The following is a 56358-nucleotide window of genomic DNA, read 5'->3' on the forward strand; positions in this document are numbered from 1 at the left end:
GCTGCAACCTTCGCCAGCGAGCCGCCGAATTTGCCGACCGCGGTCCGCGCGGCCGATACGATCACTACGTCCGTCATGTTCAATTCCTGCATCGAAATCAGTGGGTCGATCCGTATATTGCGTGCCGGTGCCGGCATGGCGACCGTGGCGCGCAAGCGCCACGCGCCCTGGATGCGGCTGCATGTTCACGCGCTGATGCGCGCGGCGGGCCCGCATGATCCGGCCGTGCCCGGGCACGCCGCGGCGAACCGGACGTTCGCCGACCGCCACGCGGCACACGCGGCGGCCGACGCCGTCCGGCGCCGGTCAATCGTGTCGCGCCGATGCGCGACACGCGGTCATGCTGCCGATTCGCGCGAAGCGGCTTCCTTGCGTGCTGCGGTGGCCGTCTGCTTGCCGCCGCGCGCCGCCGTTTCGCTGACCGCGTCGAAACCGCTTTGCGCGGCTTCGATCGCCTGCCCCGCCGCTGCGCGCACGGAGTCGGCCGCGGCCGTCGCTGCCGACAGCGCCGAGTTCAGCGCGGCAACCACCGGCGCCGAGCCGGCCGGCGCATGCTTCGTCAGTTCGCCGAACACGTCCTTCACGCGCTTGTCGGTCTGCTCGTACTGCGCTTGCGCGACCTTCGCCCACTCGGCCTGCGTCGACACCGCGATGTCGAACAGATGGCGGCTGTACGCGACGGCCTTGCCGGCGGCTTCCTGCGGTGCAGCCACTTGCTGCGAGAAGCCCGCGGCCGGGTTGCTGGCGTTGAATGCGTTCTTCAGCTTGTCCTCGTACTCTTCGAGCGCCGTCTTGGTCGCTTGCAGGTTGAGTTCGACGACGGCCTCGAAACCGTGGATTGCCGGGCGGGCAATTGCGAACCACGCGGCAATTCCAGACTGATAATCGGCGGCGAATTTTTCGGGGGCAAATACGGACATCGGGCACGCTCCTGTTGGCAATGCGAGAGACGACGTAAAGAAAACGGGAACCAGGTCGAGCGCCTGCTCCCTTATTCACGACCCGCGCGTCATTGAATGCGGGAAGTTGAGGATCGCCATTCTAGATGCATTAATTGTCAATTAAGTGGCATTAATGCTAGGTGAAAACCCTTATCCTCCAGAGCGGCTGTCGGCACCCGGGCAGCCGTACACAACGGGGGCCGGTTCGCAAGCCGCTGTTTCGGAATGATTTTTACCTTTTTGCAGCATAACGCATCGCGACGATCCGCAACATTTACCCCGTCATTATTCCCGTCATTAGAAAAAAGGTCGGCATTGAAACGGATAACGCCATCCGTGTAATCGTTTTTACAGATTTATTTTGAAACCGTTTCCGGGATTATTAATGACGAATTCAATGATCCGATGAATTACGACATACGATCGGGGCGCCGGCCTTACCCGGCCAATTCGCGATGCAGCGCGCGAAACTCCTGCGCGAGCTTGTGCGCCGGTTCGAGATGGATCACCGGCGTCGACTGCTGATGCGATTCGCGGATCTTCACCGACGCCGACAGCCTCGACGCCAGCACCGGCAGCCCTTCGTCGACGAGTTCGTCGACCAGCCGCTGCGGCAGGCTCGCGCGCGGCTGGAACTGATTGATGACGATCCCTTCGACCTCGAGCGCCGCGTTGTGGTCCTGCTGGATTTCCTTCACGTTCTCGAGCAGCGTGTACAGCGCGCGACGCGAGAAGTCGTCGCAGTCGAACGGGATCAGGCAGCGCTCGACCGCGATCAGCGCCGAGCGCGTGTAGAAGTTCAGCGCGGGCGGCGTGTCGATGTAGACGGCATCGTAGGTGTCGAGCTCGTTCAGCGCATCGCGCAGCTTGTAGCGCGATTCCAGCTTGCCGTGCAGCGTGTCGAGATCCGGATGCGCGGGCATCACGTCGAGACCTTCGAACGGGCTCGGGTGGATGAACGACGCGACGTCGACCGGCCGGAAGTTGAACGTCAGCGCGGTCTCGAAGAATTCGGCGACGCCGGGATGCGCGTCGGCCGCGCCGTCGCCGAGCAGGTAACGCGTGGAATTCGCCTGCGCGTCGAGGTCGATGACGAGCGTGCGCAGCCCTTCGCTCGCGCTGATCGCCGCCAGGTTGCAGACGATCGTCGATTTGCCCACGCCGCCCTTCTGGTTGAATACGACCCGCCGCATTGTGTCCCCTTCGATCGAAACGTCGAAAGATCCAGCTTAGCCGGTCAATCATGGCGGCCGCGTGACATCCGTCAGATGCGCGGCAACGCGCCCGATACATAACGGTTGCCCGGCACGCTCCACCGCCACGGCAGATCCGTGCCGACGCGAATGCCGATGCGCGGCCCGCCCGCCAGATTCGCGGGCGGCGCCATGCCGTCGTCCACGATCGCGAAGCCGTCGCGGGCAACGACCAGGTCGATGCCGTCCTGCGCGCCGCCGATACCGAGCGCCTGGGTCAGCCGCGCCGGCCCGCGGCACAGATCGCGATCGCGTGTCGGCGGCGGCCGTGCCGCGCGCATCCGTTCGAGCCCGCGCAGCGGCTCCAGCGCCCGGATCAGCACGCCCGTGCCGGTGCCGTCCGGCCCGCACACGCAATTGCAGCACCAGTGCATCCCGTAGGTGAAATAGACGTACATATGCCCGGGCGGCCCGAACATCGTCGCATTGCGCGACGTCTTGCCGCGGTACGTGTGCGCGGCCGGGTCGATCGCGCCGGCATAGGCTTCCACTTCGACGATCCGGCCGGCGCGGCCGTCCGCGGCCGCGAGGATCTTGTTCAGCAATTGCGGCGCGACTTCAGTGGCCGGGCGATCGAAGAACGCGCGCGGCAACAACGTGCCCGGCCAGTCCGGTGCGCGCTTATTTCGCGTCATTCCGTACCTCCGGCTCCGCTGCCGGAAACCGCTAGTGCCGCCAGACGAAGCTGACGATATGCGTCGACCAGTTCGTCGAGACTGAACGCGCGGTTTCTGCCGCTCGGGTTCGGCAGGATCCAGACGGCCGCGCGCCGCATGCATGCCGGTTGCAGCCCCCATGCGATCTCGCGCTGCCCGGACAGCGCCGCGTAGGCGGCCTTGCCCAGGAACGCGACGAAGCGCGGCGCGTAACGTTCGAGCTTCTGCTCGAAGACGTCCGCGGCGGCGACGAATTCGTCGTGCGACAACTGATCTGCACTCGCCGTCGGCCGCGGCACGACCGCCGTCAGCCCGCAGCCGTATCCGAGTATCGTCCGGTCGTCCTGCGGGGCGATTTCGTCCGGCGTGAAGCCCGCGAGATGCAGCACGCGCCAGAAGCGGTTGCTCCTTCCCGCGAAGTGATGGCCGGTCGCGGCCGCGGTCATGCCGGGATTGATCCCGCAGAACAGCACGTCGAGATGCGGGGCGATGATGTCGGGGAGTGCGTCAGCCACGTTCGGCCTCGCGCGTGAGGAACGTTAACGAAAAAAGACCCGAAGATCCACGCCAGGCAATGCGCCTGGCCCGGACATTCGGGCCCCTTCCTGTGCCGAATACCGACGTGACGATCAGAACGGTTAGCGGAACATGCCACAACAAAACGTTTCCGGTAACCATTTGATTTTTCAATGATCTCGACGACCCGCCAAACTAAGTTTGTAAAAGCCAGATTGCGAAGTGTAGCGAAATTTGACTCCCGAACCGCTTCCGCGCTCTTTCGTTAGTAGCTTTCCGCTGGCCCCGCGTTGACAGACTCCCGTCTGCGCCAGGACTCAGGACTTACGCCACTTATCCGGCTTCCCGCCCCCCGTCGTCCGCACCCGTTCGACGAGCACCGGGCCACTCGGGTTAAGTTCACGGGCACGCTCGATTGCCTCTCGTTGCGTCGAGGCAATCACGCCCGCTCGCTGGAAATTCGGGCGACGAACCGCGTAATCACCTTCGTCCAAGCGACGCACGACAAAAATTTTATCGATCACGAGTCTTCTCCATTGCTGTTCAAAATTGCTTACCGGTCGCGAAGAGCGAGCAAGTTGTCCGTCCAGCGTCCGTCGGCGACGGTCCGGACATACGTGGTCCGCCCGTTATGACTGACGTGCACCCAGGGTCCTTGCCGCTGAGGATCCCGATCCGGACACCAGACCGAATGGTTTCCTTGGCACTCGATGTACGGAACCGTCTGGTCGCGAGTGAAGACCCCGCCTTCACCGATCGACCGACACCATCCACACTTCCCACCAGAGATGCGTGATGCATTCGTGGCTTGCACCACCCTCCGTGCACTGACTACACCGCTTCGAGAACAGTCGCGATCCCTTGTCCTCCACCGATACATTGCGTGGCAAGTGCGTAACGACCATTGACACGACGCAGCAGCGTTGCTGCCTTGGCCGTGATCCGTGCTCCAGTTGCACCGAGCGGATGGCCAAGCGCGATTGCTCCGCCGTCGATATTGGTTCGATCGGGACGGATATCGAGCTCGCGCATACACGCGATCGCTTGCGAGGCAAAGGCTTCGTTGATTTCGATCACATCCATGTCCTCGATGCGCAAACCAGCACGCGCAAGTGCCTTGCGAGTCGCGTGTACCGGCCCCATCCCCATGATTTCGGGTTCAAGGCCCGCAATTGCAGTCGACCGTACGCGGGCCAGCATGTCGAGCCCATGCTGTCGCGCGAATGCTTCCGACGTGACAAGTACGGCAACTGCACCATCTGTCAAAGGCGAGGCGGTACCAGCCGTTACTGTGCCGCCTTCCCCGAACGCAGGTTTCAGCGCAGCGAGCCCTTCGAGCGAAGTCTGCGGACGCAGACAGAGATCGCGATCGATCACGGTGCCATCGGGCGTGGTCACCGACACAAGCTCATCGTCCAGACGACCTTCGGCTTGTGCGAGTGAAGCCTTGCGCTGAGACTCGACGGCGAACGCGTCTTGTTGCTCACGCGAGATATTCCAGCGTGCCGCCACGTTTTCGGCGGTGACGCCCATTGGCGTGTACGCCTGGGTCGGAACGTCCGCATCGGGATGTTCTCTCGAAGCGAAACGCGGATTCCGAGACGCCGACAAGCCGCCTTGCGGCACCATCGTCATGCTCTCGACACCGGCCGCGATGAACGCTTCGCCGGCACCGATGGCTATTTGTCCGGCTGCCATGTGGATGGCATACATCGATGAGCCGCAAAAGCGATTCACGGTCGCGGCACCGATTTGAACGGGCAGTCCTGCGAGCAGCGATGCGATACGTGCGACGTTGTCGCCCTGAGCGCCCTCGGGATAGGCACACCCCATCAGCACATCCTCGATCAGATGTGGATCGATTCCGCTGCGGCGGACCAATTCGGCAAGTGCGACGGCGGCGAGATCATCCGGACGCGTTGCGTGAAAGGGCCCCTTGCGTGCAAATGCGAAAGGCGTGCGAACATAACCCGCGATGACGATACGATTCATTTCACAATTCTCCAAATATTGCCGATCGATAACGGCAGGCCGTTGCGCAATCCGTCACACCTCGACCCGAGTCCAGATACGTTTGGGCACCATCGTGGCCGCGCACACCAGCGCTGAACCGACCGTCCCCGCTGCGACGAAGGCAGATAGCGTCCCCATGCCACCGCCCAACTGATTGACGGCCAACCATCCACCACCGGCTGCAATAAGCAAGCGAGCCGTTCCACCCAGGATTGTCCAGAAAGGACGGCCGATGCCCTGGGCCGCAAACGAGAGGATGAAAGACGCGCCGACCAGACCGTAGAGTGGCGCGATGATCCTCAAATAAAGGGTTCCGAAATGGGTCGCGGCCGTGTCATGCGTGAACAGACCCAGCCAGACAGGGGGATGGATGGCAACGACCAGCCCGATGATCTGCGTGAAGCCGGCTCCCATCGCAATACCGAGCCATGTGGCTCGTCTGGCCCGTGCGATGTCGCCCGCTCCCATGCACGTCCCGACGACGGTCAGCACAGCGGTACCCAGACCAAACAGCAGCGGTATCAAGACGTAGTCGAGTCGTGAAGCGATGCCGTAGCCGGCCAGCGCAGCCTGGCCAAAACGCCCGACCACCGCGGTCAGCAATACGACCATCAGATTCAGTTGCAGCGCACCTATCGACGAGAGTGCCCCGACCCGAAGAATGTCCGAGAAGGAACGTCGATTCAGCGTCGCGCGCGTCAGGACCAATCCGGCGTGCCCCCTGGCCATGTAGACCAGAAGCGCGACGGCTGCAATGCTGTAATAAAGGGAGACGGCAATACCTGCACCGGCAATGCCCAGGCCGGGTACAGCGCCTATGCCGAAAATCAGCAAGGGCGAAAGCGGAATCAGCACCAGCGCACCGGCGAAAGTCGTGATAGCGGGAATCCTGACGTTCCCGCTACCTCGCAGAGCTGCGCACAGCATGTTGACGATCCAGACTGGTATGGCGCCAGCGAATACGTAGTTTGAATAGGTCACCGCCGCGGCGAGGCCCGGCCCCCGGCCGCCGAGTGCGGCATACAACTCGGGACCGTAGCACCACGCCAATATCGTGAAAAGGCCGCCGAGCACCACGGCCACGACAATCGCATGCAGGACGAGCGCATCGGCTTCGCGCCGTTTGCCGCCGCCAATTGCTCGAGCCACGGCGGACGCAACGCCACCTCCAATGCCGCCGTTGGACATCATCGTCATCAACATCGAGATGGGGAAAACAAGCGACACGCCGACCAGCGAATCGGTCCCGAGAAAACTCACGTACCACGTCTCCAGCACGCCGACGCATGTCTGAGCGATCAAGACGGCTATGGTGGGTATCCCGAGCGACAGCAGGGTTCGAAACAGGGGACCGCCCAAGATGCGAGCGCGACGTAGCGCGCCGGCATCGGGCTTGTTTGAAGTCTGATCCATATGCCTCGTCCCTATCCCCGGGTGGACAGGAACGACAGCAGCAGCCGATTGACCGCATCGGGCGCTTCTTGTTGCGCGTAATGCCCGACTCCTGCAATCAGGTGTTTGCCATTCAGGTTGGGCACGTTGCGTTCGAGCGTCTCGTATTCGTCCTTCGCCATCTTCAGCACGCCGTCCAGTTCACCCGCGATGAAGACGGTGGGCTGTAGGAGCCTCGCACCGTCCAGGAACGGCGTCAGCTCCCAGTTCCGATCGAAGTTCCGGTACCAGTTGATGCCACCCCGGAAGCCCGATCTCATGAACTGTGCCGTAAAGTAGTCGAGCTCTTCCGTCGTCAGCCACGCGGGTTGCTCGTCGGGAAACACGAGACTGTCGACCAGGCGGCTGGCCTTGTCGAAACGGACGAAGCTGGCATGGCGGTGCTTTTCGCTCGAGCGAGCCTGCCCCGAGGCCGAATACAGAATGCCCAGCAACGAGAGTCGAATGTCGGCTTCCAGCTCGCGTTCGATTCGTTCAGGTTCCTGAAAATACTGCTGATAGAAATGCTGCTCCTGCGAAAGCAATTGCAGGCGGACGGACGGCCGCAGTGTCTGGCGCGGCAGATACGGCACGCTCAGCAAGGCCAGTTGGGTGAACATGTCCGGACGAAGCAGCGCGGCGGCCGCCGTGACCATCGATCCCCAGTCGTGCCCGACCAGAATCGCCTGTCTTTCCCCCAGCGCATGAACGAGGCCGACCAGATCCGCGACGAGATTCAGGACGGTATAGGCATCGATCGCTTGAGGCGCATCGGTGTCGCCGTAGCCGCGCTGATCCATCGCGACAACCCGATACCCGGCCCCCGCCAGCGGCGTGATTTGATGGCGCCACGAAAACCACGATTCCGGCCACCCATGACAGAGCAGGACCAGCGGCCCGGAACCCTGCTCCACGTAGTGCATGCGAATGCCGTTGGTATGCACGTAGCCATGCTTCCAGTCTTGTCCCACTTCCACCCCCTTGGACAAATAAGAGTATGATCGACATCCAATTAGAGTATGAATACACTCTAAGTGTCAATGAAATGTTTTACATGGAGCGCTCAGGCGCCTGATCGACATGAGAAAGTCCAGGGAAGAGGCAAACGAGACCCGCAAGCGGATCGTGGAAACCGCCGCAAGGGAGCTGCGCGAAAAGGGCGTGGTTGGCGCAGGGATTGCCGACATCATGTCGGCTGCCGGCTTGACCCCAGGCGGGTTTTATCGGCACTTCGAGTCGAAGGACCATCTCGTGGCGGAAGCATGCAATGTCGCCAGCGCGACGCTATACGAGACGCTCGAGTCGTTCGTGCAGGGGAAGCCGCCGCGTGAGGCGCGCCGGGAGATTGCGGAGCGTTACCTGTCGGTCACGCATCGAGACAATATGTCGATTGGCTGCCCGTTTGCAGCGCTGGGTGGAGATATGGCGAGAGCCGACGCGCGCACGCGGCAAGTCGCGACGGCCGGGTTTTTACGTCTCGCAGGTCTCATTGCGGAACAGTTGGGAGGCACGGAAGCGAGCAAAAGTGGCAAGTCACTGGCGGCCGCGTCAGCCATGATCGGTGCGCTGATGATGTCGCGCGTGGTCGACAACGAAGCTCTGTCGCAAGAAATACTTCAAGCCGCTCGGGATGCGCTGTGCAGATGACGCGACAATGTCTTTTCTCAATGCCGCGATCGATCCGACGTTGCCGCGCCGCGGCGGCTCTTTGACGGGCCACTGGCCGAGCGCAACTGCCATCAGGCGCTCGACATCCTCTCGGGCCTGTTCAACTACCTGGTGACCGCCGTCTATCTCGCCGGCAACCCAGCGCACCATCTGACGCCCACTGCTGTCTACATGATCGCGATCCGCGGAGCGACTCACGATCATGTAGACAGCAGATCGAGCGGCTGGTCGCCCGGTATCGCGCTGCTGGCCCGGCCGGGCTGATTTCACAGCGTCGCGGCCATGCGAGCAACCATCAACTGCCCGAGAATTTGGCACGCCGTGCTTGAGCCTGATTCGGGAGCGCTACGCCGATTTGGGCCGGCGCTGGCCTGCAAGAAGCTGGACTTGCTACCCACCGCGCGGGCGCCACCGCTCCTTCGAGATCTGAATCGGTCTTGAAGACGTCGCCATCGCCAAGAGCGCGATCAGCTATGCGAACGGGGAAAAAGGGGGAACTCATCTATCGTGGCTTCTGGACTGCGGAACTGGCTCAACACAACACGTATGAGGACGTCTTGTACCTGCTCTTGCATGAGCACCTACCCGGTACGTCGGAGTCAGTTCAGTTTCACAGCCAGTTGGCCGCGCGGCGCACCTTGCCCGTCGGCATCACACGACTGATCGAAGCCTTGCCCAGGGATATTTCCCATATGACGGCATTGCGATCGGTGATTTCGGCGCTTCACGTCGATGACGGTGACTGGCCGCCTGTACTGGACCAGGCGTTGAGCATCTTTGCAAAGGCGCCGACGATCGTTGCTTATCGCTACCGCCTCCTGAACGGGAAGGCAGCCCAACCGGATCTCCATACACCAGAAGAGGGAAGCGTTCGCCGTTCTCAAGGCGAACTTCGCGAACTGCATAGCTGGTCACGATAGGCTCCATCCAATGAACGGAACCCCTTTTTTACCGATTAGGCACGTTCCGCCTAGATCGAATCATGTGTAAACGAAAAAAGACCCGAAGATCCAGGCTAAATCGCTGATTTAGCTTGGAAACTCGGGTCTATCCTTACACTAGGAACTAACGTTCCTCCTAGAACGGGATATCGTCGTCCATCTCGTCGAAGCCGCCGCCTGCCGGCGCGCTCGGACGGCTCTGGCCGCCGCCTGCACCGCCGCGCGGCGCGCCGCCGGCACGACCACCGCCACCGCCGCCGCGTTCCATCTGTTCGCCGCCGCGACCGCCACCGCCACCACCATAGCCGCCGCCGTAACCGCCTTCGTCACCGCCGCCACCGCCGCCGCCCGCACCGCCGCGGCCGCCGAGCATCTGCATTTGATCCGCGACGATTTCGGTCGAATAGCGATCCTGGCCGTCCTGGCCTTGCCACTTGCGCGTGCGGATGCGGCCTTCGATATAGACCGACGAGCCCTTCTTCAGGTACTCGCTGACGATTTCGGCGAGACGGCCGAAAAACGCGACGCGGTGCCACTCGGTCATTTCCTTGAAATCGCCGCTTGCCTTGTCCTTGTAGCGATCGGTCGTTGCGAGACGAATGTTCGCAACCGCGTCGCCGCTCGGCAGGTAACGGACTTCAGGATCGGCGCCGAGATTGCCGACGAGGATGACCTTGTTGACGGATGCCATGTGTTTCTCCAGTAAATTCGATGCGGGGCCGCCCGCGAAAGTCGTCGGAGCGGCCCGCCGGGCAAGCCGGCGAGCGCCGCCGACACCTGCCCGAAAAGAAGGTTCAGGCCTTGCGCGGCGGCGGCGCTTTCATACTGGCCGCGATTATAAGCCACGCGGCAACGAGCCCCGAGCATGCATAAAAGACGGTATCCGCGCCGCCGTGCTTCAGCAGCCAGCCGCCCGCGATGCCGCCGAGCGCGAGCCCGATCGACTGCGTGGTGTTGTAGACGCCCGTGGCCGCGCCCTTGCGCGAACCCGGCGCGAGCTTCGACACGAGCGACGGCTGCGACGCTTCCAGGATGTTGAAGCCCAGGAAGTACACGAACAGGATCGCCGCCACAATCAGGATGGTATGCGGCGCGCTGCCCAGCAGCAATTGGCCGATCAGGATAGCCAGAATGCCGCCGAGCAGCACCGGTTTCATCTTGCCCCGTTTTTCCGCGACGATGATCGCGGGGACCATCATCACGAACGCGAGCCCCATCACCGGCAGGTAGACCTTCCAGTGCGACGCGACCGGCAGCCCGCCGTCGACCAGCAGGCGCGGCACGACGAGGAACAGCGCCGTCTGCGTCGCATGCAGCACGAGCACGCCGAAGTTCAGGCGCAGCAGTTCGACGTTGTGCAGCACCTCGGCGAACGGTGCGGGCACGTGCACCGGCTTCGCCGCGTCGGGCACGATCCACAGCACGACGCCGATCGCGAGGATCGACAGCACGCCGACGATCGCGAACAGGCCGCTCATCCCGACCCAGTGGAACACGATCGGCGCGCCGACGATCGCGATCGCGAACGACATGCCGATCGAGCCGCCGACCATCGCCATCGCCTTGGTGCGGTTCTGCTCGGAGGTCAGGTCGGCGATGAACGCGAGCACCGCGGACGACACGGCGCCCATCCCCTGGATCACGCGGCCGACGATGATCCACGTGATGTCGTGCGCGAACGCGGCGACGAAGCTGCCGAGCGCGAAGATCAGCAGGCCGGTGGCAATCACGGGCTTGCGGCCGAACTTGTCGGACGCCCACCCGTAGAAGATATACAGCAGCGACTGCGTGACGCCGTAGGCCCCGAGCGCAAGGCCGACGAGCAGCACGTTGTCGCCGCCCGGGATGGTTTTCGCATAGACCGAAAACACCGGCATGATCATGAACAGGCCGAGCATGCGCAGCGCGAAGATCGCCGCGAGCGACGTGGTCGCGCGCAGTTCGGGCGCGCTCATGCGGGAAGACGTGGCGGACGGATTGGACATCGGGAATGAATTTCGAATGATCGGATTGTCCGCCCGGCGGCGGGCGGCGGAAGATCAGGGCCACCGGCCTGGCAGGCCGGGCAGGTCGCTTGCCGGGCCATGACGCAGGCAGCCCGCGGGCCGTGCGAAGCCGCGCGGCGCGGCCGTTTTCCCGGCGCGGGCACTGCCTTGCTGCCAACTGCTGCCGAGGCTGGGGGCCCCCAACGACGGCCTCGAAAAGCCGTTATAGTAGCAGGTTTGGTTCCCTCCATTTTCGCCAGGTTCATGGAACAGATCCGTATCCGTGGGGCACGTACCCACAACCTGAAAAACGTCAATCTCGACCTGCCGCGCCACAAGCTCGTCGTGATTACCGGGTTGTCCGGGTCAGGCAAGTCGTCGCTCGCGTTCGATACCCTTTATGCCGAAGGGCAGCGCCGCTACGTCGAAAGCCTGTCCGCGTATGCCCGCCAGTTCCTGCAGTTGATGGAGAAGCCCGACGTCGACCTGATCGAGGGCCTGTCGCCCGCGATCTCGATCGAGCAGAAGGCGACGTCCCACAACCCGCGTTCGACCGTCGGCACGGTCACCGAGATCCACGACTACCTGCGACTTTTGTTCGCACGTGTCGGCACGCCGTACTGCCCCGACCACGACATCCCGCTCGAGGCGCAGAGCGTGTCGCAGATGGTCGACGCCGCGCTGGCGCTGCCCGAGGAAACCAAGCTGATGATCCTCGCGCCGGTCGTCGCGAACCGCAAGGGCGAGCACGCCGAGCTGTTCGAGGACATGCAGGCCCAGGGCTTCGTGCGCTTTCGCGTGCGCTCGGGCGGCGGCACCGCGAACGAAGGCGTCGCGAAGATCTACGAGGTCGAGTCGCTGCCGAAGCTGAAGAAGAACGACAAGCACACGATCGACGTCGTCGTCGATCGCCTGAAGGTGCGCCCGGACATGAAGCAGCGCCTCGCGGAATCGTTCGAGACCGCGCTGCGCCTCGCCGACGGCCGCGCGATCGCGCTCGAGATGGAGTCCGACCGCGAGCATCTGTTCAGCTCGAAGTTCGCGTGCCCGATCTGCTCGTATTCGCTGCAGGAACTCGAGCCGCGGCTGTTCTCGTTCAACAACCCGATGGGCGCCTGCCCGGAATGCGACGGCCTCGGCCAGATCACGTTCTTCGATCCGAAGCGGGTCGTCGCGCACCCGTCGCTGTCGCTCGCCGCGGGCGCCGTGAAAGGCTGGGACCGCCGCAACCAGTTCTACTTCCAGATGCTGCAGAGCCTCGCGGCGTTCTACGAGTTCGACATCGACGCCGCCTTCGAGGATCTGCCTGAAAAGATCCGCAAGGTGCTGCTGTTCGGCTCGGGCAAGCAGACGATCCCGTTCTCGTACATCAACGAACGCGGCCGCACGACGATCCGCGAGCACGTGTTCGAAGGGATCATCCCGAACCTCGAGCGCCGCTACCGCGAGACCGATTCGGTCGCGGTGCGCGAAGAGCTGTCGAAGTACCAGAACAACCAGCCGTGCCCGTCGTGCGAAGGCACGCGCCTGCGCCGCGAAGCGCGCCACGTGCGCGTCGGCACCGGCGACTACGCGCGCGGCATCTATGAAATCAGCGGCTGGCCGCTGCGCGACGCGCTCGGCTACTTCGACGGCCTGACGCTCGACGGCGCGAAGCGCGAGATCGCCGACAAGGTGATCAAGGAAATCGTCGCGCGCCTGACCTTCCTGAACAACGTCGGCCTCGACTACCTGTCGCTCGAGCGCAGCGCGGAGACCCTGTCGGGCGGCGAGGCGCAGCGGATCCGGCTCGCGTCGCAGATCGGCTCAGGCCTGACCGGCGTGATGTACGTGCTCGACGAGCCGTCGATCGGCCTGCACCAGCGCGACAACGACCGCCTGATCGGCACGCTCAAGCACCTGCGCGACCTCGGCAACTCGGTGATCGTCGTCGAGCACGACGAGGACATGATCCGCACGGCCGACTACGTCGTCGACATGGGCCCGGGGGCCGGCGAACACGGCGGCGTGGTGGTCGCCGAAGGCACGCCGAAGCAGGTGCAGTCGAACCCGCAGTCGCTGACGGGCCAGTACCTCGTCGGCAAGCGCACGATCGAATATCCGGACGAGCGCCTCGCGCCCGATCCCGAGCGGATGCTGCGCATCGTCGACGCGCACGGCAACAACCTGCAGCACGTCGATCTCGAACTGCCGGTCGGCCTCTTGACCTGCATCACCGGCGTGTCGGGCTCCGGCAAGTCGACGCTGATCAACGACACGCTGTATCACGCGGTCGCGCGCCACCTGTACGGCTCGTCGGCCGAACCGGCGGCGCACGAGGCGATCGAGGGGCTCGAGCACTTCGACAAGGTCATCAACGTCGACCAGTCGCCGATCGGCCGCACGCCACGCTCGAACCCGGCCACCTACACGGGCCTGTTCACGCCGATCCGCGAGCTGTTCTCGGGCGTGCCGACCGCGAAGGAGCGCGGCTACGACCCGGGCCGCTTCTCGTTCAACGTGAAGGGCGGCCGCTGCGAGTCGTGCCAGGGCGACGGCGTGCTGAAGGTCGAGATGCACTTCCTGCCGGACGTGTACGTGCCGTGCGACGTGTGCCACGGCAAGCGCTACAACCGCGAAACGCTCGAAGTGCAGTACAAGGGCAAGAACATCAGCGAAGTGCTCGACATGACGGTCGAACACGCGTACGAATTCTTCAGCGCGGTGCCGGTCATCGCCCGCAAGCTGAAGACGCTGCTCGATGTCGGCCTCGGCTACATCCGCCTCGGCCAGTCGGCCACGACGCTGTCGGGCGGCGAGGCGCAGCGCGTGAAGCTGTCGCTGGAGCTGTCCAAGCGCGACACCGGCCGCACGCTGTACATCCTCGACGAGCCGACCACCGGCCTGCACTTCCACGACATCGCGCTGCTGCTCGAGGTGATCCACCGGCTGCGCGACCAGGGCAATACGGTCGTGATCATCGAGCACAACCTCGACGTGATCAAGACGGCCGACTGGGTGATCGACCTCGGCCCCGAGGGCGGCGCCGGCGGCGGCCAGATCATCGCGCAGGGCACGCCCGAGCAAGTCGCGAAGACCAAGGCCAGCTTCACCGGCAAATACCTCGCTCCGCTGCTCAAACGCCCGACCCGCAAGGCGGCGGCCGGCTGACGGCGCCCCTCTACCGTGCGCAGCCGCCCGGCCGCGCACGGTTCGGGCCCGCGGCGGCGCTCGCCCCCGCGCTTTCCATTCAGTGGTTTTCCCTTCTGCGTTTACACCATGAGTCAAACTGCCTCATGGCGGACCATAATGGCAGCTATACTTTACGGTCGTAAGATTCGCCGTCCGCACCAACCCGGTGCGATGCCCGGCGAACGCCGCTCTGCCGCCCATCGCGCGGCATGACACACGAACGACAGGAATCCACGATGGAGAAGCAACAAGAGTCGCGCGACACGCAGAACCGCGAGCCGCACCTGCGCAGCGTGCGGCTGACGAGCGACTTCAGCCTGCCGAAGTTGTCGGCGATCGAGATCGGCAGCTACCTGTTCGCCCTCGTCTCGATGGTGCTCGTCATCGAACTGAGGCTCCTCGGCGGGCTGCTGGCCGGCATGCTGGTCTACCAGCTCATCCACACGATCGCGCCGGTGATCGAACGCCACACCACCAGCATGCGGGCGCGCTGGGTCGCCGTCGTGCTGCTGTCGATCGCGATCGTCGGCGGGCTCACCGGCCTGACGATCGGCATCATCGAACACTTCGAGCACACGGTGCCGAACCTGCAGACCCTGCTCGGCCAACTGATGCAGATCGTCGAGCAGACGCGCGCGCGCACGCCGGCGTGGATCGCGAACCTGCTGCCCGTCGACGTCGAACAGATGAAGACCAAGGCGGCGGTGCTGATGCACTCGCACATGGATCAGCTCCAGCAAGGCGGCAAGAGCGTCGCGCGCGGCTTCGGCCACGTGGTGTTCGGGATGATCATCGGCGCGATGATCGCGATCGGCGTCGAGCACGGCAAGGTGCGCCGGCCGCTGTCGACCGCCCTCGTCACGCGCGTGTCGCGCTTTGCCGAATCGTTCCGCCGGATCGTGTTCGCGCAGATCAAGATCTCGGCGATCAACGCGGCCTTCACGGCCATCTACCTGCTCGTCGCGCTGCCGATCTTCCACCAGCAGCTGCCGCTGTCGAAAACGCTGGTGCTCGTGACCTTCATCGTCGGCCTGCTGCCGGTGATCGGCAACCTGATCTCGAACACGCTGATCGTCGCGGTGTCGCTGTCGGTCAGCATGGGCACCGCGATCGCGTCGCTCGCGTTCCTCGTGATCATCCACAAGTTCGAATACTTCCTGAACGCGAAGATCATCGGCGGCCAGATTGAGTCGCGCGCGTGGGAGCTGCTGCTCGCGATGCTGATCATGGAAGCCGCGTTCGGGCTCCCCGGCGTGATCGCCGCGCCGATCTTCTATGCGTACCTGAAGCGCGAACTGTACATGTTGCGGCTGATCTGACGCCGCGCACGTCGCGCAACAAAAAACGCCGCGCCCCGAAAAGGGCGCGGCGTTTTTGTTTGTGGGGGCCGGCCATCCGGGGGACGGCCATCCGGGGCCGGCCCTCCCGCCGGCAGCCGATCAGCGGAACACGACCGTCTTGGTCCCGTTCAGCACGATCCGGTGCTCGACGTGCCACTTCACCGCGCGCGCAAGCGTCACGCACTCGACGTCGCGGCCGATCGCGGTCAACTGGTCGGGCGTCATGCTGTGGTCGACGCGCTCGACTTCCTGCTCGATGATCGGGCCTTCGTCGAGATCGGTCGTCACGTAGTGCGCGGTCGCGCCGATCAGCTTCACGCCGCGGTCGAACGCCTGGTAGTACGGCTTCGCGCCCTTGAAGCTCGGCAGGAACGAATGGTGGATGTTGATCGCGCGGCCGGCGAGCTGCTGGCACATGTTCGGCGACAGGATCTGCATGTAGCGCGCGAGCACGACGAGATCGGCCCGGTGTTCGTCGATCACTTCCAGCACGCGCGCTTCCTGCGCGGCCTTCGCCGCATCGGACGAACCGCCGACGAGCGGGAAGTGATGAAACGGAATGTTGTAGCTCGCGGCGAGCTGGTAGAACTCCTTGTGGTTCGACACGATCGCCGGAATCTCGATCGGCAGCTGGCCGGTGCGATAGCGGAACAACAAGTCGTTCAGGCAATGGCCGATCTTCGACACCATGATCACGACGCGCGGCTTCACGGCCGCATCGTGCAGCTCCCAGCGCATCCCGAATTGCTCGGCGAGCGGCGCGAATTCCTGGCGGAGCGTGTCGAGCGCCGACGCGGCGTCCGTGCCGTCGGCGTCCTGCTCGAAGTGCACGCGCATGAAGAACTCGCTGGTGCGGCTGTCGCCGAACTGCGCCGAGTCGAGGATGTTGTTGCTGCGCTCGAACAGGAAGCCCGAGACCGCGTGGACGATGCCGTGCCGGTCGGGGCACGACAGTTTCAAGATAAAGCTGTGATCGGTCGGCATGACCGCTACTCCCTTCGTTTCAGTATTCGTCAAATAGCCCGTTCGCGCGGCTGCGCTTTAGCCCGGGCGCGCGTCACGCGGGCGGCGCGAACAGCGCGTCGATGCCCTCGGCATCCGCCGCCGCGAGCCAGCGATGGCGCAACAGCGTGTCGAGCATCGCGAGGCTCGCATCCATCGTCGCGCGACCCTCGCGCAACCAGCCGATCACCTCGGGCACGCCGGCCAGCAGGTGCTCGGCCACTTCGCCGTCCTGGTTGTGCGGCGCGAAGTCGCGCGGCAGCGGCAGGTCGTACACGAAGATCAGTTCGGACTGCGTGCCTTCCGGCAGCGAGCACAGCACCTGCACCGCGCGGCCCGCGATCGCACGCGCCGCCAGTTCGGCCGGCATGCCGGCCTCTTCCCAGCATTCCTTCGTGAGCGTCTCGTGAACGCCCAGGCCCCAGCCGATACCGCCCGCCACGACGTTGTCGAGCATGCCGGGGTCGGTGGCCTTGGTCGCGCTGCGGCGGCCGAGCCACATCTGCGGCACCGCGGGCGAACCGGGCGCAGCCGCATATTCTACGATGCCGTTCAGGTGGACCGCATAGGTCTGCGTGCCGAAAAAGCGCGACGCGGCGCGCTCGATGTACGCGAGCGGCGGATCGTCGAAGCGGTTGCGGATCGCATAGATCTCGTCGCGCCAGCCCGGGATCGCGCCCTCGGCCGCCAGCGCGCCGATCGCGCTCGCGAGCGCCATGCTGCGCGCGTCCGCGGTGTCGTAGCGCGCCGACAGCACCACGCGCGCGTCGGTCAGCTCGAACACGTCGGGCCAGCGGGCGAGCTTCGCGACGTCCTGGCGACGCACCCAGCCGACCTGCTCGCCGGCGATCTCGAAACGCAGGTGCGCGGCCGGATCGAAACGGCGCGCGGCCGCAATGCACGGAAACGTCATCGGGCTCAGTCCTTCAGCGCGACGCGGATGCCGATCGCGATGAACGTCGCGCCGGCGATCCGGTCGAGCCACACGCCGGCCTTCGGGCGGCGCTTCAGCCACGTGCCGATCGCGCCCGCGCCGACACCGAACAGCGTGAAGATCGCGGCCGTCTGCAGCATGAACAGCGCACCCAGCTCGAACATCTGCAGCGTCACGCTCTGCACGCCGTGCGGATCGACGAACTGCGGCAGGAACACGACGAAGAACAGCGTGACCTTCGGGTTCATCAGGTTGCCGATCACGCTCTGGCGGAAGATCGCGCCGAGCGGCTGCGGCGGACGCTCGTGCGCGTTCGCGAGGCCCTGGCTGCGCAGCGCCTTGATGCCGATCCACACGAGGTACGCGGCGCCCGCGAGCTTCAGCGTCTGGAATGCGACCGGCGACGAACGCAGCACGGCCGCGACGCCGAGCGCCGCCAGCGTCGTGTGGAACAGGATTCCGGCCGTGAAGCCGAGCGCCGCGACGAAACCGGCGGCGCGCCCCTGCGAGATGCCGCGCGCGAGCACCTGCAGGTTGTCGGGACCCGGCGCGAACGTGATCGCGATCGACGTCGCGAGAAACAGCATGAAGTTGGGCATCGTGACCTCGCGGCGTGAGCCGGCGTTCGGTGGTTCAGTGGCCGGCGAATTCGGTGACGGTATAGACGGGCAGCCCCGCGTTGCGCAACAGCGTCGAGCCGCCGAGATCCGGCAGGTCGATGATCGCCGCGCCCTCGACGACGACCGCGCCGAGCCGCTGCAGCAGGTTGCGCCCCGCCATCATCGTGCCGCCGGTCGCGATCAGGTCGTCCATGATGATCACGCGGTCGCCGGGGCGGCACGCGTCTTCGTGGATCTCGACCGTCGCGCTGCCATATTCGAGGTCGTACGATTCGGAGCGCGTCTTGTACGGCAGCTTGCCGACCTTGCGGATCGGCACGAAGCCGACGCTCAGTTCGTACGCGACGATCGGCGCAATGATGAAGCCGCGCGCATCGAGCCCCGCGACGTAGTCGAGCTTCGCATCGACATAGCGTTCGACGAACAGGTCGACGAGGATGCGCAGCGCCTTCGGGCTCTGCAGCAGCGTCGTAATGTCGCGGAACATCACGCCCGGCTGCGGCCAGTCGGGCACCGTGCGGATCTGGCTGTGAATGAAGGCGACCGGATCGAGCGGTGCGCCCGACGACGAATGCGGCATGACACTCTCCGAAAAAAACGGTGCGCGAAGATCGGGCACCGTTTCGAATAAATACGGGTCAGGTTATCGAATCGCGACTCCGGCGACTCAGGCGACCGCGGTCGGCGGCTCGCGCCGATGGCGCGACAGCCGTTCCTCCGCGAGCGCGAGCGCCTCGGGCAGCCCGCGCAGCACGACGATGTCGCTCGCGCGCAGCTTGGTCTGCGGATCGGGTTCGACGCCGCGAATGCCGTGCCGGCGGATCGCCGTGACTTCCAGCCCGAGCGCATACAGCCCGAGCTCCTCCAGCGAGCGCCCGACCGCGTCCGCGCGCGCGTCGACCGGCACAGATTGTAGCCGCACCTGCTCGTGATCGTCGTCGTCCGCGTCGTCCGCGCCGCGGAAATAGCCGCGCAGCAGGCTGTAGCGCTCGTCGCGCATCTCCTCGACGCGCCGCACGACCTTGCGCATCGGCACGCCGACCAGCACCAGCGTATGCGACGCGAGCATCAGGCTGCCCTCGACGATCTCCGGAATCACCTCGGTCGCGCCGGCCGCGAGCAGCTTCTCGAGATCGGCATCGTCGACGGTGCGCACGATCGCCGGCAGCGTCGGCTCCAGCTCGTGCACGTGGTGCAGCACGCGCAGCGCGGACGGCGTGTTCGCATAGGTGATCGCGACGGCCGCCGCGCGGTGGATACCGGCCGCGAGCAGCGATTCGCGGCGCGCCGCATCGCCGAACACGACGGATTCGCCGGCGGTCGCGGCCGCGCTCACGCGATCGGGATCGAGGTCGAGCGCGACGTACGAAATGCCTTCCTGCTCGAGCATGCGCGCCAGGTTCTGGCCCGCGCGGCCGTAGCCGCAGATGATCACGTGGCCGCGCTGCTTGAGGCTTTGCGTCGCGATCCGCGTCATCTGCAGCGATTGCTGCATCCATTCCGTCGACGACAGCCGCATCACGATCCGGTCGGCGTTCTGGATCAGGAACGGCGCGGCGAGCATCGACAGCAGCATCGACGCGAGGATCGCCTGCAGCAGCGTCGAATCGACCAGATGCCGGTCGAGGATCAGGTTCAGCAGCACGAAGCCGAATTCGCCGGCCTGCGCGAGCCCGATGCCGGTGCGCATCGCGACGCCCGGCGTCGCGCCGAACAGCCGCGCGAGCCCCGCGATCATCGTCCCCTTGAACAGGATCTGGCCGACGAAGAAGCCGAACACGAGGAACGGATGCTCCCAGATCACGCGCGGATCGAGCAGCATCCCCGTCGTCACGAAGAACAGGCCGAGCAGCACGTCGCGAAACGGCTTGATGTCCTCCTCGACCTGATGGCGGAACGGCGTCTCGGAGATCAGCATCCCGGCGATGAACGCGCCGAGCGCGAGCGACAGGCCGAAGCGGTCGGTGATGAAAGCGGCGCCGAGCGTGACGAGCAGCAGGTTCAGCACGAACAGCTCCTGCGAGCGGCGCCGCGCGACGACGTTGAGCCAGCGCGTCATGAAGCGCTGGCCGACGATCAGCAGCAGCGCGAGCGCGATCACGATCTTGACCGCCGCGAAGCCGAGCGTGATCGCGAGATCCTTCGACGATTCCGCGCCGAACGCGGCAATCACGATCAGGAGCGGCACCACCGCGAGATCCTGGAACAGCAGCACGCCGAAGATGTTGCGGCCGTGGGCGGTCTCGATCTCGAGCCGCTCGGCGAGCATCTTCGACACGATCGCCGTCGACGACATCGCGAGCGCGCCGCCGAGCGCGACGGCGCCCTGCCACGTGATGTGCACCCAGCGCTCGAACAGGAAGCCGAGCACGACCGCGAGCAGGAGCGTCGCGACGACCTGCAGCAGTCCGAGCCCGAACACGAGCCGCTGCATCGCCCTGAGCTTCGCGAGCGAGAATTCGAGGCCGATCGAGAACATCAGGAACACCACGCCGAATTCCGCGAGGTGTTCGGCCCGTTCGAGGTCCGCGGCAATGCCGAACGCGTGCGGGCCGACCAGGATGCCGACTGTCAGGTAGCCGAGCATCGGCGGCAGGTTCAGCGAGCGGAATACGACGACACCCACCACCGAGGCCAGCAGCAGCAGCAGGGTCATTTCGAGCGGGGAAATCACAGGCGAAGCGTCCTCGTTCGTCGGGGCCACGGCAATGCGGGCACGGGTGGTGGCGGTGGTCAGGCGACCTCGGACGAGTCCGAAGGCCCGGCGCGGCGAACAAACGCCTTTGCTATACTCCGCGCATGATAGCGAAAATCAATGATGATCGGGCGCTCGCGCTCGCCCGCGACGTGCTCGACATCGAGGCGGACGCCGTACGCGCGCTGCGCGACCAGCTCGACGGCGACTTCGTCCAGGCCGTTGCGCTGCTGCTCGGCTGCCGCGGCCGCGTGGTGGTGTCCGGCATCGGCAAATCGGGGCATATCGCCCGCAAGATCGCGGCCACGCTGGCGAGCACCGGCACGCCGGCCTTCTTCGTCCATCCGGCCGAAGCCAGCCACGGCGACCTCGGCATGGTCACGTCGGACGACGTCTTCATCGGTATCTCGTATTCGGGCGAGTCGGAAGAACTCGTCGCGATCCTGCCGCTCGTCAAGCGGATCGGTGCAAAGCTGATCGCGATCACGGGTCGCGCGGAATCGAGCCTCGGCACGCTCGCCGACGTGAACCTGAACGCCGCGGTCTCGAAGGAAGCGTGCCCGCTGAATCTCGCGCCCACCGCGAGCACGACCGCCGCGCTCGCGCTCGGCGATGCGCTCGCCGTCGCGGTGCTCGACGCGCGCGGCTTCGGTTCCGAGGACTTCGCGCGCTCGCATCCGGGCGGCGCGCTCGGCCGCCGCCTGCTCACCCATGTGCGCGACGTGATGCGTTCGGGCGACGACGTGCCGCTGGTCGGCGCCGACGCGACGCTGTCGGACGCGCTGTTCCAGATTACCGCAAAGCGGATGGGCATGACGGCCGTGGTCGATGCCGACGGCCGCGTCGCCGGCATCTTCACCGACGGCGACCTGCGCCGCGTGCTCGCCCGCGACGGCGATTTCCGCGCGCTGCCGATCGTCGACGTGATGACCCGCGAGCCGCGCACGATCGGCCCCGAACATCTCGCGGTCGAAGCCGTGGAACTGATGGAGCGCCACCGGATCAACCAGATGCTGGTGGTCGATGCCGACGGCGTGCTGATCGGCGCGCTGAACATGCACGACCTGTTTTCGAAGAAGGTGATCTGATGAGCGCAGCGCTGACTGCGGCCGAACGCGCGAGCCGCGTGAAGCTGATGATTTTCGACGTCGACGGCGTGCTGACCGACGGCGGCCTGCTGTTTACCGCGGCCGGCGACGCGATGAAGTCGTTCAATTCGCTCGACGGCCACGGCGTGAAGCTGCTCGGCGAGGCCGGCATCGCGACCGCGATCATCACCGGCCGCCGCTCGGACATCGTCGCGGCGCGCGCGAAGGAAATGAAGATCGCGCACCTGTTCCAGGGCGTCGAGAACAAGCTCGCCGTGTTCGCCGATCTGATCGCGTCGCTCGGCATCGGCGCCGACGCCTGCGGCTACATGGGCGACGACTGGCCCGACCTGCCGGTGATGCTGCGCTGCGGCTTCGCGACCGCGCCGGCCAATGCGCACCCCGAGGTGATCGCCCGCGCGCACTGGGTGGCCGAGGCCCGCGGCGGCCACGGCGCCGTGCGCGAAGTGTGCGACGCGATCCTGCGCGCGCAACGCCGCTACGACGCCATGCTCGCGGCCGCCTGCGGAGCCTGACGGATGAACACGCACTTCCGCTGGACCCAGTTGCTGCCGCTCGTCGCGGTCGCCGCGCTCGCGGGCATCACGTGGTGGCTGCTGCAGGCGACGCTGCCGCCGCCCGGCGAGGGCGCCGTGCAGCCGAAGCGCCATACGCCCGACTATTTCGCGGACAACTTCTCGGTCACCGAGCTCGACCAGTCCGGCACGACCCAGTACCGGCTGACGGCCGCGAAGCTGATCCATTACGAAGACACCGAAAACAGCGACCTGACCGATCCGGCCATGCGCGCGTTCCAGCCCGGCAAGCCGGTCGTGACGACCACCGCGAAGCGCGGCACCGTCAACGGCGACGTGTCGATCGTCGATTTGTACGACGACGCGCGCATCCTGCGCGTGGCCGGCGGCGGCGATCCGCAGATGCAGGCCGATTCCCAGCATTTCCGGATCTTCGTCAATGACGATGTGATCCAGACCGAAAAGCCGGTTAAACTTCAGCGCGGCCTGTCGCTCGTCAACGCGACCGACGGCATGAAGTACAACAACGTCACCCGGATCATCGAGCTTTACGGCAACGTGCGCGGCACGATTGCCGCGTCCGACGCGTCCGGCGGCTCGAAAGCTCAATCCAGGTGACGCATCCCTCACGTGACTGCATGAACGAACCGTTCCCTCGACCGAATTCCGGCGGCGCTGCGCGCGCCGTCCGCGCCGCGCTCGCCGCGACGCTCGTGGCGCTCCCGCTCGTCGGGCTGGCGCCGCTCGCCCATGCCGAGAAGGCCGACCAGAACAAGCCGATCAACGTCGAGGCGGACAACCTGACCTATGACGACCTGAAGCAGGTCACGGTCGCGACCGGCAACGTCGTGATCACGAAGGGCACGATCATCATCAAGGGCGACCGCGTCGAAGTGCGCCAGGACCCGGAAGGCTATCAGTACGCGACGTCGTTCGGCAGCGGCAAGAAGCATGCGACGTTCCGCCAGAAGCGCGAAGGTCTCGACGAGTACATCGACGGCGACGCCGAACGCATCGACTACGACGGCAAGCAGGATCTGACGACGCTGACGACCGCGGCCACCGTGCGCCGCCTGCAGGGCACGTCGACCATCGCCGACACCGTGCACGGCAGCGTGATCACGTACGACGGCCAGCACGACTTCTACACCGCGAAGGGCGGCAAGGACGTCGCGGCGCCGGGCAACCCGACCGGCCGCGTGCGCGCGATGCTGTCGCCGAAGAACGGCGGCGCAGGGCCGCTGAACGGCGCGCCGGCGAAGCTGTCGCCGTCGACCACGATCCAGGGAGCGCCGGGCCAATGAACGCGCTACCGAATCGCCAGCCGGCCGGCACGACGAGCTCGCTCGTCGTCCGCAACCTGAAGAAGCGCTACGGCTCGCGCACCGTCGTCAAGGACGTGTCGCTCGACGTGAAGAGCGGCGAGGTCGTCGGCCTGCTCGGCCCGAACGGCGCCGGCAAGACAACGTCGTTCTACATGATCGTGGGCCTCGTGCCGCTCGATGCGGGCGAGATTTCGCTGAACGGCAGCTCGATCAGCCTGCTGCCGATCCACAAGCGCGCATCGCTCGGCCTGTCGTACCTGCCGCAGGAAGCGTCCGTGTTCCGCAAGCTGACCGTCGAGGAGAACATCCGCGCGGTGCTCGAGCTGCAGTACGGCGACGACGGCAAGCGGCTGTCGAAGGACGCGATCGCGTCGCGCACCGAGGCGCTGCTCGACGAGCTGCAGATCGCCCACCTGCGCGAGAATCCGGCGCTGTCGCTGTCGGGCGGCGAACGCCGTCGCGTCGAAATCGCGCGTGCGCTCGCGACCAACCCGAACTTCATCCTGCTCGACGAACCGTTCGCCGGCGTCGATCCGATCGCGGTGCTCGAGATCCAGAAGATCGTCAAGTTCCTGAAGCAGCGCAACATCGGCGTGTTGATTACCGATCACAACGTCCGCGAAACGCTCGGCATCTGCGACCACGCATACATCATCAGCGACGGTTCGGTGCTCGCCGCCGGCGCGCCGAGCGACATCATCGAGAACGAAAGCGTACGCCGCGTGTACCTCGGCGAACACTTCCGCATGTAACTCCCCTCGTGGCTGGCCGCCCCCCGCCCGGCACCGCCGTGCGGGGCCGCACGCGGCTTTCCAGCCATGTCGCCGCCCTACCCGCGGCCGGGCGGCGCGCCGCGCGTAATCGCGGATGGCTCAAGGCGCCTGGGTCGTGGCACACTGCCGGTATGACTCCCTCTCTGCCATGAAAGCCAGCCTTCAACTCCGCCTGTCGCAACATTTGGCGCTGACGCCGCAGCTACAGCAGTCGATCCGGCTTCTGCAGTTGTCGACGCTCGAACTGCAACAGGAAGTCGCGATGGCCGTCGCGCAGAATCCGCTGCTCGAAAACGACGATGAATGGATCGCGAGTCCGCTGCGTGTCGCGGCGGATGGATCGCTGATCGCGCAGACGCCGCCCGCGCAAAGCACCGAACCGGCCGCCGCGAACGGCAGCAGCCAGTCGGGCGAGCGCGCCGAGCGCGACGAACCGGCCGGCGCCGACGAATACGACGGCTACGCATCCGGCGACGGCAACGACGGCCCGCAGTGGAATCTCGACGAGTTCGGCCGCTCGAGCGGCGCATCGGACGACGACGACCTGCCGCCGCTGCAGGTGCAGGAAGCCGCGACGTCGCTGCGCGACCATCTCTCCGCGCAACTGCGCGTCACGCAGGCCGGCCCGCGCGATCGCGCGCTCGTGATGTTCCTGATCGAATCGCTCGACGACGACGGCTACCTGACCGCGTCGCTCGACGAAGTGCTCGCCGATTTGCCGGCCGAACTCGAAATCGACTGCGACGAACTGAACGCGGCGCTCGCGCTGCTGCACAGCTTCGACCCCGCCGGGGTCGGTGCGCGCTCGGCATCCGAATGCCTGAAGCTGCAGCTGCTGCGCCTCGATCCGTCCCCCACTCGCACGCTCGCGCTCGAAATCGTGTCGCAGCATCTCGAACTGCTCGCCGCGCGCGATTTCACGCGGCTGCGCAAGCACCTGAAGGCGAGCGACGACGCGCTGCGCGACGCGCACACGCTGATCCGCTCGCTGGAGCCGTTCCCGGGCGCCGCCTACGGCAAGGCCGAAGCCGACTACGTCGTGCCCGACATCATCGTGAAGAAGTCCGGCCAGAGCTGGCTCGCGGAACTCAATCCGGAAGTGATGCCGCGCCTGCGGATCAACAACCTGTACGCGAACATCCTGCGCAACAGCCGCGGCGATCCGTCGGCCGGATCGTTGAAACAGCAGCTCCAGGAAGCGCGCTGGCTGATCAAGAACATCCAGCAGCGCTTCGACACGATCCTGCGTGTCGCGCAGGCTATTGTCGAACGTCAGAAGAATTTCTTTGCGCACGGTGAAATTGCCATGCGCCCCTTGGTTTTGCGGGAAATAGCTGATACGCTGGGCCTACACGAGTCGACTGTCAGCCGTGTGACAACAGGCAAGTACATGCTGACCCCGTTCGGGACGCTTGAATTTAAGTACTTCTTCGGATCACACGTTTCGACCGACACCGGAGGCGCCGCTTCGTCGACCGCCATCCGAGCCCTGATCAAGCAACTGATAGGAGCTGAAGACCCAAAATCGCCACTTTCGGACAGCCGCATTGCCGAGCTGCTGGCAGAACAGGGTTTCGTGGTTGCGCGCCGCACGGTCGCCAAGTATCGCGAAGCCCTCAAAATCCCGGCAGTGAATCTGCGCAAGTCTCTTTAAGCCTGCTGCCTGCCCGGCGGCAGGCGTGTTCCGGCCACCGCGCACACGGGGAACAGGCCGGGCGACCTGTCCGCGAATTTGCCGCTACGTGCGGCAGGGGCAAGTCGACCGGAGCGCCGCCTCGATGCGGCCGGGTGGTCACTCGCTTGGAGAAGCACTATGAACCTGAAGATCAGTGGACATCATCTCGAAGTCACGCCTGCCATTCGCGAATACGTGATCACCAAGCTGGACCGGGTGCTACGCCATAGCGATCAGGTGATCGATGGCACTGTGATCCTCTCGGTCGACAACCACAAGGAAAAGGACAAGCAGCAGCGCGCGGAAATCAATCTGCACCTGAAGGGCAAGGACATCTTCGTCGAAAGCGCGAACGGTAACCTGTACGCCGCGATCGATCTGCTGATCGACAAGCTGGATCGCCAGGTCGTCAAGCACATGGAGCGTCTGCAAACGCACGCACACGATCCGATCAAGCTGCAGCCGTCGATCGACCAGATCGAACTGCCGCCGCAATAACGGTTACTGCAGCACACACGCCGCCCGGTTCGCCGGGCGTTTTTTTTGTGACTTCGACGCAGTGGTGCGACCGGTCCGTCCATGCTGCGCCACGCGCGCGGCTGTGCTCTATAATGTTCCGGTTATCGCCGGGGGGCGTTGGTGCGGTAGCTGCCTTGCAGGTTGCCGATACCGAACGCCTTGATATCGCCGAACATGGAAAATCAGTCTGCCGCAGCAAGGAGACCCCAGGCCGCCCAATCGCCTGCCAACATGAATCGCCTAGCCAAAATCCTGCCCATAGAGAACGTCGTCATCGACCTCTCCGTCACCAGCAAGAAACGCGTCTTCGAACAAGCCGGGCTGATCTTCGAGAATCAGAACGGCATCGCCCGCAGCACCGTCACGGACAACCTGTTCGCGCGCGAGCGCCTCGGCTCGACCGGGCTCGGCGAAGGCGTCGCGATTCCGCACGGCCGTATCAAGGGGCTCAAGCACCCGCTCGCCGCGTTCGTGCGGCTCGCCGATGCGATCCCGTTCGAAGCGCCCGACGGCCAGCCGGTCGGTCTCCTGATTTTCCTGCTCGTCCCCGAGCAAGCCACCCAGCAACACCTCGAGATCCTGTCGGAAATCGCGCAACTGCTGTCCGATCGCGACGCGCGCGAGCGTCTGCACAACGAAACGGATATCGCCGAGTTGCATCGCCTGCTCACTCAGTGGCAACCTTGAGTTGATCCGGGCAGAATATTTTCCCGAACGAGGCGGCATGCGCCGCCGTCCACGGCTGCCCGGCGCCGGCCCCGCATGGCGACGCCCGTCGCCGCGCGCGTGCACCGGCTCATTGGAGTGACGAGAGTCATGGATACGTCCAGCATCAACGCCCAGAGCATCTTCGACGACAACGCAGCCACGCTGAAGCTGAGCTGGCTGACGGGGCATGAAGGCTGGGAGCGCGGTTTTTCGGCCGACACCGTCGGCAACGCGACGTCGAGCGCCGACCTCGTCGGCCACCTGAACCTGATCCACCCGAACCGGATCCAGGTGCTCGGCGAAGCCGAAATCGACTACTACCAGCGGCAGACCGACGAAGACCGTTCGCGCCACATGGCCGAGCTGATCGCACTCGAACCGCCGTTCCTTGTCGTCGCCGGCGGCGCGGCGGCGCCGCCCGAACTGGTGCTGCGCTGCACGCGCTCGTCCACCCCGCTGTTCACGACGCCGATGTCGGCCGCCGCGGTGATCGACAGCCTGCGGCTCTACATGTCGCGCATCCTCGCGCCGCGCGCGACGCTGCACGGCGTGTTCCTCGACATCCTCGGGATGGGCGTGCTGCTCACCGGCGACTCCGGTCTCGGCAAGAGCGAACTCGGCCTCGAGCTCATCAGCCGCGGTCACGGCCTCGTCGCCGACGACGCGGTCGACTTCGTTCGACTTGGCCCCGATTTCGTCGAAGGCCGCTGCCCGCCGCTGCTGCAGAACCTGCTCGAAGTTCGCGGCCTCGGCCTGCTCGACATCAAGACGATCTTCGGCGAAACCGCCGTGCGGCGGAAAATGAAGCTGAAGCTGATCGTCCAGCTCGTACGCCGTCCGGACGGCGAATTCCAGCGCCTGCCGCTGGAAAGCCAGACCGTCGACGTGCTCGGCCTGCCGATCAGCAAGGTCACGATCCAGGTTGCGGCCGGCCGCAACCTCGCGGTGCTCGTCGAGGCAGCCGTGCGAAACACGATCCTGCAGTTGCGCGGAATCGACACGTTGCGCGATTTCATGGATCGGCAACGACTCGCGATGCAAGATCCCGACAGTCAGTTCCCCGGCAAGCTGGTGTAATTCCCCCGCGCCGGCCACGCAGCGCCGGCGCGTCGAGCCGGTGCTATGATGAAACGTCAGGATTCTCTGCTTCCCATGCGCATCGTCCTCATCACCGGCATCTCCGGCTCAGGCAAATCCGTCGCGCTGAACGCGCTTGAAGACGCGGGCTATTACTGCGTCGACAACCTGCCGCCGCACGTGCTCCCCGAACTCGCCCGCTACCTCGCCGAGGCAGGCCAGCACCGGCTCGCGGTCGCAATCGATGCGCGCTCGAGCGCGTCGCTCGACGAAATGCCCGGCCTGATCCGCGCGCTGTCGCTCGAGCACGACGTCCGCGTGCTGTTCCTGAACGCGAGCACGCAGGCATTGATCCAGCGCTTCTCCGAAACGCGCCGGCGCCACCCGCTGTCCGGCTCGCCGTCGCACGATGCGAACGTCGGGCTGCTGTCGTCGCTCGAGGAAGCGATCGAGCGCGAACGCGATCTCGTCGCGCCGCTCGCCGAATTCGGTCACCAGATCGATACCAGCACGCTGCGTGCGAACGTACTGCGCACGTGGGTCAAGCGCTTCATCGAGCAGAAGAACAACGACCTGATGGTGATGTTCGAGTCGTTCGGCTTCAAGCGCGGCGTGCCGCTCGACGCCGACCTGATGTTCGACGTGCGCGCGCTGCCGAATCCGTACTACGACCATGAGCTGCGCCCGCTCACCGGGCTCGACCAGCCGGTCATCGCCTTTCTCGACGCACTGCCGATCGTCCATCAGATGATCGACGACATCCATGCGTTCCTGATGAAATGGCTGCCGCACTTTCGCGAAGACAACCGCAGCTACCTGACCGTCGCCATCGGCTGCACGGGCGGGCAGCATCGCTCGGTGTTCATCGCGGAAACGCTCGCCGCGCGCCTCGCGCCCGAGGCGAACGTGATCGTGCGGCATCGTGACGCGCCCGTGGATGTCGACGCGTCGTCGCGGCTCGTCACCGAGGTCGACCGACCTTAGCGACTCCGCCCTTTCGCCGGCGCGCCATGTCTACCCTATCGACCACCCTGATCGACCTGCCGCTGTTTCCGCTGCACACGGTGCTGTTCCCCGGTGGCTGGCTGCCGCTCAAGGTGTTCGAGGCGCGCTATCTCGACATGGCCCGCGCCTGCCTGCGCGACGAGGCGCCGTTCGGCGTGTGCCTGCTGAAGAGCGGCCCCGAAGTCGCGCAGGACGGCGCCGTCTCGGTGCCCGAGACCATCGGCTGCATGGCACGCATCACCGAATGCGACACCGGCGAATTCGGGATGCTGTTCCTGCAGACCGTCGGCACGCAACGCTTCGAGCTGCTGTCGTATCGCGTCGAAGGCAACGGGCTGCTGGTCGGCATCGCGGAGCCGCTGCCCGACGACATCCCGCTCGAAGGCGAGCAGGCGCTCGCGCAATTCGGCTCGTGTGCCGAGGTGCTCGAGCGCATCATCGAAGCGCTGAAGAAATCGGAACCGGGCAAGATGCCGTTCGGCGAACCGTTCCGCCTCGACGATCCGAGCTGGGTGTCGAACCGCCTCGCCGAACTGCTGCCGCTCGACCTGCGCGCGCGGCAGAAGCTGATGGAGTTTCCGGACGTCGGCGCACGCATCGACGCCGTACACCACGTGCTCGACCGGCACGGGTGGCTGTAAGCGCACCCATCGCGCGTCGCGTCGTGGCGACATCCCGCGCGGTGCACGGGCCGGGTTGAAACCCGGCGCGTTGGAAAGCACGTGGCGCCTGCCGCGCACCGCCCCTTTCGTTACAGCAGCGGCCCGCTCAGCGCATCGAGCAGCTTGCGCACGGGCGCCGGCACGCCGTACGCGTCGAGCCTGCTCAGCGGCACCCACGCCGTCTCGGCATCCTGCGCAAGCGGCAGTCCGCCGGCTGTCATGTCGCTCAGCCGCGGCTCGATCTCGAGCCGGAAATGCGTGAACGTATGCGTGAACGGCGCGAGCGCCACCGGCCCGCCGCCGCCGAAGCCGCGCGCGAGTTCCGTGAGCGCGGCGTCGCCGTCGGCCTGCGGCAGGCACCACAGCCCGCCCCAGATGCCGGCCGGCGGACGCCGCTCGAGCAGCACGGCATCGCCGTCGCGCAGCACGAGCATCCAGGTCTTGCGCGTCGGCACCGCCTTCTTCGGCCGTGCGGCCGGCAGTTCGCGCTGCCGCCCCGTCGATTGCGCGACGCAGTCGCCCGCGAACGGACAACGCGCGCAATCCGGCTTGCCGCGCATGCACAGCGTCGCGCCGAGATCCATCAGCCCCTGCGTGTACGCGCTCACGTCGGCCGGGTTCGCGGCATCCGGCAGCAGCGATTCGGCAAGCGCCCACATGTCGTTCTCGACGCGCTTCTCGCCCGGAAAGCCTTCGACGCCGAACACCCGGGCGAGCACGCGTTTCACGTTGCCGTCGAGAATCGTCGCACGCGCGCCGTAGGCGAACGACGCGATCGCCGCGGCCGTCGAGCGGCCGATGCCGGGCAGTTCGGCGAGCGCGTCGGGCGTCGGCGGGAATACGCCGCCATGCTCGGCGGCGACCACCTGCGCGCAGCGATGCAGGTTACGGGCGCGCGAGTAGTAGCCGAGGCCGGCCCACAGCGCCATCACGTCGTCGGCCGGCGCGTCGGCCAGCGCGACGACGGTCGGGAAGCGTTCGAGAAAGCGCGCGTAGTACGGAATGACGGTCGACACCTGCGTCTGCTGCAGCATGATTTCCGATAACCAGATCCGGTACGGATCGCGGGTGTTCTGCCACGGCAGGTCGTGGCGGCCGTGCATGCGCTGCCACGCGACGAGGCGCGAGGCGAACGTGCCGTGCAGCGGCGTGACGGGGTATGGGGCGGGGGCGGTGCGAGGCGGCTTCAAGTGGTCGAGTCTGTGAAAAAAGGGTTCAACGCGCGGTTCAGCGCTGGCAGGTCGGGCAGTAATAGGTCGAACGCTGACCCTGGACGATCTGCCGGATCGGCGTGCCGCAGACGCGGCACGGCAGGCCCGCGCGATCGTAGACGAAGCAGTCGAGCTGGAAATACCCGCTTTCGCCGTTGCTGCCGACGAAGTCGCGCAGCGTGCTGCCGCCGCGCTCGATCGCATCGGCGAGCGTCGCCCGGACGGCGTCGGCCAGCCGCTCGTAGCGCGGCAACGATACCTTGCCGGCGGCCGTCGTCGGCCGGATGCCGGCGCGAAACAGGCTCTCGGACGCATAGATGTTGCCGACGCCGACGACCATGTCGCCCGCGAGCAGCGCCTGCTTGACCGACACCGTGCGGCCGCGTGTGCGCGCGTGCAGCAGCGCGCCGGTGAACGCGGGCGAGAACGGTTCGACGCCGAGGCTCGCGAGCAGCGGATGCGCATGCACGTCGCCCGCTTCGCGCGGGTGCCACAGCACGGCGCCGAAACGGCGCGGATCGCGGAACCGCAGCACGAATTCGTCGAAAATCCAGTCGATGTGGTCGTGTTTGGCGGCAACCGGCACGCCGGCCGCGGGCAGGACGCGCAACGTGCCCGTCATCCCGAGATGGACGATGAACCAGCCCGCGTCGACCTCGAACAGCAGGTACTTGCCGCGACGCTCGACCGCGAGCACCTCGCGCGCGCGCAATTGCTCCGCGAGCCCCGCCGGCACGGGCCAGCGCAGCATCGCGGTACGGACGTCGACACGCTCGACGCGGCGGCCTGCGACAAAGGGCTCGATGCCCCGGCGCGTGACTTCGACTTCTGGCAACTCTGGCATGTTTTGCGGGTCTGAGGCGAGGGTCTGTTTACATGTGGAACGCGCATGCGTTGCCACGAGAACGGCCGCTCGCGAGGCGCGCGACGCCGCGAATACTGACGTATTCGCAAGAAGCGCAACGCGGCGAGCGGCCGTTCTCGTGGCAACCCCTAATTAAAAAAATTCATTCCACGGGAATGCTCCAAATCGCCCGCATGGCGGCGTCGCTCGTCGCTTGTTTGGCTCGCCAAACGGCGCTCCTCGCTTCTTGCCTGCGCCCCGCAAGGAAGTCCCCTTGGGGGACGGGCGATTTGGGGCATTCGCATGTGCGTTCCACATGTAAACAGACCCTATCACTATCCTGCGTGTATTGTAGCGAGCGCGTTACAATCGGTTGAAACATCGAACGGATTTCCATGACCTTGCCCTCGAAGCTGCTTCTGAAGCGCCCCGCCGCCGAGCGTGGCGCGCGTGCGTTCCCGGTCCGCCGCGCGCTCGGCGCCGCGCTGTTCGCGGCCTGGACCCTCTCCGCCTTCCCGGCTCACGCGCAGGATCCGGCATCGGACGACGCGGATTCGCAGGGCGCGTTCGAGCACGTGATGCCGGACGAGAAGAAGGATCTCCCCGGCGTCCCGCTGACGAGCCAGATCGTCTATCAGGTGCTGGCCGCCGAGGTCGCGCTCCAGCGCAGCCAGCCCGCGCCGGCCTACCAGACCTATCTCGCGCTCGCCCGCGACACGCACGATCCGCGCATGGCGCAGCGCGCGACCGAGATCGCGCTCGGCGCGCAGAGCCCGGCCGACGCGCTGTCCGCGGCGTCCCTGTGGCGCCAGTACGCCCCCGATTCGAACCGCGCATCGCAGGTCGACGCCGCGCTGCTCGTGCTCGCCGGCAAGCCGGCCGACGCAGAGCCGATGCTCGCGCGCGAACTGGCCCGCGCGACCGGCGAGACGCGCGGCCCCGCGATCCTCGCGCTGCAGGCGCTGCTGGTGCGCGGCGCCGACCGCGTCGGCGGCCTCGCGGTGCTGAAGGACATGCTGAAGAACGACATGAACCGGCCCGAAGCGCAGCTCGCGATCGCGCGGCAGCAGCTCGCGGTCGACGACAAGGACGGCGCCGCGCAATCGCTGAAGCAGGCGCTGCAGATCCGCCCGGACTACCTGCCGGCGGCGCTGATGCTGTCGCAGATGGGCCCCGCGGAGCGGGCGGCCGGCATCGCGTCGTTCGAGAAATATGTTCAGCAGAATCCGAAGTCGCGCGACGCGCGGCTCGCGCTGTCGCAGCTCTATCTCGCCGACGATCGCCTGGACGACGCGCAGAAGCAGTTCGAGACGATGCGCAAACTCGACTCGAAGGATCCGACGCCGCTGATGGCGCTCGCGCTGATCAAGATCCAGCAGAAGAAGCTCGACGACGCGAGCGCGTACCTGAAACAGTACGTGCAGCTCGGCGACAAGCAGCCGAACCTCGACGTTGGCCAGGGCTACATCTATCTCGCGCAGATCGCGATCGAGCAGGGCAACGACGCGCAGGCGTCGCAATGGCTCGACAAGGTCGACCAGACGAGCCAGCATTACCTGCCCGCGCAGATCACGCGCGCGCAGCTGCTGCAGAAACAGGGCAAGACCGACGAAGCGCGCAAGGTGCTCGACGACCTGCCGATCAGCGATCCGCGTGATGCAGCGGTCGTCGCACGCACCGACGCGTCGATCCTGTTCACCGCGAAGCGCTATCCGGAAGCCGAGGCGCGGCTCGCGCAGGCGGTGCAGGACTTCCCGGACGATCCCGACCTGCGCTACGACTACGCGATGGCGGCCGAAAAGACCGGCCACTACACGACGATGGAAAAGCAGCTGCGCGAGCTGATCCGCACGCAGCCCGACAATCCGCAGGCGTACAACGCGCTCGGCTATTCGCTGGCCGATCGCAACCAGCGCCTGCCCGAGGCCAGCAAGCTGATCGACAAGGCAATGTCGCTCGCGCCGAACGACGCGTACATCATGGACAGCCTCGGCTGGGTGAAGTACCGGATGGGCGACACGGCCGGCGCGGCGAAGGTCCTGCGGCATGCGTACGACCTGCAGCCGAACGCCGAGATCGGCGCGCACCTCGGCGAAGTGCTGTGGAAGAGCGGCGCGCAGGACGACGCGCGCGCCGCGTGGCGTGCCGCGCAGAAGCTCGAACCCGACAACGACACGCTCGTGCAGACGCTCAAGCGCTTCCAGATCAACAGCCTCTGATGCGGATGTCCCCGATGCTTTCCCCGTCTTCCCGCGTGCTGCGCACGCTGGCCGCGGCCGGTGCGGCGCTCGCGCTTGCCGGCTGCGCGAGCACGCCGCCGTCGGCGAATGCGCCGTCGGGCGCCGTGCTGCAGACGGCCGCAACGCATGCGTACCACGGCCGCTTCGCGGTGCAGTACAACGACAGCCTCGGCAGGCCGCAGAACGTGTACGGCAACTTCGACTGGCAGGAGCACGGCGACGACGTCTCGCTCGAATTGCTCAGCCCGCTCGGCCAGACGCTCGCGATCGTGAAATCGACGCCGCAGGCCGCATCGCTCGAGCTGCCGAACCGTCAGCCGCAATACGCGACGGACGTCGGCGAGCTGATGCAGAACACGCTCGGCTTCTCGCTGCCGCTGGCCGGCCTGCGCTACTGGCTGCTGCCGACGCCCGCGCCCGCGACGCCCGCGCAGACGGTGCGCGACCCGGCCGACGCGACGCACGTCAAGCAGATTCGCCAGGACGGCTGGACGATCGACTACCTCGCCTACGCGGACGCACCGGCCACCGGCGTCAAGCGCGTCAACCTCGTGCGCGCGACGCCGCCGCTCGACATCAAGCTCGTGCTCGACCAGTAAGCACGCGAACCTAGCCCCGACATACGCATGACCGATTCGACCCGCTCGCTGCGCAATTGCCTCGCGCCCGCGAAACTCAACCTGTTCCTGCACATCACCGGCCGTCGTCCGAACGGCTATCACGATCTGCAGAGCGTGTTCCAGCTGCTGAACTGGGGCGATACGCTGCACTTCACGCTGCGCGACGACGGTCGCGTCGCACGCGTCACGGACGTGCCGGGCGTGCCCGAGGAAAGCGACCTCGTCGTGCGCGCCGCGAACCTGCTGAAGGCCCACACGGGCACCGCGGCCGGCGTCGACATCGAAATCGACAAGTGCCTGCCGATGGGTGCGGGCCTCGGCGGCGGCAGCTCCGACGCGGCGACGACGCTGCTCGCGCTGAACCGCCTGTGGCAGCTCGACCTGCCGCGCACGGCGCTGCAATCGCTCGCGGTGAAACTCGGTGCTGACGTCCCGTTTTTTGTTTTTGGAAAAAACGCGTTCGCAGAGGGTATCGGGGAAGAATTAGCTGAGGTACAATTGCCGACTCGCTGGTTCCTGGTTGTGACGCCGCGAGTTCATGTCCCCACCGCTGAAATTTTTTCAGATGAGTTGTTGACAAGGGATACGAAGCCAGTCACAATTGCTGACTTTCTTGCACAGCAAAACAGCGATGCGGGATGGCCAGACAGTTTCGGCCGGAACGATATGCAGCAAGTTGTAGCAAGTAAGTACGCGGAAGTTGCACAGGTGGTCAAATGGTTGTATAATGTGACCCCCGTGAGGATGACAGGCTCCGGAGCAAGTGTGTTTGCAGCGTTTCGCAGCAAGCATGAGGCAGAAGCGGCGAAAGCCAAGCTGCCCACCGGCTGGAACGGTGCAGTTGCCGAGAGCTTGAACGAGCATCCGCTCTTCGCTTTCGCGTCATGAAGTTTTGCTTTATCGGATGGCCTACAAGTCCGGTAAAGTTGTCAGTTAAGTGTAGGGGAGTCGCCAAGTTGGTCAAGGCACCGGATTTTGATTCCGGCATGCGAGGGTTCGAGTCCTTCCTCCCCTGCCAAAAATTTTCCCGCATTTCCCGCCTAAGCCTGAAGCAGGTGCACGATGAGCAGCCACAGCCATGATGGCTTGATGGTCTTTACTGGCAACGCGAATCCCGCGCTTGCCCAGGAAGTCGTCAATATCCTTGGAATTCCCCTCGGCAAAGCAATGGTCAGCCGGTTCTCCGACGGCGAGATCCAGGTCGAGATCCAGGAAAACGTGCGCGGCAAGGACGTCTTCGTCCTGCAATCCACGTGCGCGCCGACGAATGACAACCTGATGGAACTGATGATCATGGTCGATGCGCTCAAGCGCGCATCCGCCGGCCGGATCACTGCTGCCATCCCCTACTTCGGCTATGCCCGCCAGGACCGTCGCCCGCGCTCGGCGCGTGTCGCGATCTCGGCGAAGGTCATCGCGAACATGCTGGAAATCGCCGGCGTCGAGCGGATCATCACGATGGATCTGCACGCCGACCAGATTCAAGGCTTCTTCGACATTCCGGTCGACAACATCTACGCAACGCCGATCCTGCTGGGTGACCTGCGCAAGCAGAACTACTCGGATCTGCTCGTCGTGTCCCCGGACGTCGGCGGCGTGGTGCGTGCCCGTGCACTCGCGAAGCAGCTCAACTGCGACCTCGCGATCATCGACAAGCGTCGTCCGAAGGCGAACATCGCCGAAGTGATGAACATCATCGGTGAAGTCGAAGGCCGTACCTGCGTGATCATGGACGACATGGTCGATACGGCAGGCACGCTCTGCAAGGCTGCTCAAGTGCTGAAGGATCGCGGCGCGAAGCAGGTGTTTGCCTACGCGACGCACCCGGTGCTGTCGGGCGGCGCCGCCGATCGTATCGCCGCATCGGCACTCGACGAGCTGGTCGTCACCGATACGATCCCGCTGTCGGCCGAATCGCTGGCCTGCTCGAAGATCCGTTCGCTGACGAGCGCGAGCCTGCTGGCCGAAACGTTCTCCCGGATTCGCCGCGGCGATTCGGTGATGTCGCTGTTCGCGGAATCCTGATCGCGTCACGACACGACAAAGTAATGCGCGGAAAGCGAAGCGGCGACGCTTCGCTTTTTGCACAATCGGACGGGATAGACGAAACCCCGTCCGCTTCATCGGGGGCCGCCATTTCGCCGGCCCCGTTTTACTGCCTGGTCGCGGGCAGCTATTGGAGAATCACATGAAAGTCGTCGCTTTCGAGCGCCAAGAGCAAGGTACGGGTGCGAGCCGCCGCCTGCGCAACGCTGGCAAGACCACGGGTATCGTCTACGGTGGCGAAGCTGCCCCGCAAAAGATCGAACTCGATCACAACGCGCTGTGGCACGCACTGAAGAAGGAAGCCTTCCACTCGTCGATCCTCGACCTCGAAGTGGCTGGTCAGTCGCAACAGGTTCTGCTGCGCGACGTGCAATACCACCCGTTCAAGCAACTGGTGCTGCACGTTGACTTCCAGCGCGTCGATGCGAAGAAGAAGCTGCACACGAAGGTGCCGCTGCACTTCCTGAACGCTGAAGTCAGCCCGGCAGTGAAGCTGTCGAGCGCAATCGTCTCGCACGTCGCGACGGAAATCGAAATCGAGTGCCTGCCGACGGCTCTGCCGGAATTCCTCGAAGTCGATCTGTCGAAGATCGAAGCAGGTCAGTCGCTGCACGCGAAGGACATCACGCTGCCGAAGGGCGTCGCGCTGGTCGCGCACGTCGACGCGGAAAACCCGGTTGTCGCATCGGCGACGGTCCCGGCTGGTGCCGTGTCGGACGCAGCAGAAGGCGAAACGCCGGCTGCCTAAGCGGTCGCCTATGCGCCCGTTCGATCCGTTTCACGAAACGGTCGACGCAACCCGCCGCGGCTTGCCCGGCGGGTTTTTCTTTTTCTGCGCCCAGGCGGCTCCTGCCGCCCACGAAACGTCATGATCAAACTGATCGTCGGCCTCGGCAATCCCGGGGCGGAATACACCGCGACGCGCCACAACGCCGGCTTCTGGCTGATCGACCAGCTCGCCCGCGAGGCAGGCACGACGCTGCGCGACGAGCGCCGCTTCCACGGCTTCTACGCGAAAGCGCGCCTGCACGGCGAGGAAGTCCACCTGCTCGAGCCGCAAACCTACATGAACCGCTCCGGCCAGTCGGTCGTCGCGCTCGCGAGTTTCTTCAAGATCCTGCCCGACCAGATCCTCGTCGCCCACGACGAACTCGATCTGCCGCCCGGTACCGTGAAGCTGAAACTCGGCGGCGGCAGCGGCGGCCACAACGGCCTCAAGGACATTTCCGCGCACCTGTCGTCGCAGCAGTACTGGCGGCTGCGGATCGGCATCGGCCATCCGCGCGACCTGATTCCGGAAGGCGCGCGCGCCGGCGCGAAGCCCGACGTCGCGAACTTCGTGCTGAAGCCGCCGCGCCGCGAGGAGCAGGACGTGATCGATGCGTCGATCGAACGCGCGCTCGCCGTGATGCCGATGGTGGTGAAAGGCGAACTCGACCGCGCGACGATGCAACTGCATCGCAACTGAACGCGCATCGCACCGGCATGGTGCATGCGTGCCGTCCGGCTGCGCCGGGCGGCCGCCTCTTCCCGCGCCATTGCGCACCGCAACGTCCACATGCGGTAATCTCGTCGTTTTGCCCGTCAGGAGCCAAGCGGTGAGCCGTTACTGGAGCGACGTCGTTCAGCAACTCGTGCCTTACGTGCCGGGCGAACAGCCCGCGCTCGCGCACCCCGTCAAGCTGAACACCAACGAGAATCCCTATCCGCCTTCACCGCGCGTCGTCGCGGCGATTTCACGCGAACTCGGCGAAACCGGCGACACGCTGCGCCGCTATCCCGATCCGCTCGCGCGCGCGCTGCGCGAGACGGTTGCGGCCCATCACCGCATCAAGCCCGAGCAGATCTTCGTCGGCAACGGCTCCGACGAAGTGCTCGCGCATGCGTTCCAGGCGCTGCTCAAGCACGACCGGCCGCTGCGCTTCCCGGACATCTCGTACAGTTTCTATCCGACCTATGCACGCCTGTACGGCATAGCGACCACCGTCGTGCCGCTCGCGGACGACTTCTCGATCCGGGTCGAAGACTATCTGGACGACGCAGGCGGCGTGCTGTTTCCGAATCCGAATGCGCCGACCGGGCGCGCGCTGCTGCTCGCGGACATCGAACGGATCGCGGCCGCGAACCCGTCGTCGGTCGTGGTGATCGACGAAGCGTACGTCGATTTCGGCGCGCAGTCGGCCATCACGCTGATCGACCGGTATCCGAACCTGCTGGTCGTGCACACGACGTCGAAGGCGCGCTCGCTCGCGGGCATGCGCGTCGGTTTCGCGTTCGGCGATGCGGGGTTGATCGACGCGCTGAATCGCGTGAAGGACAGCTTCAACTCGTATCCGCTCGACCGGCTCGCGCAGGTTGCCGCCCAGGCCGCATACGAAGACACCGACTATTTCGGTGCGACCTGCCGGCGTGTGATCGACAGCCGCGAGCGGCTCACGCACGCGCTCGACGGGCTCGGTTTCGACGTCGTCCCGTCGGCCGCGAATTTCGTGTTCGCGCGCCATCCCGCGCACGATGCGGGCGAGATCACGGCAAAGCTGAAGGATCGGGAGATTTTCGTGCGGCACTTCCGCGCGCCGCGAATCGACCAGTATCTGCGCATCACCGTCGGCACCGATGCCGAGTGCGACGCGCTCGTCGCGGCACTACGCGAGCTGCTGGGCTGAAACGAAACCGGCGCCGAAAGGCGCCGGCCGGAAATCGTGACGCCATGACCGCGACGCGCGCGGCCATGGCGACGCGCGTGCAGGGTCACTGCGCGTCGTCGCCCTTCGCAGCGATCAACGCGTGGTACTTCTCCATCAATTGCGCGTGCGATTCGTCATGCTGCGGATCGCGCGGGATGCACTCGACCGGACACACCTGCTGGCACTGCGGTTCGTCGAAATGGCCGACGCACTCGGTGCACTTGTTCGGGTCGATCACGTAGATATCCGGGCCCATCGAAATCGCGCCGTTCGGGCACTCGGGCTCGCACACGTCGCAATTGATGCACTCGTCGGTAATCATCAAAGACATACTGATCTCACTTCTTCAGGCCGGCGGCCGGCTTCGCAACGAAACCGGCCGGCGCCGCGTCACGCGGCCGGGCCTCCCATCGCAGCGACTTTCTCGGTCAGCCACTTCTCGACGGACGGAAACACAAACTTGCTGACATCGCCGCCCAACTGCGCGATTTCTCGCACGATCGTCCCCGAGATGAACTGGTACTGATCGGACGGCGTCATGAACATCGTCTCGACGTCGGGCAGCAGATAGCGGTTCATCCCCGCCATCTGGAACTCATATTCGAAATCGGACACGGCGCGCAGGCCGCGCACGATCACGCGTGCGTTGTTGACGCGGACGAAGTCCTTCAGGAGGCCGGTGAAGCTCATCACCTTCACGTTCGGATAATGACCGAGCACCTCGTTCGCAATCGTCAGACGTTCTTCCAGCGAAAAGAACGGCTTCTTCGCGCGGCTGTCCGCAACGCCGACTACCAGCGTATCAAAAATGCTCGACGCACGCCGCACGAGGTCTTCGTGCCCGCGCGTCAGCGGATCGAACGTACCGGGATACACGGCGACTACCATGTCGCTCCTCCTGTCATCACGCAAACGGGTTGGCAGCCGTGCAATCCGCACACCGCCGCCGAGATGGGCATGCGTCGCCTTTGCGGCGCGCCGCCTCGTATGGAACGCGCATTATTCATCATTTTCGCGCCGCAGCAAATGATAGTGAACCGCACCGGCCTTGCCGTGCTTCACCACCTGCCAGCCCGCGAGCGCTTCGTGCGCGGCCGTGTCGAGCTCCGCGCCCGTCTCGACGTACAGCGCGCCGCCCGGTGCGACGAGCGATGCCGACAGCGCGATCGCGCGATCGAGCACGGCCTGCTCGCCGAACGGCGGATCGAGGAACACGACGTCGAACGCGCCCGGCGTCAGCCCGGCCGCGAGCCTCAGCGCGTCGGCTTCCGCGACCTCGACCGAGCGTGCGCCAAGCTTGTCCTTGATCGCGCGCAGCTGCTGCGCGGCGCGCGGGTGACGCTCGACCATCACGACGCTCGACGCGCCGCGCGACGCAGCTTCGAAGCCGAGCGCACCGGTGCCCGCGAACAGGTCGAGACAGCGCCGGCCTTCGAGATCCTGGCCGAGCCAGTTGAACAGCGTCTCGCGCACGCGATCGGGCGTCGGCCGCAGGCCGTCGAGCTCGAGCACGGCGAGCGGCGTGCGCTTCCAGTCGCCGCCGATGATGCGGATCGTGTGCGGCTTGCCGCGGCCAGAGGGGGCCGCAGCGCGGCCGGAAGAGGAACGGGACATACAGAATATCGACAACGGAGGGACCGGGTGCGCACGAGGGCGCACCGCCAAACAGGCGCACGTTACCACAGCGGCGGCGCGCACTGACGCGAGCGCCCCGCCGCACTGATAAAATGCACGGTTTCGGCCGCCGTGCGCACGCAGGACGGCCCCTCCGGCGCTCCGCCATGGCGGCGCCCGCCCTCTTCCCGACGCCAGACCATGTTCAGCTTCTTCAAACGATTCAAGAAAACGCAGGAGTCCGACTCCGCGGAATCGCAATCGGCCGACGCGCCGCAACCGGACGAAACGTCCGAAGCGCCTGAAGCGCCCGCGCCCGAGGCCCCGCTAGCCCCCGTGCAGCCGGCCGCGCCGGCCGTCGTCATGACGGTCACGCCGGCCAACGACGGCAGCGACGAGGTCGTCGAAACGGTCGAGATCGTGCCGCCGCCCACGCAGGATGCGAGCGCGAAGAAATCGTGGCTCGCCCGCCTGAAAACGGGGCTCGCAAAAACAGGCTCGAGCATCACCGGCGTGTTCGTCAACACGAAGATCGACGAGGATCTGTACGAAGAGCTCGAAACCGCGCTGCTGATGTCCGACGCCGGTGTCGACGCGACCGAGTACCTGCTCGGCGCGCTGCGCGAAAAGGTGCGCGTGGGCCGGCTGACCGACCCGCAGCAGGTGAAGAGCGCGCTGCACGACCTGCTCGTCGAACTGCTGACGCCGCTCGAGAAATCGCTGATGCTCGGCCGCGCGCAGCCGCTCGTGATGATGATCGCCGGCGTGAACGGTGCGGGCAAGACGACCAGCATCGGCAAGCTCGCGAAGCATCTGCAGAGCTTCGACCAGTCGGTGCTGCTGGCCGCGGGCGACACGTTCCGCGCGGCCGCGCGCGAACAGCTGGCGGTCTGGGGCGAACGCAACAACGTGACGGTCGTGCAGCAGGAAAGCGGCGACCCGGCCGCGGTGATCTTCGACGCGGTCAGCGCCGCGCGCGCGCGCAAGATCGACGTGATGATGGCCGACACGGCCGGCCGCCTGCCGACGCAGCTCCACCTGATGGAGGAACTGAAGAAGGTGAAGCGCGTGATCTCGAAGGCGCACGACGGCGCGCCGCACGAGGTGCTGCTCGTGATCGACGCGAACACGGGCCAGAACGCGCTCACGCAGGTGAAGGCATTCGACGACGCGCTCGGCCTCACCGGCCTGATCGTCACGAAACTGGACGGCACCGCGAAGGGCGGGATTCTCGCCGCGATCGCGCGGCAGCGTCCGGTGCCCGTCTACTTCATCGGCGTCGGCGAGAAGGTGGAAGACCTGCAGCCGTTCAGCGCAGCGGAATTCGCGGACGCGCTGCTCGGCTGAACGCCGCCGGCCCGCACCGCACAGGGCGCCTTCGGGCGCCCTTTTTCATGCGCGGCCGCCCGCCGGCGGCCGCCACGTCATTCGGCGTCTGGCTGCGCGCCGGGCTCGGCGGCCTTGAACGCGTCGAGCGTCGATGCGTAGTCGGCGATCCGCCGGATCGTCGGGAAGCGCGTCGTGTCGATCGAGAACCGGTTCGCGTTGAACACCTGCGGCACGACGCAGATATCGGCGAGCGTCGGCGTGTCGCCGAAGCACAGCTTGCCGGTGCGCGGATCGTTCGCGAGGCGCGTCTCGAGCGATGCGAAACCGGCCTCGATCCAGTGCCGGTACCATGCGTTCTTCGCTTCCTCGGGCACCTTCAGCGTGTGCTTCAGGTATTTCAGCACGCGCAGGTTGTTCAGCGGATGGATCTCGCATGCGACCTGCAGCGCAATCGCCCGCACATACGCGCGGTCGAGCGGCTGCGTCGGCAGCAGCGCGGGTTCGGGATGCGTTTCCTCGAGATATTCGATGATCGCGAGCGATTGCTGCAGCGTGGCGTCGCCGTCGACCAGCGACGGCACGACCGCATCCGGATTCACCGCGCGGTATGCGTCCTTCAGTTGCTCGCCGCCGTCGCGCAGCATGTGCACCGGGACGGTTTCGTACGGCAGCTGCTTCAGGTTCAGGGCGATCCGCACGCGGTACGACGCGGAACTGCGGAAATAGCTGTAGAGCTTCATGGGATGTCTCTGTTGGTCGTCTTCGGCCCGCACCGGTATGCGCGGCACGCGCGCGGCACCGCCGGCGCGCGGCACCGCCGGGAACCAGAGTTTAGCGCGCCACGCCGCGTCGGCGCGCACAGCCGTGCGCTTGGGCGAGCCGCGCCCGTGCGATACTCGGGGCATTCCTTACCGCTCACCGCGCGGCCCGATGCCGGCCGCCCGCCCCACGTTCCGATGACCGCTCCCCAAGACTCCGCAGCCTCGCCGTTCCCTTGCGCCCGCTTCATCAAGGAAATCGGCCGCGGCCCGCACGGCGCGCGCGCGCTGTCCGCCGACGACACGTTCGAGCTCTATCGCGCAATGCTCGATGCGCGCGTGTCGGACGTCGAACTCGGCGCGATCCTGATCGCCTATCGCCTGAAGGGCGAAACCGCCGACGAGCTAGCCGCCATGCTCGCCGCCGCACAGGCGTCGTTCGAGCCGGTTCGCGTGCAGGATGCGGCGTTCCGCCCGGTGTCGATCCCGAGCTACAACGGCGCGCGCAAGCAGCCGAACCTGGTGCCGCTGCTCGCACTGCTGCTCGCACGCGAAGGCGTGCCGGTGCTCGTGCACGGCGTGGCGCGCGATCCGGGCCGCGTGACGAGCGCGGAGATCTTCTCCGCGCTGTCGATCGCGTCGTCGACGTCGCACGATGCGATCGAGGACACGCTCGCCGAGCGCCGCGTCGCGTTCGCGCCAATCGACGCACTGGCGCCGCGCCTCGCGCGCCTGCTGGCGCTGCGCGGCGTACTCGGCGTGCGCAACTCCACGCATACGCTCGTCAAGATCCTGCAGCCGTTCGCGCCGACGGGCCTGCGGCTCGTCAACTACACGCATCCGCCGTACCGCGACAGCCTCGCGCAACTGTTCCGCGACCATCCCGACGCCGCGCTCGGCGGCGCGCTGCTCGCGCGCGGCACCGAAGGCGAGGCGGTGGCCGACACGCGGCGCCAGGTGCAGGTCGACTGGCTGCACGACGGCGTATGCGACACGCTGATCGAGGCCGAGCGCTCGTCGACGGACGCCGAGCCCGTCGCGCTGCCCGAATCGCGCGACGCGGCGACGACGGCCGCATGGACGGATGCCGTGCTGCGCGGCGAAATCCCGGTGCCCGACACGCTCGCGCGACAGGTCGAAACGATCGTGCGGATCGCCCGGATCGCGCCCTGACCGCCGCGTGGGTCGCACCGGTTCGCGCCGATATTTCCGCCGACCATTTGACACGCGCCCGCATCCTGGCATAGAGTTGCCGACATGCGTTCCTTTCCGAACACCCTCCGAATTACCTCCGGCCGCCTAGCGCGGCCGCTATCGCTACGACTAGCCTAAGGCTGTCGTAGCGCCGTGTGCTGTTCGCACGGTCCCTCCCAGCAGTTCCTCGCAGCACCCTTCTCGCAGTTTTTACAACCCGAAGTCGTCAGCATTCGTCCGTCTATCCGTCGGTCGATTCGCGAAGATCATCCGTATCCGTAGCGCTATCCGGCGCCACGGTGCGAGGCAGCGCCAACCGTCGCCCATGCCGCCCGTCTTCGCTCGCGACTTGAGACCCGAGGTCCAGAAGATGAAACGCAACCCGCAAGACAAGTACCGCCCGTTCGAGCCCGTCCGCATCCATGGCCGCCGCTGGCCGACCCGCACCATCGAACGCGCGCCGGTCTGGATGAGCACCGACCTGCGCGACGGCAACCAGTCGCTGATCGAGCCGATGAGCATCGAACAGAAGCTGGAATTCTTCGACATGCTGGTCGCGATCGGTTTCAAGGAGATCGAAGTCGGTTTTCCGTCGGCGTCGCAAACCGACTTCGATTTCGTCCGCAAGCTGATCGACGAAAAGCGCATCCCCGACGACGTGACGATCGAAGTGCTCGTGCAGTCGCGCGAAGACTTGATCGCCCGTACGTTCGACGCGCTCGAAGGCGCGCCGCGCGCGATCGTGCACCTCTACAACGCGATCTGCCCGTCGTTCCGCCGCATCGTGTTCGGGATGTCGAAGGCCGACGTGAAGGCGCTCGCGGTCGAGGGCACGCGGATCATCAAGGAATACGCGGCCGCACGTCCGGACACGCAATGGACCTATCAGTATTCGCCGGAAACCTTCAGCATGACCGAGCTGACGTTCGCGCGCGAAGTGTGCGATGCGGTCGCGCAGACGTGGCGCCCGACCCGCGATCACAAGATGATCGTGAACCTGCCGGCGACCGTCGAAGCGGCGAGCCCGAACGTGTTCGCCGACCAGATCGAGTGGATGGACCGCAACCTCGCGTATCGCGACAGCATCGTGCTGTCCGTGCATCCGCACAACGATCGCGGCACCGCGGTCGCGGCCGCCGAACTCGCGCTGCTCGCGGGCGCCGACCGCATCGAAGGCTGCCTGTTCGGCAACGGCGAGCGCACCGGCAACGTGGACCTCGTCACGCTCGCGCTGAACCTCTACACACAGGGCATCGACCCGGGCCTCGACTTCTCCGACATCGACGCGGTGCGCCGCGTGGTCGAGCGCTGCAACCAGATTCCCGTGCATCCGCGCCACCCGTATGCGGGCGACCTCGTGTTCACCGCGTTCTCGGGCTCGCATCAGGACGCGATCCGCAAGGGCTTCGCGCAGCAGCGCCCCGACGCGGTGTGGGAAGTCCCGTATCTGCCGATCGACCCGGCCGACCTCGGCCGCAGCTACGACGCGGTGATTCGCGTCAACAGCCAGTCCGGCAAGGGCGGTGCGACGTTCCTGCTCGAACGCGGGATGGGCTTCACGCCCACGCGCCGCGTGCAGATCGAGTTCAGCGCCGCGGTGCAGACGCTCGCCGACGCATCCGGCGAGGAAGTAACGGGCGACGCGATCTGCGCGCTGTTCGCACGCGAATTCTTCGAGACGGATGGCCCGGCCGCGCGCCACGGCAACGGCGCACGCTGGCAGAACCACGAGATCGCGGGCGCGCCGCCGGCCGACGCGACGGCCGAGGACGCCGCGCAGCGCGCGGCCGCGGCGTTCGCAGCGGCGGCCGGCGTGACGATCGACGTCGCGTCGTGCGAGCATGCACGCGCGACGGACGGACGGATCGCGGTATCGGTCGGCTGCCGGGTCGGTGACGCACCGCTGCGGCATGGCGTCGGGCTGCATGCCGATGCGGCAAGCGCCGCGCTCGACGCGGTCGCGAGCGCGATCAACCGCTCGGCGTGGCAATGCGCCGACCGCCGCGCGGCAGCCTGACTGCCGGGCTTCGCATCAAGGTTTGAACGTCAGCGAGCGGTGTGTGACCGCCCGTGCGCCGCGCGATCCGCGCCGCACGGGCCAGCAAAAAGCGGCCCAGAAGGCCGCTTCGGTCGGGACATGAAAACGGGCGCTACCTGCGCTCACGTCTCGGTCGCACACCGCGTCGCCTGCCACGCCAGCAGGCGCCAGTGACCCTGCTCGTGGGTGTGGACGGCGGTGTAGGCGATCGGAAACACGAGCCCGCCGTTGTTCGTTTCCATCTCGATCAACGCGCGCCCCGTGACGACGCAGGTTGCGTCGCCGACCGGCAGCAGATCCTGCGACTGGATTTCGATCTGGCGATAGCGGCGGCGGCCGGCGACGATGGCGTCGATGAACTGCTGCTTGGTTTCGCGCTTGCCGTTGGTGTGCACGAAGAACACCTTGTCCGACAATTGCGCAGCGAGCGCTTCGCCGTCCCCGTCCACCATCGCCCGGAACCGATCGCGCTCGAGCGCGCGGATCGCATCGACCACCTTCGCCATCGCCTGACTCCTCGGCAACGCGCCCGCCATGCGGGCGTAGTACGGATCAGAAGTTGTACTGCACGTAGAACTGGTGGAAATTTATACCAGGATTCGGCTCTTTGATACCCGCGTTAGACACATGTTCGAAACGGTAGCCGACCTGATACTGTTGCCGTTGGCCGAACTGCACGCCCACCCCTGCAGTCGGCGCGAACTGGAACGCGGTCGACACCGAGAAATTGTTCGAGATCGTCGGATGCGTCAGCAGCCGGATGCCGCCGCCGGCCTCGATGTACGGCCGAATGTCCCCTGCGCTCTTGATGAAACGGAACATCGGCGTCACGCCGAATTCGCCGATGCTGCTGTGGACGTTGCCGCCCGTGTGCCAGTAGCCCACGTGCCCCTCGACCGCGAACGCGAAATGCCAGCCGCCGATTTCCCACCAGTTCCAGCCCGGATCCCAGACCACGCCGAGATCGCCCTTGTCGATCCCGTGACGGTCGGAAAACCCGCCGCCCGCCTGGATCCCCCACCGATCCGCGAATGCTGCCGTCGATCCGCCAAGCAATGACGCAGCGAGCATCGCATGCAGCGCAAGCCGGCTGCGGGGCCGGCGATTCTTTTTATTGTTCATCTGACACTCCAACTTTTTGGGTTGAATGGAGCCTGCCGCAGCGGCCGGACTCGAGCGAACTGAATGGTATGGTAAAGGACTTTCCGGATCGGCATCACGAAGCGAAATGGTTTGCTTCTAAAACTACAAAAATCGAAATCGTCTACTGATTCCCATCGAAAACAACGGCTTACGGAACTTCGCCGCTTCATCCGGGTCGCACTTTAGACTATCGATTCGACTAACCCGATAGAAAAACCGGGAACTCCGATGCCCACGTGCGCTCTAAGGAATTAGCACTCGGATTGCGGGAGTGCTAAGATTGGCCCCGGAGTCTCATCCGAGACTAGGGGTTTGTCCCTGATTCCAAAGGAGTTTTTTAGTGAGCCACGCTTTGACCCTTCCGAATACCCTGAGCCCGACGCCGGCCAAGGCCGAATCGGCAGGCTCGCTGGCGCTCGCAACTCAATCGATGTTGTCGGGCCAGCTTGGCAACATCGACGCGTATATCCAGGCCGTCAACCGCATCCCGCTGCTGACCGCCGAGGAAGAACGCCAGTACGCAACCGAATTCCGCGACAACAACAACCTCGACTCGGCACGCCGCCTGGTGCTGTCGCACCTGCGGCTCGTCGTGTCGATCGCCCGTAACTATCTCGGCTACGGGCTGCCGCACGGCGACCTGATCCAGGAAGGCAACATCGGCCTGATGAAGGCCGTGAAGCGCTTCGACCCGGCGCAAAACGTGCGCCTGGTGTCGTACGCGATCCACTGGATCAAGGCCGAGATCCACGAGTACATCCTGCGCAACTGGCGGATGGTGAAGGTCGCGACGACGAAGGCGCAGCGCAAGCTGTTCTTCAACCTGCGCAGCCACAAGAAGAGCATGCAGGCGATGACGCCCGAGGAAATCGACGGCCTCGCGCAGGAGCTCAACGTCAAGCGCGAAGACGTGACCGAGATGGAAACGCGCCTGTCGGGCGGCGACATCGCGCTCGAAGGGCAAGTCGAGGACGGCGAGGAGTCGTACGCGCCGATCGCCTATCTGGCCGATTCGCACAACGAGCCGACCGCCGTGCTGGCCGCGCGTCAGCGCGACATGCTGCAGACGGACGGCATCTCGCAGGCGCTCGACGCGCTCGACGCGCGCAGCCGCAGGATCATCGAGGCACGCTGGCTGAACGTCGACGACGACGGCTCGGGCGGCTCGACGCTGCACGATCTCGCCGCCGAATTCGGCGTATCCGCGGAACGCATCCGCCAGATCGAAGCGAGCGCAATGAAAAAGATGCGCACCGCACTCGCCGAATACGCGTAAAGCCCGGCGATTCAGAGCGCTTCACCCAAAACCGCTGCCCCACCGGCAGCGGTTTTTTTTCGCCTGTTTGTCCGCCGGCCGCCGCGCTTATTAATCGACCTTATTGATCGGGTATTGGGCGGCTTGCGCCCCCTTCCGCATAACCTTGATCTAACTCAAGTTTTTACCCGCAATTAGCGACGGTCTGCCGCAGCGCAGCACTCGGCATCGGAAAGCCGGCATTTTAAAATCGGCATGTCGGCGCAAAAGGATTAATAACAGCTCCACCGCCGCCATAAATCCGACGTAAAGTCGCCCCAAAACCGACGTAAATCGATTCAGGATTATCGCCTTGATCTCGATCAATAAAGAGCCTGCGCCGCCTCCCCCGCCGGCCGCCGGTGCGATCGGCTGGCGCGCCCGCATCGCCGCGTGGGCCCGCGGGCCCACGCTCGTGCGCGACATCACGCTGGTGCTGATCGTCAAGATGATCCTCCTGATGTCGCTCAAATACGCGTTCTTCAATCATCCGCAGGCCGAGCACATGTCGCTGCCACCTGCCGTCGTCGCCGAGAGACTGCTTTCGGTGCCGGCACCCGCCTCTACCGAGGGAGACCACCATGATAAGTAGCGAAGTCGTCGATCTGTCGCGTCTGCAGTTCGGCATCACGGCGCTCTACCACTTCCTGTTCGTGCCGCTGACGCTCGGCCTGTCCTGGCTGCTCGTCATCATGGAAGCCGTCTACGTGATGACCGGCAAACAGGTCTACAAGGACATGACCCAGTTCTGGGGCAAGCTGTTCGGGATCAACTTCGCGATGGGCGTGACGACCGGCATCACGCTCGAATTCCAGTTCGGCACGAACTGGTCGTACTACTCGCACTATGTCGGCGACATCTTCGGCGTGCCGCTCGCGGTCGAAGGCCTGATGGCGTTCTTCCTCGAATCGACGTTCGTCGGCCTGTTCTTCTTCGGCTGGAACCGCCTGTCGAAGGTCAAGCACCTGATCGTCACGTTCCTCGTCGCGCTGGGCTCGAACCTGTCCGCGCTGTGGATCCTGGTCGCGAACGGCTGGATGAACAACCCGGTCGGCGCGGAGTTCAACTACCAGACGATGCGCATGGAAATGACGAGCCTGTTCGACGTGCTGTTCAACCCGGTCGCGCAGGTGAAGTTCGTGCACACCGTGTCGGCCGGCTACGTGTCGGCGGCGATGTTCGTGCTCGGCGTGTCGTCGTGGTACCTGCTGAAGAAGCGCGACGTCGACTTCGCGCTGCGCTCGTTCGCGGTCGCTGCCGGCTTCGGGCTCGCGGCGACGCTCTGCGTGATCGTGCTCGGCGACGAATCGGGCTATACGACCGGCGAAGTGCAGAAGATGAAGCTCGCCGCGATCGAATCCGAATGGGAAACGCAATCGGCGCCCGCGTCGTTCACGCTGATCGGCATCCCGAACCAGGAGGCACAGCGCACCGACTACGCGATCAAGATCCCGTACGCGCTCGGCCTGATCGCGACGCGCTCGATCGACGAACCGGTGATCGGCCTGCGCGAGCTGGCAAAGCTCAGCGAGGAACACATCCAGAGCGGGATGGTCGCGTACGGCGCGCTGCAGAAGATCAAGCAGGGCGACACGAGCGACGCGACCCGCGCGCTGTTCGACCAGCACAAGCAGTATCTCGGCTACGGGCTGATGCTCAAGCAGTTCACGCCGAACGTGACGGATGCGACGCCCGAGCAGATCAAGGCCGCCGCGAAGAAGACGATCCCGCCGGTCGCGCCCGTGTTCTTCTCGTTCCGGATCATGGTGGCGCTCGGCTTCCTGTTCGTCGCGACGTTCGTTGCCGCGTTCTGGTTCTGCGCGCGCCGCGAACTGCTGCAGGACAACCGCCGCTGGTTCCTGCGCTACGCGGTGTGGGCGATCCCGCTGCCGTGGATCGCGATCGAATTCGGCTGGATCGTCGCCGAGCTCGGCCGCCAGCCGTGGACGATCGCGGGCGTGCTGCCGACGCACCTGTCCGCGTCGAGCCTGCAGCCGAGCGACCTGTACCTGAGCCTCGCCGGCTTCATCCTGTTCTACACCGCGCTGTTCGTCATCGAGATCAAGCTGATGTTCAAGTACGCGCGCCTCGGCCCGTCGTCGCTGCACACCGGCCGCTATCACCACGAACTCGCCGCCGGCGAGCGCGCCGCGGTTTGAGCACGCCCCTGCAACGGAACAAGGAATCGCTATGGACTATGCAACTCTCAAGCTGATCTGGTGGGTGCTCGTGGGCGTGCTGCTGATCGGCTTCGCCGTCACCGACGGCTTCGACATGGGCGCCACCGCGCTGCTGCCGTTCCTCGGCAAGACCGACGACGAACGCCGCATCATCGTCAACACCGTCGGCGCGACGTGGGAAGGCAACCAGGTGTGGCTGATCACGGCCGGCGGCGCGATGTTCGCCGCGTGGCCGCTCGTCTACGCCGCGTCGTTCTCCGGCTTCTACTTCGCGATGCTGCTCGTGCTGTTCGCGCTGTTCTTCCGGCCGGTCGGCTTCGACTACCGCAGCAAGCGCCCCGATCCGCGCTGGCGTGCCGGCTGGGATTGGGGCCTGTTCGTCGGCGGCTTCGTGCCGGCGCTGGTGTTCGGCGTCGCGTTCGGCAACCTGCTGCAAGGCGTGCCGTTCCAGTTCGACAGCGACCTGCGCGTGACCTATTACGGCAGCTTCTGGGCGCTGCTGAACCCGTTCGCGCTGCTCTGCGGGCTCGTCAGCCTCACGATGCTCGTCGCGCACGGCGCCGCGTTCATCAAGATGAAGACCGACGGCGTGATCGCCCGCCGCGCGTCGATCGCGCTGCGCGTGTCGGCGCTCCTCGCGGTCGTGCTGTTCGTGCTGGCCGGCGTGCTGGTCGCATCGGCGATCGGCGGCTTCCACATCACGCACGCGGCGCCGAACGATACGGTTGCGAACCCGCTGCTGAAGGACGTCGCCGCCGGCTCGGGGCTGTGGCTCGCGAACTACGGCGAATATCCGTGGATGATCGCGGCGCCGGTGGTCGGGATCGCCGGCGGCCTGCTCGCGCTGCTGCTTGCCGGCTCGAAGCAGGAAAAGACGGCGTTCTTCTGCACCGGCCTGATGATCGCCGGCGTGATCCTGACCGCGGGCTTCTCGATGTTCCCGTTCATCATGCCGTCGTCGCTCGATCCGCGCAGCAGCCTGACCGTGTGGGATTCGACGTCGAGCCAGAAGACGCTGCAGGTGATGCTGTTCGCGGTGATCGTGTTCCTGCCGATCATCCTGATCTACACGAGCTGGGTCTACCGCGTGATGCGCGGCAAGGTCACGCGCCAGACGCTCGAAGAGAACACACACTCGATGTATTGAACCCGGCCGGGGCGCGCAAGCGCCCCGCCCTCCCGTTTCGCAAGGAGTCGGATCATGTGGTATTTCAGCTGGATTCTCGGTATCGGCGTCGCGCTGTCGTTCGGCATCGTCAACGCGATGTGGCTCGAAGCGCGGCAGAAGTCGCCGGAAGCGCCGGTGCGCGCCCGGCGCGACTGATCGATGTGCGGGGCGGTTCGCTCCGCTCCGCCGCCGCCCGCCGGAACGAACCTCGCTTCGCGCGAGGTTTTTTTCGTCCGGGCACCGCACCAAAGAAAAACGGCTTGCGATGCAATTCGCAAGCCGTTTCGTTTTGCCGACCAGCCCGATTCCGCGGCGCGGGTCAGGCCGGCGTCATCGTCGTGGTTCGCATCAGGCCGGTTGCGCGGCCGCGCCGCCGCCCGTCGACGGCAGACGCGCGCCGAGCTGTTCGGCATAGCGCGCGGCCGCGTTGCCGCACACGATGTGGAACGTATCCGTCGACACCCATGCGACGTCGAGCGCCCCAAGGCGGTCGCGATCGACCGCCGACGCATCGCGCACGACGACGCGCAGGCGCGTGGTCGCGATCGCGTCGAGCGACGCGACGTTGGTCGCACCGCCGAACACGGCGAGCCAGCGCACCGGATCGGGATCGAGCGGGCCGGCCGCCGCGCCCGTGACCGGCTGCGCGGCGGCGGCCGTGGCGGTCGCCGCGGCACCGGTCGCGCCGCTGCCGATGGCCGAGCGCATTTCGTCGGCAATGATGTCGGCTTCGGGCCCGATGATCACCTGCACGCTGTTGCCGCCGCGCTTGAGCACGCCACGCGCGCCGATCGACTTCAGTTGCGGCTCCGACACCTTCTCCGGATCGACGACGGTCAGCCGCAGACGCGTCGTGCATGCGTCGACGACCGTCAGGTTGCCCGCCCCGCCGAGCGCGGCGATGTAGCGCTGCGCGCGCGGCGCTGCCGCGGCGGCACCGGCCGCCGGCGCGACGAAACCGCCCGTCGCATACGACTCGGTCGCCGCATCGGCCGACGCCGGCTCGCGGCCTGGCGTGGCCATGTTGAACTTGCGGATGAAGAAGCGGAACAGCCCGTAGTACGCGATGCCATACGCGATGCCGAGCGGAATCGCGATCCAGCCCTTCGTCGACAATCCGTAGTTCAGCACGTAGTCGATCGCGCCGGCCGAGAACGTGAAGCCGAGCTTCACGTCGAGGATCTGGCAGATCGCGAGCGACAGCCCCGTGAGCACCGCGTGGATCACGTACAGCACCGGCGCGAGGAACATGAAGCTGAATTCGATCGGCTCGGTCACGCCGGTCAGGAACGACGTGAGCGCCATCGAGAACAGCAGGCCGCCGACCATCGCGCGGCGCTCCTTCGGCGCTTCGTGCAGCATCGCGAGACACGCGGCCGGCAGGCCGAACATCATGATCGGGAAGAAGCCCGCCATGAAGGTGCCCGCGGTCGGATCGCCCGCGAAGAAGCGGTGCAGGTCGCCGTGCACGATCTCGCCGCCGCCGGGCGGCGTGAAATTGCCGAACACGAACCAGGCGAGCGAGTTGATGATGTGGTGCAGGCCCGTGACGAGCAGCAGGCGGTTCAGGAAGCCGAACACGAACGCACCGATCGCGCCCGCCGTCGTCAGCCACTGGCCGGCCGCGTCGATCGCATGCTGGATCGGCTGCCACACGTATCCGAACACGATGCCCAGTATCACGCACACCAGCCCCGTGATGATCGGCACGAACCGCTTGCCGCCGAAGAACGCGAGGTAGTCGGGCAGCTTGATGTCCTTGTAGCGGTTGTACAGCAAGCCCGCGACCACGCCCGCAATGATCCCGGACAACACGCCCATGTTCAGCTTGGGATCGATGTCCTTCATGATCGCGGTTTCGATCAGGTAGCCGATCGCGCCCGCGAGTGCCGCCACGCCGTTATTGTCCTTCGCGAAACCGACCGCCACGCCGATCGCGAACAGGAGCGGCAGGTTGTCGAAGATCGCGCCGCCGGCGTCGGCGATCATCTTGATGTTGAACACATCCGGCTGCCCGAGTCGCAGCAGGATGCCGGCAACCGGCAACACCGCGATCGGCAGCATCAGGGCCCGGCCCAGGCCCTGTATTTTCAGAAACGGATTCCCGTTCATTCAGTCCTCCAATCCATGTCTCGTCGTTAATCGTCGTTGACCTAATTGCTTGCGTAGTGAAACGGGTCGCGCGCCCGCCGTCGACGTTCAGTCGAGCGGCCAGACTTCGCGGCTTGCTGCCCTTACCGCCTGTGCCGAGTCGAGTGCGAGCAGATCCTGCGCACGCTGGCGGCACAGCTGGTAATCGAGACGGCGCACGCGCGCCTTGATGCCCGGCACCGATACCGGATCGACCGACAGTTCGGTCACGCCGAGGCCGACGAGAATCGGCACCGCGAGCGGATCGCCGCCCAGCGCGCCGCACACGCCGACCCACTTGCCGTGCTTTTGCGCGCCGCGCACCGCGATGTCGATCAGGCGCAGCACGGCCGGATGCAGGCCGTCGGACTGCGCGGCGAGATCGGCCTGGCAGCGGTCCATCGCGAGCGTGTACTGCGTGAGGTCGTTGGTGCCGATCGACAGGAAATCCGCGTGCTGCGCGAGCTGGTCGGCCAGCAGCGCCGCCGACGGCACCTCGATCATCACGCCGACCTCGATCGGCTCGGTGCGGCCCTGCGCCTGCGCGAATTCGTCGATGCGCTTCCTGATCCGCACGAGTTCGCCCGCGTCCGTCACCATCGGCAGCAGGATGCGCACCGCGCCGAACGGCTTCACCGCGAGCAGGCCCTGCAGCTGATCGTCGAGCAGATCCGGTCGCACCTGTGCGAGGCGGATGCCGCGCAGGCCGAGCGCCGGGTTCGGTTCGGGCGGCAGTGTCAGGTAATCGACTTCCTTGTCGGCGCCGACGTCGAGCGTGCGGATGATCGCGGTGCGGCCCTGAAGCGCGTCGACGATCGACTGGTAGCTCTGCTGGTGTTCGACGACGGTGGGCGCCGCCTGGCGATGGATGAACATCAGCTCGGTGCGCAGGAGGCCGACCGCGTCCGCGCCGTTGTCGACCGCGGTGTTCGCGTCGTCGAGCGTCGCGATGTTCGCGGCGATCTCGATCGCGCGGCCGTCGATGGTCGCCGCGGCCGCGCCGGCCATCTGCCGGTTCGCTTCGCGTACACCGTCCAGACGCTGGCGCTCGTGCCGGGCACGCTCGACGTCGAGTGCGGTCGGCGCGTGTTCGAGGCGGCCCGCGCTCGCATCGACGACGACCTGCGTGCCGTCCGGAATCGCGTACAGCGCGTCGCCGACCGCGACGAGCGCCGGGATGCCGAGCTGACGCGCGATGATCGCCGCATGCGACGTCGCGCCGCCGCGTGCCATCACGAGCGCGGTCACGCGCTGGCGATCGAGCGACGACAGGTCGGACGGCGTGAATTCCTCGGCGGCCAGCACGGCCTCGTCAGGCAGCGTGCGTG

At 65.8% G+C, this 56358-nt stretch carries 56 protein-coding genes and 1 tRNA gene (1 of these 57 only partly in view); 31 read left to right on the forward strand and 26 right to left on the reverse strand.

Annotation, left to right across the window (positions count from 1 at the left end; all coding sequences use genetic code 11):
- Positions 1–338 precede the first annotated feature (338 nt).
- The 9 genes from phaP to BME24068_RS25750 all read right to left on the reverse strand — a co-directional run bounded on the left by phaP (position 339) and on the right by BME24068_RS25750 (position 7781).
- Positions 339–920, reverse strand: coding sequence for a TIGR01841 family phasin (phaP, locus tag BME24068_RS25710; protein ID WP_174927813.1), 582 nt, complete (start codon positions 918–920; stop codon positions 339–341).
- Between the two features lie 458 nt (positions 921–1378).
- On the reverse strand, positions 1379–2134 hold the full coding sequence (locus BME24068_RS25715; protein ID WP_174927814.1) for a ParA family protein: 756 nt from the start codon (positions 2132–2134) through the stop codon (positions 1379–1381).
- Between the two features lie 71 nt (positions 2135–2205).
- Positions 2206–2829 (reverse strand): DNA-3-methyladenine glycosylase, encoded by a 624-nt coding sequence (locus BME24068_RS25720; RefSeq protein WP_174927815.1) that lies wholly within the window; start codon positions 2827–2829, stop codon positions 2206–2208.
- Positions 2826–3365, reverse strand: a complete 540-nt coding sequence (mug, locus tag BME24068_RS25725; RefSeq protein ID WP_096507340.1) for a G/U mismatch-specific DNA glycosylase — start codon at positions 3363–3365, stop codon at positions 2826–2828. Before mug ends, BME24068_RS25720 begins: the two co-directional genes overlap by 4 nt.
- Before the next feature lie 318 nt (positions 3366–3683).
- Entirely contained in the window at positions 3684–3890 is a 207-nt protein-coding gene (locus tag BME24068_RS25730; RefSeq protein ID WP_174927816.1) for a DUF2188 domain-containing protein, read from the reverse strand.
- Between the two features lie 29 nt (positions 3891–3919).
- Complete coding sequence (locus BME24068_RS25735) at positions 3920–4246, reverse strand: DUF3892 domain-containing protein (RefSeq protein WP_239007771.1); 327 nt, start codon at positions 4244–4246, stop codon at positions 3920–3922.
- On the reverse strand, positions 4198–5358 hold the full coding sequence (locus BME24068_RS25740) for a thiolase family protein (protein ID WP_174927817.1): 1161 nt from the start codon (positions 5356–5358) through the stop codon (positions 4198–4200). The genes BME24068_RS25735 and BME24068_RS25740 overlap by 49 nt, the downstream gene beginning before the upstream one ends.
- A gap of 54 nt (positions 5359–5412) precedes the next feature.
- Entirely contained in the window at positions 5413–6792 is a 1380-nt protein-coding gene (locus BME24068_RS25745; protein ID WP_174927818.1) for an MATE family efflux transporter, read from the reverse strand.
- A gap of 11 nt (positions 6793–6803) precedes the next feature.
- Positions 6804–7781, reverse strand: a complete 978-nt coding sequence (locus BME24068_RS25750; RefSeq protein WP_203368151.1) for an alpha/beta fold hydrolase — start codon at positions 7779–7781, stop codon at positions 6804–6806.
- Positions 7782–7890: 109 nt separating this feature from the next.
- On the opposite strand from BME24068_RS25750, the gene BME24068_RS25755 reads away from it, so the two are divergent.
- Both BME24068_RS25755 and BME24068_RS25760 read left to right on the forward strand, forming a co-directional pair.
- On the forward strand, positions 7891–8457 hold the full coding sequence (locus tag BME24068_RS25755; protein ID WP_096507344.1) for a TetR/AcrR family transcriptional regulator: 567 nt from the start codon (positions 7891–7893) through the stop codon (positions 8455–8457).
- 494 nt (positions 8458–8951) lie between these two features.
- On the forward strand, positions 8952–9398 hold the full coding sequence (locus BME24068_RS25760) for a citrate/2-methylcitrate synthase (protein WP_174927819.1): 447 nt from the start codon (positions 8952–8954) through the stop codon (positions 9396–9398).
- 157 nt (positions 9399–9555) lie between these two features.
- Here the strand turns inward: BME24068_RS25760 and BME24068_RS25765 are convergent, their stop codons facing one another.
- Positions 9556–10110, reverse strand: coding sequence for a single-stranded DNA-binding protein (locus tag BME24068_RS25765; protein ID WP_174927820.1), 555 nt, complete (start codon positions 10108–10110; stop codon positions 9556–9558).
- Between the two features lie 103 nt (positions 10111–10213).
- On the reverse strand, positions 10214–11404 hold the full coding sequence (locus BME24068_RS25770) for an MFS transporter (protein ID WP_096507348.1): 1191 nt from the start codon (positions 11402–11404) through the stop codon (positions 10214–10216).
- A 264-nt stretch (positions 11405–11668) separates the two neighbouring features.
- Between BME24068_RS25770 and uvrA the strand changes: the two genes are divergently transcribed.
- Together uvrA and BME24068_RS25780 are read left to right on the forward strand one after the other, a co-directional pair.
- On the forward strand, positions 11669–14554 hold the full coding sequence (gene uvrA / locus BME24068_RS25775; RefSeq protein WP_096507349.1) for an excinuclease ABC subunit UvrA: 2886 nt from the start codon (positions 11669–11671) through the stop codon (positions 14552–14554).
- Between the two features lie 257 nt (positions 14555–14811).
- Positions 14812–15894 (forward strand): AI-2E family transporter, encoded by a 1083-nt coding sequence (locus tag BME24068_RS25780; protein ID WP_162826254.1) that lies wholly within the window; start codon positions 14812–14814, stop codon positions 15892–15894.
- Between the two features lie 120 nt (positions 15895–16014).
- Here BME24068_RS25780 and purU read toward each other — a convergent pair whose 3' ends face one another.
- From purU to BME24068_RS25805, 5 genes are all read right to left on the reverse strand, one after another.
- Positions 16015–16899: a formyltetrahydrofolate deformylase gene (purU, locus tag BME24068_RS25785; protein ID WP_096507350.1), complete on the reverse strand. Its 885-nt coding sequence runs from the start codon at positions 16897–16899 to the stop codon at positions 16015–16017.
- A 73-nt stretch (positions 16900–16972) separates the two neighbouring features.
- A complete protein-coding gene (locus BME24068_RS25790; protein ID WP_096507351.1) occupies positions 16973–17830 on the reverse strand; it encodes an NUDIX hydrolase in 858 nt (285 codons plus the stop codon).
- A 5-nt stretch (positions 17831–17835) separates the two neighbouring features.
- On the reverse strand, positions 17836–18450 hold the full coding sequence (locus tag BME24068_RS25795) for a LysE family translocator (protein WP_096507352.1): 615 nt from the start codon (positions 18448–18450) through the stop codon (positions 17836–17838).
- 34 nt (positions 18451–18484) lie between these two features.
- On the reverse strand, positions 18485–19051 hold the full coding sequence (locus BME24068_RS25800) for an adenine phosphoribosyltransferase (protein WP_034179054.1): 567 nt from the start codon (positions 19049–19051) through the stop codon (positions 18485–18487).
- An 87-nt stretch (positions 19052–19138) separates the two neighbouring features.
- On the reverse strand, positions 19139–21145 hold the full coding sequence (locus tag BME24068_RS25805; RefSeq protein WP_174927821.1) for a monovalent cation:proton antiporter family protein: 2007 nt from the start codon (positions 21143–21145) through the stop codon (positions 19139–19141).
- 125 nt (positions 21146–21270) lie between these two features.
- Between BME24068_RS25805 and kdsD the strand changes: the two genes are divergently transcribed.
- From kdsD to BME24068_RS25860, 11 genes are all read left to right on the forward strand, one after another.
- A complete protein-coding gene (gene kdsD, locus BME24068_RS25810; RefSeq protein WP_096507354.1) occupies positions 21271–22254 on the forward strand; it encodes an arabinose 5-phosphate isomerase KdsD in 984 nt (327 codons plus the stop codon).
- Positions 22254–22790 carry a KdsC family phosphatase gene (locus tag BME24068_RS25815; RefSeq protein WP_096507355.1) on the forward strand — a complete coding sequence of 179 codons (537 nt, stop codon included), beginning with the start codon at positions 22254–22256 and terminating at the stop codon, positions 22788–22790. The genes kdsD and BME24068_RS25815 overlap by 1 nt, the downstream gene beginning before the upstream one ends.
- A 3-nt stretch (positions 22791–22793) precedes the next feature.
- A complete protein-coding gene (gene lptC / locus BME24068_RS25820; RefSeq protein ID WP_174927822.1) occupies positions 22794–23408 on the forward strand; it encodes an LPS export ABC transporter periplasmic protein LptC in 615 nt (204 codons plus the stop codon).
- Positions 23409–23428: 20 nt separating this feature from the next.
- Positions 23429–24094 carry a lipopolysaccharide transport periplasmic protein LptA gene (lptA, locus tag BME24068_RS25825; protein WP_096507357.1) on the forward strand — a complete coding sequence of 222 codons (666 nt, stop codon included), beginning with the start codon at positions 23429–23431 and terminating at the stop codon, positions 24092–24094.
- Positions 24091–24867, forward strand: coding sequence for an LPS export ABC transporter ATP-binding protein (lptB, locus tag BME24068_RS25830; protein WP_096507358.1), 777 nt, complete (start codon positions 24091–24093; stop codon positions 24865–24867). Before lptA ends, lptB begins: the two co-directional genes overlap by 4 nt.
- 169 nt (positions 24868–25036) lie before the next feature.
- Positions 25037–26542: an RNA polymerase factor sigma-54 gene (locus BME24068_RS25835; protein WP_096507359.1), complete on the forward strand. Its 1506-nt coding sequence runs from the start codon at positions 25037–25039 to the stop codon at positions 26540–26542.
- Between the two features lie 159 nt (positions 26543–26701).
- Positions 26702–27061: a ribosome hibernation-promoting factor, HPF/YfiA family gene (gene hpf, locus BME24068_RS25840; protein ID WP_006477786.1), complete on the forward strand. Its 360-nt coding sequence runs from the start codon at positions 26702–26704 to the stop codon at positions 27059–27061.
- 195 nt (positions 27062–27256) lie between these two features.
- A complete protein-coding gene (locus BME24068_RS25845; RefSeq protein WP_059451610.1) occupies positions 27257–27769 on the forward strand; it encodes a PTS sugar transporter subunit IIA in 513 nt (170 codons plus the stop codon).
- Between the two features lie 129 nt (positions 27770–27898).
- The gene (hprK, locus tag BME24068_RS25850) at positions 27899–28867 is read left to right on the forward strand and encodes an HPr(Ser) kinase/phosphatase (RefSeq protein WP_006483133.1); all 969 of its coding nucleotides are present in this window, start codon (positions 27899–27901) and stop codon (positions 28865–28867) included.
- 75 nt (positions 28868–28942) lie between these two features.
- Positions 28943–29851, forward strand: coding sequence for an RNase adapter RapZ (gene rapZ / locus BME24068_RS25855; protein ID WP_096507360.1), 909 nt, complete (start codon positions 28943–28945; stop codon positions 29849–29851).
- Between the two features lie 26 nt (positions 29852–29877).
- A complete protein-coding gene (locus BME24068_RS25860; protein WP_096507361.1) occupies positions 29878–30513 on the forward strand; it encodes an LON peptidase substrate-binding domain-containing protein in 636 nt (211 codons plus the stop codon).
- Positions 30514–30623: 110 nt separating this feature from the next.
- On the opposite strand, the gene mutY is transcribed toward BME24068_RS25860, so the two are convergent.
- A complete protein-coding gene (mutY, locus tag BME24068_RS25865) occupies positions 30624–31724 on the reverse strand; it encodes an A/G-specific adenine glycosylase (protein WP_174927823.1) in 1101 nt (366 codons plus the stop codon).
- Positions 31725–31761: 37 nt separating this feature from the next.
- Positions 31762–32589 (reverse strand): bifunctional DNA-formamidopyrimidine glycosylase/DNA-(apurinic or apyrimidinic site) lyase, encoded by an 828-nt coding sequence (gene mutM, locus BME24068_RS25870; RefSeq protein WP_044847468.1) that lies wholly within the window; start codon positions 32587–32589, stop codon positions 31762–31764.
- A gap of 395 nt (positions 32590–32984) precedes the next feature.
- Between mutM and BME24068_RS25875 the strand changes: the two genes are divergently transcribed.
- The 8 genes from BME24068_RS25875 to hisC all read left to right on the forward strand — a co-directional run bounded on the left by BME24068_RS25875 (position 32985) and on the right by hisC (position 40161).
- Positions 32985–34808, forward strand: coding sequence for a tetratricopeptide repeat protein (locus tag BME24068_RS25875; RefSeq protein ID WP_174927824.1), 1824 nt, complete (start codon positions 32985–32987; stop codon positions 34806–34808).
- Positions 34808–35428, forward strand: coding sequence for a lipoprotein insertase outer membrane protein LolB (lolB, locus tag BME24068_RS25880; RefSeq protein WP_096507364.1), 621 nt, complete (start codon positions 34808–34810; stop codon positions 35426–35428). Before BME24068_RS25875 ends, lolB begins: the two co-directional genes overlap by 1 nt.
- 27 nt (positions 35429–35455) lie before the next feature.
- Positions 35456–36337, forward strand: a complete 882-nt coding sequence (gene ispE / locus BME24068_RS25885) for a 4-(cytidine 5'-diphospho)-2-C-methyl-D-erythritol kinase (RefSeq protein WP_174927825.1) — start codon at positions 35456–35458, stop codon at positions 36335–36337.
- Positions 36338–36390: 53 nt separating this feature from the next.
- Positions 36391–36467 (forward strand) — tRNA-Gln (locus BME24068_RS25890).
- 44 nt (positions 36468–36511) lie between these two features.
- Positions 36512–37474, forward strand: coding sequence for a ribose-phosphate pyrophosphokinase (locus BME24068_RS25895; RefSeq protein WP_059233164.1), 963 nt, complete (start codon positions 36512–36514; stop codon positions 37472–37474).
- Between the two features lie 163 nt (positions 37475–37637).
- Positions 37638–38243 carry a 50S ribosomal protein L25/general stress protein Ctc gene (locus BME24068_RS25900; RefSeq protein WP_096507366.1) on the forward strand — a complete coding sequence of 202 codons (606 nt, stop codon included), beginning with the start codon at positions 37638–37640 and terminating at the stop codon, positions 38241–38243.
- A gap of 120 nt (positions 38244–38363) precedes the next feature.
- The gene (gene pth, locus BME24068_RS25905) at positions 38364–38963 is read left to right on the forward strand and encodes an aminoacyl-tRNA hydrolase (protein WP_096507367.1); all 600 of its coding nucleotides are present in this window, start codon (positions 38364–38366) and stop codon (positions 38961–38963) included.
- Positions 38964–39093: 130 nt separating this feature from the next.
- Positions 39094–40161: a histidinol-phosphate transaminase gene (gene hisC / locus BME24068_RS25910; protein ID WP_174927826.1), complete on the forward strand. Its 1068-nt coding sequence runs from the start codon at positions 39094–39096 to the stop codon at positions 40159–40161.
- Between the two features lie 85 nt (positions 40162–40246).
- Here the strand turns inward: hisC and BME24068_RS25915 are convergent, their stop codons facing one another.
- The 3 genes from BME24068_RS25915 to rsmD form a co-directional block, all read right to left on the reverse strand.
- Positions 40247–40513 carry a YfhL family 4Fe-4S dicluster ferredoxin gene (locus BME24068_RS25915; protein ID WP_039321670.1) on the reverse strand — a complete coding sequence of 89 codons (267 nt, stop codon included), beginning with the start codon at positions 40511–40513 and terminating at the stop codon, positions 40247–40249.
- Between the two features lie 59 nt (positions 40514–40572).
- Positions 40573–41070 (reverse strand): pantetheine-phosphate adenylyltransferase, encoded by a 498-nt coding sequence (coaD, locus tag BME24068_RS25920; protein ID WP_014895999.1) that lies wholly within the window; start codon positions 41068–41070, stop codon positions 40573–40575.
- Between the two features lie 111 nt (positions 41071–41181).
- Positions 41182–41796, reverse strand: a complete 615-nt coding sequence (rsmD, locus tag BME24068_RS25925; protein ID WP_174927827.1) for a 16S rRNA (guanine(966)-N(2))-methyltransferase RsmD — start codon at positions 41794–41796, stop codon at positions 41182–41184.
- A gap of 201 nt (positions 41797–41997) precedes the next feature.
- Here rsmD and ftsY point away from each other — a divergent pair, with 201 nt between their 5' ends.
- On the forward strand, positions 41998–43143 hold the full coding sequence (gene ftsY / locus BME24068_RS25930) for a signal recognition particle-docking protein FtsY (protein ID WP_174927828.1): 1146 nt from the start codon (positions 41998–42000) through the stop codon (positions 43141–43143).
- Positions 43144–43220: 77 nt separating this feature from the next.
- Here ftsY and maiA read toward each other — a convergent pair whose 3' ends face one another.
- Complete coding sequence (maiA, locus tag BME24068_RS25935; protein ID WP_096507371.1) at positions 43221–43865, reverse strand: maleylacetoacetate isomerase; 645 nt, start codon at positions 43863–43865, stop codon at positions 43221–43223.
- 216 nt (positions 43866–44081) lie between these two features.
- Here maiA and ybiB point away from each other — a divergent pair, with 216 nt between their 5' ends.
- Both ybiB and leuA read left to right on the forward strand, forming a co-directional pair.
- A complete protein-coding gene (gene ybiB, locus BME24068_RS25940) occupies positions 44082–45056 on the forward strand; it encodes a DNA-binding protein YbiB (protein ID WP_174927829.1) in 975 nt (324 codons plus the stop codon).
- 391 nt (positions 45057–45447) lie between these two features.
- Positions 45448–47094: a 2-isopropylmalate synthase gene (leuA, locus tag BME24068_RS25945; RefSeq protein WP_096507373.1), complete on the forward strand. Its 1647-nt coding sequence runs from the start codon at positions 45448–45450 to the stop codon at positions 47092–47094.
- 143 nt (positions 47095–47237) lie between these two features.
- Here the strand turns inward: leuA and BME24068_RS25950 are convergent, their stop codons facing one another.
- Both BME24068_RS25950 and BME24068_RS25955 read right to left on the reverse strand, forming a co-directional pair.
- Positions 47238–47621 carry a nuclear transport factor 2 family protein gene (locus BME24068_RS25950; RefSeq protein ID WP_096507374.1) on the reverse strand — a complete coding sequence of 128 codons (384 nt, stop codon included), beginning with the start codon at positions 47619–47621 and terminating at the stop codon, positions 47238–47240.
- A gap of 46 nt (positions 47622–47667) precedes the next feature.
- On the reverse strand, positions 47668–48237 hold the full coding sequence (locus tag BME24068_RS25955) for an acyloxyacyl hydrolase (RefSeq protein WP_096507375.1): 570 nt from the start codon (positions 48235–48237) through the stop codon (positions 47668–47670).
- Positions 48238–48598: 361 nt separating this feature from the next.
- On the opposite strand from BME24068_RS25955, the gene rpoH reads away from it, so the two are divergent.
- The 5 genes from rpoH (at position 48599) to cydX (ending at position 53056) form a co-directional block, all read left to right on the forward strand.
- Positions 48599–49534 (forward strand): RNA polymerase sigma factor RpoH, encoded by a 936-nt coding sequence (gene rpoH / locus BME24068_RS25960; RefSeq protein WP_096507376.1) that lies wholly within the window; start codon positions 48599–48601, stop codon positions 49532–49534.
- A 331-nt stretch (positions 49535–49865) separates the two neighbouring features.
- Complete coding sequence (gene cydP, locus BME24068_RS25965; protein WP_096507378.1) at positions 49866–50144, forward strand: cytochrome oxidase putative small subunit CydP; 279 nt, start codon at positions 49866–49868, stop codon at positions 50142–50144.
- The gene (locus BME24068_RS25970; protein ID WP_096507379.1) at positions 50134–51711 is read left to right on the forward strand and encodes a cytochrome ubiquinol oxidase subunit I; all 1578 of its coding nucleotides are present in this window, start codon (positions 50134–50136) and stop codon (positions 51709–51711) included. Before cydP ends, BME24068_RS25970 begins: the two co-directional genes overlap by 11 nt.
- Positions 51712–51742: 31 nt before the next feature.
- On the forward strand, positions 51743–52879 hold the full coding sequence (gene cydB, locus BME24068_RS25975) for a cytochrome d ubiquinol oxidase subunit II (protein WP_096507380.1): 1137 nt from the start codon (positions 51743–51745) through the stop codon (positions 52877–52879).
- Between the two features lie 54 nt (positions 52880–52933).
- Positions 52934–53056: a cytochrome bd-I oxidase subunit CydX gene (cydX, locus tag BME24068_RS25980; RefSeq protein WP_014895987.1), complete on the forward strand. Its 123-nt coding sequence runs from the start codon at positions 52934–52936 to the stop codon at positions 53054–53056.
- A gap of 192 nt (positions 53057–53248) precedes the next feature.
- Here the strand turns inward: cydX and nagE are convergent, their stop codons facing one another.
- Both nagE and ptsP read right to left on the reverse strand, forming a co-directional pair.
- The gene (gene nagE, locus BME24068_RS25985) at positions 53249–55012 is read right to left on the reverse strand and encodes an N-acetylglucosamine-specific PTS transporter subunit IIBC (protein ID WP_174927830.1); all 1764 of its coding nucleotides are present in this window, start codon (positions 55010–55012) and stop codon (positions 53249–53251) included.
- An 87-nt stretch (positions 55013–55099) separates the two neighbouring features.
- A protein-coding gene (ptsP, locus tag BME24068_RS25990; RefSeq protein ID WP_174927831.1) for a phosphoenolpyruvate--protein phosphotransferase crosses the window boundary here: on the reverse strand, positions 55100–56358 show its end. 1324 nt of this gene lie beyond the right edge of the window; only the last 1259 of its 2583 coding nucleotides appear in the window; its start codon lies beyond the right edge, outside the window — the gene reads right to left on this strand; it ends in the stop codon at positions 55100–55102.

This window comes from Burkholderia anthina, assembly GCF_902498995.1.
Lineage (GTDB): Bacteria > Pseudomonadota > Gammaproteobacteria > Burkholderiales > Burkholderiaceae > Burkholderia > Burkholderia anthina.

Coding starts and splice junctions, on each gene's coding strand:
- lptC (WP_174927822.1), top strand. CDS start 22,794: ATGAACACGCACTTCCGCTGGACCCAGTTGCTGCCGCTCGTCGCGGTC.
- lolB (WP_096507364.1), top strand. CDS start 34,808: ATGCGGATGTCCCCGATGCTTTCCCCGTCTTCCCGCGTGCTGCGCACG.
- BME24068_RS25735 (WP_239007771.1), bottom strand. CDS start 4,246: ATGTATCGGTGGAGGACAAGGGATCGCGACTGTTCTCGAAGCGGTGTA.
- BME24068_RS25715 (WP_174927814.1), bottom strand. CDS start 2,134: ATGCGGCGGGTCGTATTCAACCAGAAGGGCGGCGTGGGCAAATCGACG.
- leuA (WP_096507373.1), top strand. CDS start 45,448: ATGAAACGCAACCCGCAAGACAAGTACCGCCCGTTCGAGCCCGTCCGC.
- BME24068_RS25800 (WP_034179054.1), bottom strand. CDS start 19,051: ATGCCGCATTCGTCGTCGGGCGCACCGCTCGATCCGGTCGCCTTCATT.
- maiA (WP_096507371.1), bottom strand. CDS start 43,865: ATGAAGCTCTACAGCTATTTCCGCAGTTCCGCGTCGTACCGCGTGCGG.
- BME24068_RS25860 (WP_096507361.1), top strand. CDS start 29,878: ATGTCTACCCTATCGACCACCCTGATCGACCTGCCGCTGTTTCCGCTG.
- coaD (WP_014895999.1), bottom strand. CDS start 41,070: ATGGTAGTCGCCGTGTATCCCGGTACGTTCGATCCGCTGACGCGCGGG.
- BME24068_RS25835 (WP_096507359.1), top strand. CDS start 25,037: ATGAAAGCCAGCCTTCAACTCCGCCTGTCGCAACATTTGGCGCTGACG.
- nagE (WP_174927830.1), bottom strand. CDS start 55,012: ATGAACGGGAATCCGTTTCTGAAAATACAGGGCCTGGGCCGGGCCCTG.
- phaP (WP_174927813.1), bottom strand. CDS start 920: ATGTCCGTATTTGCCCCCGAAAAATTCGCCGCCGATTATCAGTCTGGA.
- purU (WP_096507350.1), bottom strand. CDS start 16,899: ATGCCGACCGATCACAGCTTTATCTTGAAACTGTCGTGCCCCGACCGG.
- BME24068_RS25795 (WP_096507352.1), bottom strand. CDS start 18,450: ATGCCCAACTTCATGCTGTTTCTCGCGACGTCGATCGCGATCACGTTC.
- BME24068_RS25760 (WP_174927819.1), top strand. CDS start 8,952: ATGCGAACGGGGAAAAAGGGGGAACTCATCTATCGTGGCTTCTGGACT.
- hprK (WP_006483133.1), top strand. CDS start 27,899: ATGGATACGTCCAGCATCAACGCCCAGAGCATCTTCGACGACAACGCA.
- BME24068_RS25780 (WP_162826254.1), top strand. CDS start 14,812: ATGGAGAAGCAACAAGAGTCGCGCGACACGCAGAACCGCGAGCCGCAC.
- rsmD (WP_174927827.1), bottom strand. CDS start 41,796: ATGTCCCGTTCCTCTTCCGGCCGCGCTGCGGCCCCCTCTGGCCGCGGC.
- BME24068_RS25970 (WP_096507379.1), top strand. CDS start 50,134: ATGATAAGTAGCGAAGTCGTCGATCTGTCGCGTCTGCAGTTCGGCATC.
- cydX (WP_014895987.1), top strand. CDS start 52,934: ATGTGGTATTTCAGCTGGATTCTCGGTATCGGCGTCGCGCTGTCGTTC.
- BME24068_RS25950 (WP_096507374.1), bottom strand. CDS start 47,621: ATGGCGAAGGTGGTCGATGCGATCCGCGCGCTCGAGCGCGATCGGTTC.
- BME24068_RS25720 (WP_174927815.1), bottom strand. CDS start 2,829: ATGACGCGAAATAAGCGCGCACCGGACTGGCCGGGCACGTTGTTGCCG.
- BME24068_RS25895 (WP_059233164.1), top strand. CDS start 36,512: ATGAGCAGCCACAGCCATGATGGCTTGATGGTCTTTACTGGCAACGCG.
- ybiB (WP_174927829.1), top strand. CDS start 44,082: ATGACCGCTCCCCAAGACTCCGCAGCCTCGCCGTTCCCTTGCGCCCGC.
- uvrA (WP_096507349.1), top strand. CDS start 11,669: ATGGAACAGATCCGTATCCGTGGGGCACGTACCCACAACCTGAAAAAC.
- BME24068_RS25845 (WP_059451610.1), top strand. CDS start 27,257: ATGGAAAATCAGTCTGCCGCAGCAAGGAGACCCCAGGCCGCCCAATCG.
- ftsY (WP_174927828.1), top strand. CDS start 41,998: ATGTTCAGCTTCTTCAAACGATTCAAGAAAACGCAGGAGTCCGACTCC.
- BME24068_RS25790 (WP_096507351.1), bottom strand. CDS start 17,830: ATGACGTTTCCGTGCATTGCGGCCGCGCGCCGTTTCGATCCGGCCGCG.
- kdsD (WP_096507354.1), top strand. CDS start 21,271: ATGATAGCGAAAATCAATGATGATCGGGCGCTCGCGCTCGCCCGCGAC.
- BME24068_RS25915 (WP_039321670.1), bottom strand. CDS start 40,513: ATGTCTTTGATGATTACCGACGAGTGCATCAATTGCGACGTGTGCGAG.
- ispE (WP_174927825.1), top strand. CDS start 35,456: ATGACCGATTCGACCCGCTCGCTGCGCAATTGCCTCGCGCCCGCGAAA.
- BME24068_RS25900 (WP_096507366.1), top strand. CDS start 37,638: ATGAAAGTCGTCGCTTTCGAGCGCCAAGAGCAAGGTACGGGTGCGAGC.
- cydB (WP_096507380.1), top strand. CDS start 51,743: ATGGACTATGCAACTCTCAAGCTGATCTGGTGGGTGCTCGTGGGCGTG.
- rapZ (WP_096507360.1), top strand. CDS start 28,943: ATGCGCATCGTCCTCATCACCGGCATCTCCGGCTCAGGCAAATCCGTC.
- BME24068_RS25740 (WP_174927817.1), bottom strand. CDS start 5,358: ATGAATCGTATCGTCATCGCGGGTTATGTTCGCACGCCTTTCGCATTT.
- BME24068_RS25955 (WP_096507375.1), bottom strand. CDS start 48,237: ATGAACAATAAAAAGAATCGCCGGCCCCGCAGCCGGCTTGCGCTGCAT.
- BME24068_RS25755 (WP_096507344.1), top strand. CDS start 7,891: ATGAGAAAGTCCAGGGAAGAGGCAAACGAGACCCGCAAGCGGATCGTG.
- BME24068_RS25770 (WP_096507348.1), bottom strand. CDS start 11,404: ATGTCCAATCCGTCCGCCACGTCTTCCCGCATGAGCGCGCCCGAACTG.
- pth (WP_096507367.1), top strand. CDS start 38,364: ATGATCAAACTGATCGTCGGCCTCGGCAATCCCGGGGCGGAATACACC.
- mutM (WP_044847468.1), bottom strand. CDS start 32,589: ATGCCAGAGTTGCCAGAAGTCGAAGTCACGCGCCGGGGCATCGAGCCC.
- BME24068_RS25815 (WP_096507355.1), top strand. CDS start 22,254: ATGAGCGCAGCGCTGACTGCGGCCGAACGCGCGAGCCGCGTGAAGCTG.
- BME24068_RS25875 (WP_174927824.1), top strand. CDS start 32,985: ATGACCTTGCCCTCGAAGCTGCTTCTGAAGCGCCCCGCCGCCGAGCGT.
- BME24068_RS25745 (WP_174927818.1), bottom strand. CDS start 6,792: ATGGATCAGACTTCAAACAAGCCCGATGCCGGCGCGCTACGTCGCGCT.
- hpf (WP_006477786.1), top strand. CDS start 26,702: ATGAACCTGAAGATCAGTGGACATCATCTCGAAGTCACGCCTGCCATT.
- lptA (WP_096507357.1), top strand. CDS start 23,429: ATGAACGAACCGTTCCCTCGACCGAATTCCGGCGGCGCTGCGCGCGCC.
- lptB (WP_096507358.1), top strand. CDS start 24,091: ATGAACGCGCTACCGAATCGCCAGCCGGCCGGCACGACGAGCTCGCTC.
- BME24068_RS25765 (WP_174927820.1), bottom strand. CDS start 10,110: ATGGCATCCGTCAACAAGGTCATCCTCGTCGGCAATCTCGGCGCCGAT.